This window comes from Loktanella sp. S4079, assembly GCF_000967725.1.
Classification (GTDB): Bacteria; Pseudomonadota; Alphaproteobacteria; order Rhodobacterales; family Rhodobacteraceae; genus Yoonia.
In genome coordinates this window covers 57,672-112,439 of sequence record NZ_JXYE01000002.1, presented here as the reverse complement: position 1 = coordinate 112,439, position 54,768 = coordinate 57,672, and the positions used below count along the sequence as shown (strand labels likewise).

At 54.4% G+C, this 54,768-nt stretch carries 64 protein-coding genes and 1 pseudogene (2 of these 65 running past the window's edge); 36 read left to right on the top strand and 29 right to left on the bottom strand.

The genetic code is table 11. The features are described 5' to 3' along the window. Positions 1–340 carry the 3' end of a tryptophan synthase subunit alpha gene (trpA, locus tag TW80_RS01620; RefSeq protein ID WP_045995626.1) on the top strand. 452 nt of this gene lie to the left of the window's left edge, so 340 of the gene's 792 nt are visible here — the last part of the coding sequence; the start codon falls outside the window, past its left edge; the stop codon is at positions 338–340. A 2-nt stretch (positions 341–342) separates the two neighbouring features. Here the strand turns inward: trpA and TW80_RS17540 are convergent, their stop codons facing one another. Next, positions 343–1,383 carry a Hint domain-containing protein gene (locus TW80_RS17540; protein WP_052700861.1) on the bottom strand — a complete coding sequence of 347 codons (1,041 nt, stop codon included), beginning with the start codon at positions 1,381–1,383 and terminating at the stop codon, positions 343–345. A gap of 195 nt (positions 1,384–1,578) precedes the next feature. Between TW80_RS17540 and TW80_RS01610 the strand changes: the two genes are divergently transcribed. Together TW80_RS01610 and TW80_RS01605 are read left to right on the top strand one after the other, a co-directional pair. Next, the gene (locus tag TW80_RS01610) at positions 1,579–2,742 is read left to right on the top strand and encodes an alpha-hydroxy acid oxidase (RefSeq protein ID WP_045995625.1); all 1,164 of its coding nucleotides are present in this window, start codon (positions 1,579–1,581) and stop codon (positions 2,740–2,742) included. Positions 2,743–2,942: 200 nt separating this feature from the next. Beyond that, complete coding sequence (locus tag TW80_RS01605; protein WP_045995624.1) at positions 2,943–3,143, top strand: hypothetical protein; 201 nt, start codon at positions 2,943–2,945, stop codon at positions 3,141–3,143. A 33-nt stretch (positions 3,144–3,176) separates the two neighbouring features. On the opposite strand, the gene TW80_RS01600 is transcribed toward TW80_RS01605, so the two are convergent. The 3 genes from TW80_RS01600 to TW80_RS01590 all read right to left on the bottom strand — a co-directional run bounded on the left by TW80_RS01600 (position 3,177) and on the right by TW80_RS01590 (position 6,303). Continuing rightward, the gene (locus TW80_RS01600) at positions 3,177–4,358 is read right to left on the bottom strand and encodes an MFS transporter (RefSeq protein ID WP_045995623.1); all 1,182 of its coding nucleotides are present in this window, start codon (positions 4,356–4,358) and stop codon (positions 3,177–3,179) included. 153 nt (positions 4,359–4,511) lie between these two features. After that, on the bottom strand, positions 4,512–5,888 hold the full coding sequence (locus tag TW80_RS01595; protein WP_157033186.1) for a PepSY-associated TM helix domain-containing protein: 1,377 nt from the start codon (positions 5,886–5,888) through the stop codon (positions 4,512–4,514). Between the two features lie 61 nt (positions 5,889–5,949). Then, positions 5,950–6,303 carry a hypothetical protein gene (locus TW80_RS01590; protein WP_045995621.1) on the bottom strand — a complete coding sequence of 118 codons (354 nt, stop codon included), beginning with the start codon at positions 6,301–6,303 and terminating at the stop codon, positions 5,950–5,952. Positions 6,304–6,511: 208 nt separating this feature from the next. Here TW80_RS01590 and TW80_RS01585 point away from each other — a divergent pair, with 208 nt between their 5' ends. After that, on the top strand, positions 6,512–7,141 hold the full coding sequence (locus tag TW80_RS01585) for a 50S ribosomal protein L25/general stress protein Ctc (RefSeq protein WP_045995620.1): 630 nt from the start codon (positions 6,512–6,514) through the stop codon (positions 7,139–7,141). A gap of 57 nt (positions 7,142–7,198) precedes the next feature. Here the strand turns inward: TW80_RS01585 and TW80_RS01580 are convergent, their stop codons facing one another. Together TW80_RS01580 and TW80_RS01575 are read right to left on the bottom strand one after the other, a co-directional pair. Further along, positions 7,199–8,269: an acyltransferase family protein gene (locus TW80_RS01580; RefSeq protein WP_157033185.1), complete on the bottom strand. Its 1,071-nt coding sequence runs from the start codon at positions 8,267–8,269 to the stop codon at positions 7,199–7,201. A 151-nt stretch (positions 8,270–8,420) separates the two neighbouring features. After that, a complete protein-coding gene (locus TW80_RS01575) occupies positions 8,421–9,053 on the bottom strand; it encodes a cation transporter (RefSeq protein ID WP_045995618.1) in 633 nt (210 codons plus the stop codon). 72 nt (positions 9,054–9,125) lie between these two features. Between TW80_RS01575 and TW80_RS01570 the strand changes: the two genes are divergently transcribed. The 5 genes from TW80_RS01570 to TW80_RS01550 are packed head-to-tail and all read left to right on the top strand — an operon-like array spanning position 9,126 to position 12,819. Then, positions 9,126–9,542 (top strand): MerR family transcriptional regulator, encoded by a 417-nt coding sequence (locus TW80_RS01570; protein ID WP_045995617.1) that lies wholly within the window; start codon positions 9,126–9,128, stop codon positions 9,540–9,542. 32 nt (positions 9,543–9,574) lie between these two features. Continuing rightward, on the top strand, positions 9,575–10,249 hold the full coding sequence (pth, locus tag TW80_RS01565) for an aminoacyl-tRNA hydrolase (RefSeq protein WP_045995616.1): 675 nt from the start codon (positions 9,575–9,577) through the stop codon (positions 10,247–10,249). Beyond that, positions 10,246–11,286 carry a DUF2332 domain-containing protein gene (locus tag TW80_RS01560; protein ID WP_045995615.1) on the top strand — a complete coding sequence of 347 codons (1,041 nt, stop codon included), beginning with the start codon at positions 10,246–10,248 and terminating at the stop codon, positions 11,284–11,286. The genes pth and TW80_RS01560 overlap by 4 nt, the downstream gene beginning before the upstream one ends. Beyond that, positions 11,283–12,431, top strand: a complete 1,149-nt coding sequence (locus TW80_RS01555) for a serine hydrolase domain-containing protein (RefSeq protein WP_045995614.1) — start codon at positions 11,283–11,285, stop codon at positions 12,429–12,431. The genes TW80_RS01560 and TW80_RS01555 overlap by 4 nt, the downstream gene beginning before the upstream one ends. A gap of 4 nt (positions 12,432–12,435) precedes the next feature. After that, entirely contained in the window at positions 12,436–12,819 is a 384-nt protein-coding gene (locus TW80_RS01550) for a DUF2237 family protein (protein WP_045995613.1), read from the top strand. On the opposite strand, the pseudogene TW80_RS01545 reads toward TW80_RS01550, so the two are convergent. The 5 genes and pseudogenes from TW80_RS01545 to ihfB form a co-directional block, all read right to left on the bottom strand. Continuing rightward, positions 12,816–13,013: pseudogene (locus TW80_RS01545) on the bottom strand (helix-turn-helix transcriptional regulator); the annotation flags it as partial. The gene TW80_RS01550 and the pseudogene TW80_RS01545 sit on opposite strands and share 4 nt — an antisense overlap. A gap of 182 nt (positions 13,014–13,195) precedes the next feature. Next, a complete protein-coding gene (gene trpB, locus TW80_RS01540) occupies positions 13,196–14,422 on the bottom strand; it encodes a tryptophan synthase subunit beta (RefSeq protein ID WP_045995612.1) in 1,227 nt (408 codons plus the stop codon). 92 nt (positions 14,423–14,514) lie between these two features. After that, positions 14,515–15,162, bottom strand: coding sequence for a phosphoribosylanthranilate isomerase (locus TW80_RS01535; RefSeq protein WP_045995611.1), 648 nt, complete (start codon positions 15,160–15,162; stop codon positions 14,515–14,517). Continuing rightward, a complete protein-coding gene (locus TW80_RS01530) occupies positions 15,162–15,518 on the bottom strand; it encodes a LapA family protein (protein WP_045995610.1) in 357 nt (118 codons plus the stop codon). Before TW80_RS01530 ends, TW80_RS01535 begins: the two co-directional genes overlap by 1 nt. Before the next feature lie 27 nt (positions 15,519–15,545). After that, positions 15,546–15,827 (bottom strand): integration host factor subunit beta, encoded by a 282-nt coding sequence (ihfB, locus tag TW80_RS01525; protein WP_045996936.1) that lies wholly within the window; start codon positions 15,825–15,827, stop codon positions 15,546–15,548. A gap of 396 nt (positions 15,828–16,223) precedes the next feature. Between ihfB and TW80_RS01520 the strand changes: the two genes are divergently transcribed. Then, positions 16,224–16,862, top strand: a complete 639-nt coding sequence (locus TW80_RS01520) for an NAD(P)H-dependent oxidoreductase (protein WP_045995609.1) — start codon at positions 16,224–16,226, stop codon at positions 16,860–16,862. Between the two features lie 40 nt (positions 16,863–16,902). On the opposite strand, the gene TW80_RS01515 is transcribed toward TW80_RS01520, so the two are convergent. Beyond that, positions 16,903–17,667 (bottom strand): NAD kinase, encoded by a 765-nt coding sequence (locus TW80_RS01515; RefSeq protein WP_045995608.1) that lies wholly within the window; start codon positions 17,665–17,667, stop codon positions 16,903–16,905. Positions 17,668–17,852: 185 nt separating this feature from the next. Here TW80_RS01515 and glyA point away from each other — a divergent pair, with 185 nt between their 5' ends. The 3 genes from glyA (at position 17,853) to TW80_RS01500 (ending at position 20,498) form a co-directional block, all read left to right on the top strand. Further along, positions 17,853–19,148 carry a serine hydroxymethyltransferase gene (gene glyA / locus TW80_RS01510; RefSeq protein WP_045995607.1) on the top strand — a complete coding sequence of 432 codons (1,296 nt, stop codon included), beginning with the start codon at positions 17,853–17,855 and terminating at the stop codon, positions 19,146–19,148. 128 nt (positions 19,149–19,276) lie between these two features. Next, on the top strand, positions 19,277–19,939 hold the full coding sequence (locus tag TW80_RS01505) for a hypothetical protein (protein ID WP_045995606.1): 663 nt from the start codon (positions 19,277–19,279) through the stop codon (positions 19,937–19,939). Positions 19,940–19,964: 25 nt separating this feature from the next. Continuing rightward, positions 19,965–20,498 (top strand): RNA 2'-phosphotransferase, encoded by a 534-nt coding sequence (locus TW80_RS01500; RefSeq protein ID WP_045995605.1) that lies wholly within the window; start codon positions 19,965–19,967, stop codon positions 20,496–20,498. Here the strand turns inward: TW80_RS01500 and TW80_RS01495 are convergent. After that, entirely contained in the window at positions 20,495–20,863 is a 369-nt protein-coding gene (locus tag TW80_RS01495; protein WP_045995604.1) for a hypothetical protein, read from the bottom strand. The genes TW80_RS01500 and TW80_RS01495 overlap by 4 nt on opposite strands. Before the next feature lie 77 nt (positions 20,864–20,940). Here TW80_RS01495 and TW80_RS01490 point away from each other — a divergent pair, with 77 nt between their 5' ends. The 4 genes from TW80_RS01490 (at position 20,941) to TW80_RS01480 (ending at position 23,473) form a co-directional block, all read left to right on the top strand. Continuing rightward, on the top strand, positions 20,941–21,687 hold the full coding sequence (locus tag TW80_RS01490; protein ID WP_045995603.1) for an alpha/beta fold hydrolase: 747 nt from the start codon (positions 20,941–20,943) through the stop codon (positions 21,685–21,687). Between the two features lie 189 nt (positions 21,688–21,876). After that, a complete protein-coding gene (locus TW80_RS17770) occupies positions 21,877–22,017 on the top strand; it encodes an entericidin A/B family lipoprotein (RefSeq protein ID WP_071210172.1) in 141 nt (46 codons plus the stop codon). A gap of 240 nt (positions 22,018–22,257) precedes the next feature. Further along, positions 22,258–22,773: a DUF488 domain-containing protein gene (locus TW80_RS01485; protein ID WP_045995602.1), complete on the top strand. Its 516-nt coding sequence runs from the start codon at positions 22,258–22,260 to the stop codon at positions 22,771–22,773. Further along, positions 22,718–23,473: a hypothetical protein gene (locus TW80_RS01480; RefSeq protein ID WP_162197144.1), complete on the top strand. Its 756-nt coding sequence runs from the start codon at positions 22,718–22,720 to the stop codon at positions 23,471–23,473. Before TW80_RS01485 ends, TW80_RS01480 begins: the two co-directional genes overlap by 56 nt. A gap of 2 nt (positions 23,474–23,475) precedes the next feature. Here TW80_RS01480 and lepA read toward each other — a convergent pair whose 3' ends face one another. Together lepA and TW80_RS17960 are read right to left on the bottom strand one after the other, a co-directional pair. Further along, positions 23,476–25,275, bottom strand: a complete 1,800-nt coding sequence (gene lepA, locus TW80_RS01475) for a translation elongation factor 4 (RefSeq protein WP_045995601.1) — start codon at positions 25,273–25,275, stop codon at positions 23,476–23,478. Positions 25,276–25,592: 317 nt separating this feature from the next. Then, positions 25,593–25,916, bottom strand: coding sequence for a hypothetical protein (locus tag TW80_RS17960; protein ID WP_157033183.1), 324 nt, complete (start codon positions 25,914–25,916; stop codon positions 25,593–25,595). Positions 25,917–26,414: 498 nt separating this feature from the next. On the opposite strand from TW80_RS17960, the gene TW80_RS01470 reads away from it, so the two are divergent. After that, a complete protein-coding gene (locus TW80_RS01470; protein ID WP_045995600.1) occupies positions 26,415–26,747 on the top strand; it encodes a hypothetical protein in 333 nt (110 codons plus the stop codon). Here TW80_RS01470 and TW80_RS01465 read toward each other — a convergent pair. Beyond that, positions 26,707–27,144, bottom strand: coding sequence for a low molecular weight protein-tyrosine-phosphatase (locus TW80_RS01465; RefSeq protein ID WP_045995599.1), 438 nt, complete (start codon positions 27,142–27,144; stop codon positions 26,707–26,709). The genes TW80_RS01470 and TW80_RS01465 overlap by 41 nt on opposite strands. A gap of 161 nt (positions 27,145–27,305) precedes the next feature. Here TW80_RS01465 and TW80_RS01460 point away from each other — a divergent pair, with 161 nt between their 5' ends. From TW80_RS01460 to TW80_RS01430, 7 genes are all read left to right on the top strand, one after another. After that, positions 27,306–27,977, top strand: coding sequence for an NAD-dependent deacylase (locus TW80_RS01460; RefSeq protein ID WP_045995598.1), 672 nt, complete (start codon positions 27,306–27,308; stop codon positions 27,975–27,977). 63 nt (positions 27,978–28,040) lie between these two features. Further along, a complete protein-coding gene (meaB, locus tag TW80_RS01455) occupies positions 28,041–29,036 on the top strand; it encodes a methylmalonyl Co-A mutase-associated GTPase MeaB (RefSeq protein WP_045995597.1) in 996 nt (331 codons plus the stop codon). Next, positions 29,033–29,665: a phytanoyl-CoA dioxygenase family protein gene (locus tag TW80_RS01450; protein WP_045995596.1), complete on the top strand. Its 633-nt coding sequence runs from the start codon at positions 29,033–29,035 to the stop codon at positions 29,663–29,665. The genes meaB and TW80_RS01450 overlap by 4 nt, the downstream gene beginning before the upstream one ends. Before the next feature lie 154 nt (positions 29,666–29,819). Next, on the top strand, positions 29,820–30,104 hold the full coding sequence (gene rpmB, locus TW80_RS01445) for a 50S ribosomal protein L28 (RefSeq protein WP_045995595.1): 285 nt from the start codon (positions 29,820–29,822) through the stop codon (positions 30,102–30,104). Between the two features lie 157 nt (positions 30,105–30,261). Continuing rightward, positions 30,262–32,667 carry an ATP-dependent helicase HrpB gene (gene hrpB, locus TW80_RS01440; RefSeq protein ID WP_045995594.1) on the top strand — a complete coding sequence of 802 codons (2,406 nt, stop codon included), beginning with the start codon at positions 30,262–30,264 and terminating at the stop codon, positions 32,665–32,667. A gap of 71 nt (positions 32,668–32,738) precedes the next feature. Beyond that, entirely contained in the window at positions 32,739–33,200 is a 462-nt protein-coding gene (locus tag TW80_RS01435; RefSeq protein WP_045995593.1) for an NUDIX hydrolase, read from the top strand. A gap of 75 nt (positions 33,201–33,275) precedes the next feature. Further along, positions 33,276–34,757 carry an inorganic phosphate transporter gene (locus tag TW80_RS01430; RefSeq protein ID WP_045995592.1) on the top strand — a complete coding sequence of 494 codons (1,482 nt, stop codon included), beginning with the start codon at positions 33,276–33,278 and terminating at the stop codon, positions 34,755–34,757. Positions 34,758–34,822: 65 nt separating this feature from the next. Here the strand turns inward: TW80_RS01430 and argF are convergent, their stop codons facing one another. From argF to TW80_RS01415, 3 genes are read right to left on the bottom strand one after another with little or no spacing between them, the layout of a single operon-like run. Then, positions 34,823–35,728, bottom strand: coding sequence for an ornithine carbamoyltransferase (gene argF / locus TW80_RS01425; RefSeq protein ID WP_045995591.1), 906 nt, complete (start codon positions 35,726–35,728; stop codon positions 34,823–34,825). A 37-nt stretch (positions 35,729–35,765) separates the two neighbouring features. Then, a complete protein-coding gene (locus TW80_RS01420; RefSeq protein ID WP_045995590.1) occupies positions 35,766–36,248 on the bottom strand; it encodes a GNAT family N-acetyltransferase in 483 nt (160 codons plus the stop codon). Positions 36,249–36,255: 7 nt separating this feature from the next. After that, a complete protein-coding gene (locus TW80_RS01415; protein WP_045996934.1) occupies positions 36,256–37,422 on the bottom strand; it encodes an aspartate aminotransferase family protein in 1,167 nt (388 codons plus the stop codon). Between the two features lie 239 nt (positions 37,423–37,661). On the opposite strand from TW80_RS01415, the gene TW80_RS01410 reads away from it, so the two are divergent. Then, on the top strand, positions 37,662–38,540 hold the full coding sequence (locus TW80_RS01410; RefSeq protein WP_045996933.1) for a DMT family transporter: 879 nt from the start codon (positions 37,662–37,664) through the stop codon (positions 38,538–38,540). On the opposite strand, the gene TW80_RS01405 is transcribed toward TW80_RS01410, so the two are convergent. Further along, a complete protein-coding gene (locus TW80_RS01405; RefSeq protein WP_045995589.1) occupies positions 38,537–39,340 on the bottom strand; it encodes an ABC transporter permease in 804 nt (267 codons plus the stop codon). The two genes, TW80_RS01410 and TW80_RS01405, sit on opposite strands and share 4 nt — an antisense overlap. A gap of 228 nt (positions 39,341–39,568) precedes the next feature. On the opposite strand from TW80_RS01405, the gene TW80_RS01400 reads away from it, so the two are divergent. Then, entirely contained in the window at positions 39,569–40,183 is a 615-nt protein-coding gene (locus TW80_RS01400) for a GcrA family cell cycle regulator (protein ID WP_045995588.1), read from the top strand. A gap of 74 nt (positions 40,184–40,257) precedes the next feature. On the opposite strand, the gene TW80_RS01395 is transcribed toward TW80_RS01400, so the two are convergent. Both TW80_RS01395 and TW80_RS18250 read right to left on the bottom strand, forming a co-directional pair. Then, a complete protein-coding gene (locus TW80_RS01395) occupies positions 40,258–41,436 on the bottom strand; it encodes an MFS transporter (protein ID WP_045995587.1) in 1,179 nt (392 codons plus the stop codon). 85 nt (positions 41,437–41,521) lie between these two features. Beyond that, positions 41,522–43,024: a pentapeptide repeat-containing protein gene (locus TW80_RS18250; protein WP_045995586.1), complete on the bottom strand. Its 1,503-nt coding sequence runs from the start codon at positions 43,022–43,024 to the stop codon at positions 41,522–41,524. Positions 43,025–43,200: 176 nt separating this feature from the next. On the opposite strand from TW80_RS18250, the gene TW80_RS01385 reads away from it, so the two are divergent. From TW80_RS01385 to TW80_RS01375, 3 genes are read left to right on the top strand one after another with little or no spacing between them, the layout of a single operon-like run. Further along, positions 43,201–43,566 carry a YbaN family protein gene (locus TW80_RS01385; protein ID WP_045995585.1) on the top strand — a complete coding sequence of 122 codons (366 nt, stop codon included), beginning with the start codon at positions 43,201–43,203 and terminating at the stop codon, positions 43,564–43,566. Positions 43,567–43,605: 39 nt separating this feature from the next. After that, a complete protein-coding gene (gene rimO / locus TW80_RS01380; protein ID WP_045996932.1) occupies positions 43,606–45,027 on the top strand; it encodes a 30S ribosomal protein S12 methylthiotransferase RimO in 1,422 nt (473 codons plus the stop codon). Further along, entirely contained in the window at positions 45,008–45,871 is an 864-nt protein-coding gene (locus tag TW80_RS01375) for a DUF3800 domain-containing protein (RefSeq protein WP_045995584.1), read from the top strand. Before rimO ends, TW80_RS01375 begins: the two co-directional genes overlap by 20 nt. A 126-nt stretch (positions 45,872–45,997) precedes the next feature. Here TW80_RS01375 and TW80_RS01370 read toward each other — a convergent pair whose 3' ends face one another. Both TW80_RS01370 and TW80_RS01365 read right to left on the bottom strand, forming a co-directional pair. Further along, positions 45,998–46,348, bottom strand: a complete 351-nt coding sequence (locus TW80_RS01370; protein WP_045995583.1) for a YigZ family protein — start codon at positions 46,346–46,348, stop codon at positions 45,998–46,000. Next, positions 46,345–46,701 carry a diacylglycerol kinase gene (locus TW80_RS01365; RefSeq protein ID WP_045995582.1) on the bottom strand — a complete coding sequence of 119 codons (357 nt, stop codon included), beginning with the start codon at positions 46,699–46,701 and terminating at the stop codon, positions 46,345–46,347. The genes TW80_RS01370 and TW80_RS01365 overlap by 4 nt, the downstream gene beginning before the upstream one ends. 98 nt (positions 46,702–46,799) lie before the next feature. Between TW80_RS01365 and trhA the strand changes: the two genes are divergently transcribed. Continuing rightward, on the top strand, positions 46,800–47,477 hold the full coding sequence (trhA, locus tag TW80_RS01360) for a PAQR family membrane homeostasis protein TrhA (protein WP_045995581.1): 678 nt from the start codon (positions 46,800–46,802) through the stop codon (positions 47,475–47,477). 136 nt (positions 47,478–47,613) lie between these two features. Here trhA and TW80_RS01355 read toward each other — a convergent pair whose 3' ends face one another. After that, positions 47,614–48,324 carry a M48 family metallopeptidase gene (locus tag TW80_RS01355; RefSeq protein ID WP_045995580.1) on the bottom strand — a complete coding sequence of 237 codons (711 nt, stop codon included), beginning with the start codon at positions 48,322–48,324 and terminating at the stop codon, positions 47,614–47,616. A gap of 96 nt (positions 48,325–48,420) precedes the next feature. Here TW80_RS01355 and TW80_RS01350 point away from each other — a divergent pair, with 96 nt between their 5' ends. Together TW80_RS01350 and TW80_RS01345 are read left to right on the top strand one after the other, a co-directional pair. Continuing rightward, positions 48,421–48,657, top strand: a complete 237-nt coding sequence (locus TW80_RS01350) for a hypothetical protein (protein ID WP_045995579.1) — start codon at positions 48,421–48,423, stop codon at positions 48,655–48,657. Between the two features lie 41 nt (positions 48,658–48,698). Then, entirely contained in the window at positions 48,699–49,808 is a 1,110-nt protein-coding gene (locus TW80_RS01345; RefSeq protein ID WP_045995578.1) for a class II histone deacetylase, read from the top strand. Between the two features lie 72 nt (positions 49,809–49,880). Here the strand turns inward: TW80_RS01345 and rpsD are convergent, their stop codons facing one another. Then, complete coding sequence (gene rpsD / locus TW80_RS01340) at positions 49,881–50,501, bottom strand: 30S ribosomal protein S4 (RefSeq protein WP_045995577.1); 621 nt, start codon at positions 50,499–50,501, stop codon at positions 49,881–49,883. A gap of 391 nt (positions 50,502–50,892) precedes the next feature. Between rpsD and TW80_RS01335 the strand changes: the two genes are divergently transcribed. The 3 genes from TW80_RS01335 (at position 50,893) to TW80_RS01325 (ending at position 52,231) form a co-directional block, all read left to right on the top strand. After that, positions 50,893–51,360, top strand: a complete 468-nt coding sequence (locus TW80_RS01335) for a DMT family transporter (RefSeq protein WP_045996931.1) — start codon at positions 50,893–50,895, stop codon at positions 51,358–51,360. Beyond that, the gene (locus tag TW80_RS01330) at positions 51,357–51,815 is read left to right on the top strand and encodes a DMT family transporter (RefSeq protein WP_045995576.1); all 459 of its coding nucleotides are present in this window, start codon (positions 51,357–51,359) and stop codon (positions 51,813–51,815) included. The genes TW80_RS01335 and TW80_RS01330 overlap by 4 nt, the downstream gene beginning before the upstream one ends. 152 nt (positions 51,816–51,967) lie before the next feature. Then, positions 51,968–52,231, top strand: a complete 264-nt coding sequence (locus TW80_RS01325) for a hypothetical protein (RefSeq protein WP_045995575.1) — start codon at positions 51,968–51,970, stop codon at positions 52,229–52,231. A 44-nt stretch (positions 52,232–52,275) separates the two neighbouring features. Here the strand turns inward: TW80_RS01325 and TW80_RS01320 are convergent, their stop codons facing one another. The 3 genes in view from TW80_RS01320 to TW80_RS01310 are tightly spaced (each overlapping or abutting the next) and all read right to left on the bottom strand, a layout consistent with a single transcriptional unit that may run on beyond the window. Next, complete coding sequence (locus TW80_RS01320) at positions 52,276–53,112, bottom strand: NAD-dependent epimerase/dehydratase family protein (protein WP_045995574.1); 837 nt, start codon at positions 53,110–53,112, stop codon at positions 52,276–52,278. Beyond that, positions 53,109–53,894 (bottom strand): HpcH/HpaI aldolase family protein, encoded by a 786-nt coding sequence (locus TW80_RS01315; RefSeq protein ID WP_045995573.1) that lies wholly within the window; start codon positions 53,892–53,894, stop codon positions 53,109–53,111. Before TW80_RS01315 ends, TW80_RS01320 begins: the two co-directional genes overlap by 4 nt. Next, on the bottom strand, positions 53,891–54,768 hold the 3' portion of the coding sequence (locus TW80_RS01310; RefSeq protein WP_045996930.1) for an NAD(P)/FAD-dependent oxidoreductase. Its footprint extends 325 nt past the window's final position; 878 of the gene's 1,203 nt are visible here — the last part of the coding sequence; its start codon lies beyond the right edge, outside the window; the stop codon is at positions 53,891–53,893. Before TW80_RS01310 ends, TW80_RS01315 begins: the two co-directional genes overlap by 4 nt.

The window sequence follows — 54,768 nt, the reverse complement described above, 5'->3', positions numbered from 1 at the left end:
TCGTCTGGCGACCCCGACCACCGATGACAAACGTCTACCCAAAGTGCTGCAAAACACGTCTGGTTTTGTCTACTATGTTTCGGTGAACGGGATCACAGGCGCTGCCGAAGCCCAAGCTGACATCGTCGGCCCCGAGGTCGCGCGGATCAAGTCCAAGACAGACTTGCCTGTCATCGTCGGGTTTGGGATCAAGTCACCAGAAGCCGCCGAAAACATCGCAAGCATCGCTGACGGCGCGGTGGTCGGCTCTGCTATTGTTGAGAAAATCGGCAACGGTGAGAGCGTTGCTGATGTGCTGGCGTTCGTGAAATCCTTGGCGGATGGGACGCATAAAGGGTAGCGTCAATACGCCCCCATGACCGGGTAACGCTTCTTTGCTGGATAGATTTCAGTCAGCAAACCCGCCTCGAAACGGCGTAACGTGCGATAGGCAGTCGGACCGTAGGTTTCGACACTACGGCCTACCGCATTTAGCTTTTGTTTAATTTCTTGCTTGTCTGCGTCACTCAGGATGACATCAACCTGTTTGGCCGGATGCAGGCTTTCGGCATAGGCACCATTGGCATTCAACGCGTGATGTTCGTCTAATAAAAGATGCACGTATGTTACGGTTAGACAGGCTTCACGCGTGACGCCGGAAAGATGGGTCAGATGCTTCGCGTGCACGAACACTTCATGGCTTTCGAATAACAACTGCGACTGCGCTCCAGCGACGAGCATCCTATGCCAGGGTGAGACATGGATCGACCCGTCATTTCCCAGTACGCCCACGTCAAAACGGATAGGTGCCATCTTGCCGTAGCCAAGCACAGTTTGCTTCCCGACCCACAAAATAGGCTTTGGCCCAGCTTCGCGCGTGATGACGACGTCTCCTTCGCGCAGATCACCTGCAGCGACGAATCCGTCAGGCGTTTCTATGGGCGTTTTGGACGCAAAGCAAACGTAGTCAGCATAGGTGAAATAAGGGTCGCCCGAAACAGCCGCATTCGGCTGATTATCGAAGGCAACGATGTCATAGGTGCGGCCTTCCACCAATGGATATTCGGACAAAGTGTAGGTAAAACTGACTGGACCATCTTTGCCATTCAACAGCACAACTTCGAACGTCACATCCTCGATCGGATCATAAAGTGTCCAACCTGCATCTGCATTGATTGGAATGTCCGTGTATATGGTTGTCGGCGTTGTAACCGTAGCAGTCGCTGTTTCTTGACTATTCTTGACGTTATCGTCCAACGTTTGACCGTCGACGCCAGTTTCGTTATCCGTGATTACTGCAGTCCCGGTCGCCGTCGTATCACCTGTGAACGTGAACGAACCGAGTGTTGAAGGAAACTCCGTATAAGGAGACCAGAGATAGATATTAAAGGTATAATCTGCCACGTTTCACCAATCTTCCTTAGTCATAAGCGCTATCATAAACCAAGTACTCTGACGTTAAGTTAGTTAGGGCGGCTTTTGGGCAAATCTAAGGCGTGAATCCAATTCAATTCGCTTTCCCACAACGTTCGGTGAAAGGCAGTTGAACGGGACTCCATCAATTGGTAACAAGAACTAACCAATTTTAGGAATTCAGCCATGCCCGTTATCACCACGATTGACGACCTCAAGCGCCTGCACAAACGTCGCGCGCCCAAGATGTTTTACGATTACGCCGAAAGCGGTAGCTGGACGGAACAAACATTCCGCGAAAACACCACTGACTTTGATCAAATCCGCCTGCGGCAGCGCGTGGCGGTCGATATGTCGGATCGCACGACGCAATCGCAGATGATCGGACAGGATGTTGCAATGCCCGTAGCGCTCGCCCCTGTTGGGTTGACGGGCATGCAATGCGCTGATGGGGAAATCAAAGCTGCCAAAGCTGCCGAAGATTTCGGTGTTCCTTTTACGCTATCGACCATGTCGATTTGCTCAATCGAAGATGTCGCTGCCAATACCAAAAACCCGTTTTGGTTTCAGCTATACGTCATGCGGGACGAAGAATTCGTCGATAATATCATCGCCCGCGCCAAAAACGCCGGCTGTTCAGCGCTGGTTTTGACATTGGATTTGCAACTGCTTGGGCAGCGGCACAAAGATCTCAAAAATGGTCTAACGGCTCCGCCCAAGATGACCATTCCAACAATGATCAACCTTTCGACCAAATGGCGCTGGGGCATCGAGATGCTGCAAACCAAGCGACGGACCTTTGGCAATATCGTCGGCCACGCCAAGAACGTTGGTGACACCAGCAGCCTTTCATCGTGGACATCAGAACAGTTCGAACCCAAACTTGACTGGGGCATGATCGCCAAGCTCAAGGAAAAATGGGGCGGCAAACTGATCCTCAAGGGTATTTTGGATGTCGAAGACGCCCAAAAGGCAGTCGCCGTCGGCGCCGACGCAATCATTGTCAGCAATCACGGTGGGCGCCAGCTTGACGGTGCGCTATCTGCTGTTCGGATGTTGCCCAGCATCGTTGCTGCGGTGGGTGACCAGATCGAAATTCACATGGATAGTGGCATTCGTTCAGGTCAGGATGTGCTTAAGGCGCTGTCTCTGGGGGCAAAGGGTGTCTACATCGGACGGGCATTCATTTACGGCCTCGGCGCGATGGGGCAGGCAGGTGTGACAAAGGCACTTGAGGTGATTCACAAAGAGCTAGACCTTACCATGGCGCTCTGTGGTCGACGCGATGTTAAAACGCTCGATCGCGATGTGCTTCTGGTGCCACAGTCTTTTGAAGGAAACTGGCAGTAATCCCCCTAAAGTGCCAATTTGGCCTGCAAAATACGTAAAAATGGCACCACTTGCGAAGTTTTTTGCTGAGGGGGGAAAAAACAACCAAGGAAAACATTGACCTCACGCCATTTCAAATAAAGTTTACCCCGGACTGCTGATGGCGGAATTGGCCGCCTATTCCAGCACTCACGTGAAAAGTATGTATTAGGAGAACTACAATGCGCATCACAAAAACTCTTGCCGCTGCTGCAGCTCTGGCTGTTGCGTCTACATCTGCTTTCGCTGGCGGCGTTGCACCTGTCATCGTCGAGCCTGTTGAAATCGTTGAGCCACCAAAAACTTCTTCAATCAGCTCGACATACGTCGTGATCGGTGTTGTTGCTGCGCTTCTGATCGCGGCTGCTGCTGCTGAAGAATAAGACTGGGCAACCAGTCTTGACCGGACGAGCCGGTCAAGTTGCGGGGGTTGGCGCTATGCCAGCCCCTTTTTTATGCCTGCGCGGAATTTTCGCGACAACAATTGCCAGTGGAACAGCGAGTAATAGCATCCCAGCCACGCCTGCAAATGCGACACGCAACCCATAGGCATCCGAAGCCAACCCCATCAAGACGGGTGCAAAAAAGAAACCAGAGAAACCGATCACAGCGGTACGGCCGATCGCTTCGGTACGCAAACGCGCTGGCACCAACTGGCCAACCAGCGCGAGCCCCATTGGCCCGATGACCGATACGCCCAGCCCGAGCACGCCAAAACCGACATAGGCAATCATCGGTGTCGGTGCGATTGCAGCGATCACTGCCCCCACCGCCGAAACAAGTGATGCCACTATAACCACAACGATTTCGCTATAGCGCGCCGCCACTGCCTGCCCCGAGAAACGACCAATCGCCATCGTCAGCCCTAGCATCGCTGGACCAAAAGCACCCTCTGCTGCGCGCCCGTGCAACGTGCGTTCCAAATGCAACGCGGACCATGCTTCGACGGTGGCCTCGGACATAAATGCGATCAGAACAATCGCGCCACACAGCACGATAGGCCACAACGGATAGCCGCCCGAGACCTGATCGTCGCTCGTGTCGAACTCAGGGACTTCCATCCAGATGAATGGCGCGATCAAACAGCACAGGACAGAAAACCCCGCAAATACGGGTGCTGGTGGCAGTCCTGCCTCGCGCGTGACCGCCACGACTAAGGCCGCGACACCATAGGCCACCGAAAACATCGCGTGGTTTGCGTTCATCAACGGTTTATCGTGAACCGCCTCAAGCGCGCTAACCCGCGCATTCATGATCACGTCGAGCAACCCAGAGCCAAGTCCCACCAAGCAAAGCGAGAGAGCAAAGGTAAACGGCGTAAACATCAGCCCTGGCACCAACCAGGCCAGCGAAAGAAACACGACCCCTGCCTGCAAGGCGCGCGCCCCAAGCCAGCGATCCAAGATAGGCGCTAACCACATCGACGAAACCAGCCCCGTCGCAGAGCCCAGCAGCAAGGTCCCAAAGCCCGCATCAGACACGCCAAGCCGCGTCTTGATTTCTGGAATATAGGCCGCAAAGCAGCCCCAAAACAGGCCGACAACCACAAAGGCAGCAGCAGGACGGCGAGATATGAAAAGTGCATTTAATATAGACATAAGGGAATGGCTGACCGATTTTTTTTTCCAAAGCAAGTTTCAAATTATGACCAATTGTTTCGTCGCTGAAAGCATTCTGCTTGCCCTTGGAACGGCGGTATTTGTGTCAGTACAAATGCAAACCGCCCCCGCACCAAGACGGGGGCGATAAATTCAGCTGATCATTGCCTTTAGCTTGGGTATCCGCGACAGGATCAAGGTATCAATCGCCAGCACCGTCAGCAGCGCAAGCCCGGCCATAGGGAACGCCATCGACACGCCCAAACCGACCAAAACAGCACCCTGCCACAACGGAAGCTCGCGCGGCATAGGGGGCGCGGCAAGCCGTCCAGCCTTGGTTGGGCGACGTTTCCACCACAACACCAAAGCGCTGGCGCACAGAAACATCACAGCAAGGCAAACAACTGTGTTGGCGAGTACGCTCCACAATCCGAGCGTACCCATGTGCAGCGCGATCCCAACAGCCATTGCCTTGCCGGCCAATGAATAATCTGCATAGCGCACATCAGCTAAAATTTCTCCGCTGAATTGGTCGATATGCACCGTCCGGTCGGTCGTTGGGTTTTCGCTATCGGTACTCATTGAATCGCGACTGATGGTCCAAACCCCTGTCTCATCACGGGGCAAGTTCAACTGGTAGCGCGCATCAAATCCGATCTCGCGGGCCATGGCATCGATGTCGTCTATCGTCAGCGGGCCATCAACCGCGTCGTGCTCAGAATGTTGATCCGAAGCGGGCATCGGCGTCTGCTCTAGGGCCCAAGGTACTTCGCGTCGCGTGTGGTTCATGCTGGCGTGGGTTTCATCAGATAATGGCACATTATCCCATTTCTCTGCGGGGAACTGGCTCCAGGCTTGGACGAATTTTCCGCCCCAAATGCCTGCCCATGCCAGACCTGAAATCAAGAACAACACCAGCACGGCTGACACCCAGATCCCTACAACCCCGTGTAGCGATTTCCACAAACTGCGCCCGCCTGACAATTTCGGCAATAATGCGCGCCGCCAACCGCCGCCTCGCGGCCACCACATGTACAGACCGGTTGCAATCAAAACGAGGCTCAGCGACGCCGCCGTTTCCAGCATCCGATCGCCCGTCACCCCCAGCATCAGATCACTGTGAATGTTATCGAAAAAATCGTACCAACCGCTGCGCCGTGGGAATGTTTCGATGACGGTTGCAGTATAGGGATCAACGGCAACCATGATTGCGTCTTTGCCTTGATCCACACGAAAGAGCGCAGCCAGATCGTCACGGCGTGGCGCGACATATTGCTTAAGCACACCCCCATCAATTGCGGCCACCGCCGCATCGGCCTGTGTTGAAACGGGCTGCGCAGTTGATTGCGGGATGACAGCAGTGCGCTCTCCGTCTCGCCCGTCAATCCACGCGATCCACAGCATCATCATGCCTGTGAATGCCAAGATCATCAGAAATGGGATCACCGCGATCCCAGTGTAAAAATGCCACCGCCATGCAGCAAAATAGAGTTTATTCACGCCATCACGAGGCGCAGTTTTCGTAGTCATTGTTAGACTCCAAGCCAAATTATCGCCCGAGGGCGTCATATTGATTTACGTTTTGCGAAAATCAGGCTTGTGGTGGGGCGCGGCTGCGCCGTCGATGAACGACCGTACCTTGATCGTGGACATTGGCGACATGGGTCGCCTGACGCATGCTCGCTGTTTGGACAGGATCGATTTCGGTGCTGAATGCCGCTGGCAATACGGCCGCCGCAACCAAATGACATGCGGGGCAATGCCCGTGAAGATCGGGACCGTCCGTGTTGCCGCAAAGGTCTTCCCATGAACCGCCAGCCATCAAATAGGCGATTGCATCGGCCGAGATCGGCTGCTGCGGCTTGGCCAGCCCGACGCCCCCCAGCGCCACCAAGAGCGCGAGAGTAATCGTCAGCTTTGCCCAGAACTGCTTTGCGAATCTCATGGCGTTCACTTAACCTATTTTCAGAGGTAGGCACGCATAAAATACCCAATAGAACTTGGGTAAAATCGAAAAATTGCCCTTCTACGCCTCGCTGCATTCGGAAATTCAGCGAAACCCCTTTTCAATAGGACGAATCCCCCCTATAGGCACAGTCCTTACCGGGCCGCACACCCTTGGAGGGCGGCCCATAACATATCGGAGATATATCATGGCTGGACAGATCCCAGATCTTAACGCCAAGGTACGCGCGGGGACAGGCAAGGGGGCCGCCCGCCAAGCTCGCCGTGATGGCGACGTACCTGGCATCGTTTATGGTGGTGGCGCAGAGCCGCAATCCATCAGCATCCCATTCAACTACCTTCTGACAATGCTGCGCAAAGGCCGCTTCATGTCGACGCTCTTCAACCTCAAAGTTGAGGGTCAAGAAGACGTACGTGTGATCTGCCGTGGCGTTCAGCGCGACGTTGTTAAGGATCTGCCAACACACATCGACCTGATGCGCCTCAAGCGCACAAGCCGTGTGAAGCTGTACATTCCTGTTGAGTTTGCAAATGCAGACACATGCCCAGGCGTGAAAAAAGGCGGCGTTCTGACTGTTGTCCGTAACGAAGTCGAGCTCGACGTTCTGGCTGGCGACATTCCTGATCACATCACCGTTGATCTGGCAGAAGCACAGATGGGCGACACAATTCACATCAGCGAAGTAACGCTTCCTGAAGGTGCAAAACCTGTGATCGAACGTGATTTCGTTATCGCGAACATCTCTGCTCCACGCACATTGTCTGCTGACGATGAAGGCGAAGCAGAAGAAGGTGCCGAAGAAGGCGCAGAAGAATAATCCAAAGCAATTGCTTGGATCAAAGGGCATCCCGCGCGGGTGCCCTTTTTCTTTGAGTTAACGCGTCTTTGGTCGAAACCGCCGAGTAAAATTGATCAAGGGGCGTTCAAGCAGCAGATGCGCAAAACACCCAATCAAAACAGCCGCGACAAAGACAGCAGTCGCGACAATCGGCAACGGTAACTCCGCGATGCCTAGCTTTTTGAATACTTGCGCCACGGCGCCCATCGCAGTGATGTGCACCAGATAAATTGCGTAGGATGCATTTCCCAAAAACACTGTGAACTTGGGCGCATGCCAATGCCCTTGCTGTTCGAGCGCCACAACCCCGCAAACCATCGCAGTCGCCGCCAAACCATACAGGATCGTGCGTATCGCAAAATGATAGGTCATGACGCCAAGCGCTTCGGTCAGCCCAATTCCGACAAACGTAATTGCCCCGCCAATTGCCAGCGCGGCAGCAAACCCGCCAACGTATCGCCAAAGCGACACAGCAAGCATCCCAAACAAGAACAACAGATTGTAGGGCGAAAAGAAAAACGTCGGTAGTTCACCGCTATGCCCCAACAGAACCTTCAATGCGCATATAGCAAACCACAGTGCCAGCACCGCGCGTCCAATACCCCGATGCACGAAGCCGATCGCAAAAACCAAATAGAACATCAATTCAAACGACAAGGTCCACTGCACCCCAATGATATGCTGATCAAAGATCGGGAGCATACTCATCGAGATGAGTAAGCTCTTGAGTGTTGGTAAACTGTCGTACACGGCAAATCGCAACGCAATGACAACGCCTAGAACGACCCAAAACACAGGGAAAATGCGTGCAAATCGTGCATAGAGATAGGGCCATAGCCTGCTCCCCTGCCCCATTTCATCGCCATGTCGATAGAACATGATGAACCCAGACAGGACAAAGAAAACCTCGACCCCGGCATAGCCCATATTCAACCCAGCCCATGCCGTCCCGATGTTCAGCGTTTCGGGCAGAATGAAGATATTCATGTGAAATGCGACAACCATCAACGCAGCAACCGCGCGCAAGACTTGAAGGCTCTCAAGACGGTTTTGTGAAACTTGGGTGTTGGTCACGGTGGTTGGTGCAAAGAAACTGAGGCGTAACACGCGTATAACCCTCACTCAAACACGCGTGCTCAGATGCGAGCGGCGCAGAATACATATAATAAAATCAGATCGCAGAGGTGATGAATAAATGAACCACCCGCGAAAATGCTACGCGGGTGGCGACGATGTGTCTAGTCTTGGATGCAACGCTCTATGCGTGATGCCTGTGTGCTGCTTCTTGTTTTCGTTCGGCCATAGATTGTCGAATGATCTGCACTGCTGACGACAAAAACAAACCGGCCATGATGCCTGCAACGATCAGATCGGGCCAGCCCGTTGCCGTTCCCCAAACACCTAGGGCCGCAATCATAACGGCGACATTGCCAATCGCATCATTGCGTGAACACAGCCAGACAGAGCGCACATTTGCGTCACCGTCTTTGTAGCGCATCAACAACAGCACGCTTAGCAAATTCGCGCCCAGCGCCATAAGGCCGATGATCCCCATCACCTCGGCTGTGGGCACGCCAACTGTGAACACACGATAGGCCGTCGCGCCAAAGACCCACAGCCCCATGACCAGCAGGCTGATCCCCTTTGCCATTGCGGCCAAACTGCGTGTGCGCAACGATGCACCAATCACCGCCAGCGAGATACCATAGGTTAATGCATCTGCGAAAAAGTCCAACGCGTCCGCCTGAAGCGCTTGGCTGCGCGCCATATGCCCTGCCGTCATCTCGACGGCAAACATCGCAGCGTTGATCGCAATCACGATCCAAAGCCTGCGTTTGTAGTCTGCGGATACGCCGTCAAATTGCGCATCATGCCCACAACATCCTGACATGGTTTCGTCCTTTCATTTCTGCTCGAATAGACGTAACATCTCTAGGAACTAGAGGTTCAAGAGGTATTTTCAATGTTTTCCATCGGAACGCTCTCGCGCCGGACCGGGGTCAAAATCCCGACAATTCGCTACTACGAAGATATGGGGCTTTTGCCTGAACCCGAGCGGACGGCGGGCAACCAACGCCGCTATAGCCAAGCAGGGCTTGATCGTTTGGGTTTTATCAAGCATGCGCGCGACCTTGGGTTCACAATCGAGGCCATTCGGGCACTCATCGAACTGCATGAGCACCCAGATCATTCTTGTGCCACAGCGAATGCCATCGCCAATGCACAGCTTAGCGATGTACAAGCCAAGATCGCACGGCTGAAACGACTGGAAACGGAACTGCAACGGATCGCTACCCATTGTGACGGTTCTGGCACGGCTGGGGACTGCTATGTATTGACCTCACTTGCCGATCACAGCCTGTGCGAAACCGCGCACTAGCGCTGCGCTGCGGCATAGGTTAAGTAAACCTTATGAAACTTATTGTTGGCTTAGGTAATCCTGGCGCGAAATACGCGCGCAATCGTCACAACATCGGCTTTATGGCCCTGGATGTTATTGCTGCAGATCATGGTTTTTCACCTTGGCGCAGCAAATTTCAGGCGCAGATCTGCGAAGGTCGGTTTGGTTCTGAAAAGGTTGCGCTATTGAAACCTGAAACATTCATGAACCTGTCAGGGCAGTCCGTCGGAGAGGCGATGCGCTATCTCAAGCTCGCCCCCGAAGACATTATTGTTTTCCATGACGAACTCGATCTTGCCCCCGGTAAGGTGCGGCTCAAGACGGGTGGCGGTCATGCAGGTCATAACGGGCTGCGGTCAATCCACGGTCATATCGGACCTGACTATGACCGCGTGCGGCTTGGTATTGGGCACCCCGGCCACAAGGATGCTGTTGCAGGCTATGTTCTGCGCGACTTTGCCAAGGCCGACGCCGAATGGCTTGACGATGAGATGCGTGGGATCAGCGATGGCATTGCCGCCCTCGTAGCCGGTGATGGGCCAAAATTCCTAAATGCCATCGCGTTCCGCGTCGCCCCGCCAAGATCATCCACCAGCAAACCAAAGCCAAAGCCCAAAGTTGCTGAACCCGCACCAGAGCAGGACACGCGCTCGCCCATGCAAAAGCTCGTGGATCGGTTTCGTTGATCCCACCACAGGTCTCTGAGGCATTTGAATTTCAATCAAAAGCCTGCATCGACCTCGGTTCGCCCTTTATGGGGCAATTAATGCGACTATGCGCAACGCAGGAATGGCCGGACTGCGACGTTACACAGCGGATTATGCAGTGGCGCGGCGACCTAAGCCCGCGCGGGCAATCGGTCCCCCTTCGGCTGGCAGGTGCGCTACACGCATTACGCCTGATGGGCAACGCATCGCTCGCGGCCGCCTATCCACCTAGTTCGGTCGATGACGCGCAATTATGGAAAGCCGTATGCGCCGCGCTAATCAATCATGGCACCACAATCATGGAGTGGCTCGATTTTGCACCCCAAACAAACGAGGTACGTCGTTCGGCCGTATTGATCGCAGTGGGACATTGGCTAAGCGCGCGCTACGGCCTGCCAATTCGTACGTCTGAACTGGGTGCAAGCGCGGGATTAAACCTGCAATGGGACCAATACCAGCTCACCATTGACGGCCACCACTTTGGCGCGGCGGACCCGATACTGTCCCTTACCCCCGACTGGGTCGGTGCCCTGCCGCCGCATACACCCGTGGATGTGATTTCGCGCGCTGGTGTTGATATCAATCCACTCTCCCTGCAAACCGATGCGCTACGGCTGCAAGCCTACCTGTGGCCAGATCAGCCAGAACGCATGCAGCTAACGCAATCCGCGATCACGGCTTGCAATACACCAGTAGACAAAGCAGACGCGATCGATTGGCTGCGCGCGCGGCTCTTTCATCAAACCGGCACGCTACACCTGATCTATAGCACCGTGGCTTGGCAGTATTTCCCCCCAGACAAGCAAGAGCAGGGTGAAAAGATAATTCGCGAAGCCGGGCAAAGCGCGACGCAGAATGCACCAGTCGCTTGGTTTCAAATGGAAACTGATGGTACCACACCCGGTGCCGCGCTTACCCTGCGGCTATGGCCCGGCGATATTCGGATTGCCTGTGGACGCGCGGATTTTCACGGGCGCTGGGTTCACTGGACCGCCCAGACAGAGGACATGACATGAGCAACCTATCTTGGGTGATCGCCACGCTTTGCGGATTACTCGCGGGGCTCGCCTTTGCCCGTCGTGATCAAATCATGCGGCTTTATCATGTGCTTGGGCTATTTCGCGCGGATCGGATCGTTCAGAACTTTTCGCAGATGAATAGGATATTCCTGAGCGATCAGTTCCCTTCGCATGCACACCCATCGCCGCTTCCGGTCGGGGCCAAGGTCACCCTACCTAAAACAGCGCGCGATTGGGTTCGTGACCGCAACGTAACGGGCATTGTGGTGCTGAAAAACGGCGCGCGCGTGTTTGAAGAATACTACCACGGAACCATACCCAACGACGTACGCATCAACTGGTCGGTCTCTAAAAGCTACCTTTCGGCGCTATGCGGTGCGATCGTCGCAGAGGGGGCAATCGCCGATATCAACGATCCGGTGGTGAAATATGCGCCTGCACTCGCGCAAACTGCCTACAAAGACGCCACCGTCAAAGACGTGCTACAGATGTCGTCGGGACTGGCCTTCGACGAAGACTACATGGCGTTCTTCTCTGACATCAACCGAATGGGCCGCGTGTTGGCTTTGGGCGGGTCAATGGATGGCTTTGCACTAAAGCAAACCAAATCCGCCGCCCCGGCAGGCGCGCGTATGGAGTATGTCTCCATCGACACGCATGTTTTGGGTATGGTGATCCGCGGGGCAACAGGACGTGGCATCGCTGATCTCATGCACGAGAAAATCATCGAGCCGCTCGGGTTTGAAGCTGCGCCATACTACCTGACCGATGGGAACGGGGTCGCCTTTGCCCTCGGCGGGCTGAACGCGACGACGCGCGATAATGCGCGCTTTGGACAAATGATTACACAGGGCGGGTTGTGGCAGGGCCGCCAAATCGTACCCACCGCGTGGATTGATGAATCCACCGTTGCTAGCGCCAAAACAGCACCGGACGAGATTGGCTACGGCTACCAATGGTGGGTGCCAAAGGGCTATGTAGACGGTCAGTTCATTGCGCGTGGGATTTATGGTCAGTACATCTATATTGACCGTATCAAAAACGTTGTCATCGCCGTTCACAGTGCTGACCGTTCGTTCCGCGACGATGGCGTGAACGAAGAAAGCGAAAATATACTCAGGCAAATTGCAGAAAGCGTGTAATTCAATGGAAAAAGACCCATCATTTAACGTTCTTGGCAGCAGTCTGACCCCATGCTCGGTCGCACCTATGACCGGTTTTTTCCGTAACGGATCGTGCGATACATGTGCCCAAGACACCGGAAGCCACACGGTCTGCGCCATCATGACCCCAGAGTTTCTGGCCTATTCGAAATATGTCGGGAACGACCTTTCGACACCCCGCCCAGAGTACGGGTTCAAAGGGCTCAAGCCGGGCGATAGCTGGTGTCTGTGCGCCAGTCGTTTCCTGCAGGCCCACGAAGAAGGATGCGCCCCGCAAGTCAACCTGCACGCCACACATGTCCGCGCACTAGAGATTGTTTCGATCGACGTGCTGCGTATCTATGCGGCAGGATCGGACCTGAACTAAACTTGGCCAGTGTCTGCCATCAATTCGTCGATAAATAGGCTCAAGAGCTGCGTACGCCCCGTTACGCCAGCCTTGCGAAAGATCGCGTTGGTTTGCGCCTTTATCGTTCCTTCACTGACGCCACGCAGCTCTGCTATTTCTTGGGTTGATAGCCCCTTAATCGCGAACAAAGCTACGTCGCGTTCGGCGGGCGTCTAGCAGAAGTTTTTTCACGGCTCAGTTCCTTTTCAAACATGCGGACCCCAGATTTGCGGTCCGTCGGTTTGATATTCGCCATCCATCGCGGCTGGGGCCATTGATCTGGGGTTTATCGAAGGGAACTTAAACCTAAGATTAAGGGCCTAAACTTTCGTTTAGACCCTCAAATTCTTGTCGATTAGGTATTCATGTCAAAGCCAAGATGCTTGGCGACGGTAAAGATGTCTTTGTCGCCGCGGCCGCACATATTCATGACCAACAGGTGATCTTTGGGCAGCTCTGGCGCGATCTTGATCACATGGGCCAGCGCATGTGATGGCTCTAGCGCCGGAATGATCCCTTCGAGAGAGCAGCACAGTTGAAACGCCTCTAGCGCCTCTTTATCGGTGATCGCCACATACTTCGCCCGGCCGATTTCATGCAGCCATGCGTGCTCTGGCCCGATACCGGGGTAATCAAGACCAGCAGAGATGCTGAAACCTTCCAAAATTTGGCCATCGTCATCTTGCAAAAGATAGGTGCGGTTTCCGTGTAGTACCCCCGGACGCCCGCCAGTGAGCGAAGCACAGTGTTCCATCTTGGCGTTTACGCCTTTGCCGCCCGCCTCAACACCGATGATATTCACGTCTTTGTCGTCGAGGAACGGAAAGAACAGACCCATAGCATTCGAGCCACCGCCAATCGCAGCGATCAGCGTATCAGGCAGACGACCCTCGGCGGCAAGGATTTGCTCTTTGGTTTCTTTGCCGATAATCGCCTGAAAATCGCGAACCATCGCAGGGTATGGATGCGGACCAGCGACCGTGCCGATGCAATAGAAGGTGTTGTCAACGTTGGTCACCCAGTCGCGCAACGCATCGTTCATCGCGTCTTTCAATGTGCCGCGCCCCGAAGTCACGGGCACAACCTCAGCACCGAGCAGGCGCATACGGAACACATTCGGGGCTTGGCGTTCAACGTCATGCGCGCCCATGTAGACCACACATTTTAGTCCGAATTTCGCACAAACGGTCGCTGTCGCAACACCGTGCTGTCCAGCACCAGTTTCGGCGATAATGCGGGTTTTTCCCATACGGCGGGCCAGAATGATCTGACCCAGCACGTTGTTAATCTTATGTGCGCCGGTGTGGTTCAGCTCGTCCCGTTTTAGGTAAATCTTAGCCCCACCCAAATGTTCAGTCAGGCGTTCCGCATGGTATAGCGGGCTGGGGCGGCCAACGTAGTTCGCCCACAGATCATTCATTTCCGCCCAGAATGTTTCATCAGTCTTGGCATGCTCATACTGTTCCTCAAGTTCGAGGATTAGCGGCATCAGGGTTTCCGAAACAAAGCGGCCCCCAAAATCACCAAAACGACCCTTTTCGTCGGGTCCGGTCATGAAGCTGTTGAATAGATCGTTGGCCATGTCACACCTAGTTTTATCGCGCACGTCAGAACTAGCGCCATTGCGCATAATGGTAAAGCGCATGCCAGCCGGCAATCGCCTGCATTGTCGAATTAAGCGGTTTGCGCCGCGCGGCAGAACGACGCGATCAATGCTGCATCCTTAACACCTGGCGCGGTTTCCACGCCGCTGGATACATCAACTTGCTTTGCGCCGGTTAGCTGGATTGCTTCGGCCACATTGTCTGGGGTTAGCCCGCCGGCCAACATCCAAGGCACAGGCCACCGCCGTCCCGCGATCAAACGCCAGTCGAACGACAGGCCATTCCCACCCGGCAAATCCGCATCCTTTGGCGGCTTGGCATCCACAAGGATTTGGTCCGCAACCTGCGCATATTCGTCTAGCGCAGGCAGGTCCGCGGCAGATGACACGCCAACAGCCTTCATGATTGGCAAGCCATAGCGACGTCGTAAATAGGAAACCCGCTCTGGGCTTTCTGATCCGTGCAGTTGCAAAACATCCAACGGCACCCGATCAAGAATGGCGTCGAGCGCGGCATCATCCGCATTCACGAAAAGCCCCACTTTGGCAATGCCGACAGGCACATCCAAAGCAACGGCTGCCGCCTCGGCAATTTCAACATTGCGAGGCGATTTTGGAAAAAAGACCAAACCGACATAGGCTACCCCTGCATCAGCGGCAGCCTGAACCATCTGCGTGTCGCGTAGACCGCAGATTTTCACACGAACGTCAGAGGACATCAGCTTGCGTTTTCTAACAGGGCCAGCACGTCGTCACTGCTTTTGGCGCCAACGGCTTCGCCGCGCAGTTTTTGCACTTCACGGCGCAGCACATCTAGCTCACGGCTTTTGGCGCGTGACGCAGCACGGACACGATGTTCACGCACCCATTCCCACAAGAAACCAATCATCAGCCCAGCGCCGACGCCCAAGAATATGACTATGAACAGTGGTAGCTGCACGTCAGGCGAAATGCCTAACAGATCCGCGACAGGTGTCGGCATCGCGCGTACTGTCACCAGCCCACGATTTGCCAATCCGATCAGGATCAAGCACAGACCTACAATTGCCCAAAAGGCATAGCGAATGGTTTTCATGGTACCCTCTTAGTTACCGTTTATGCGTTAGTTGCCGTTCAGGCGATCACGCAACAGCTTACCAGTCTTGAAAAACGGAACATGCTTTTCTTCGACTTCGACCGCTTCGCCGGTGCGCGGGTTCCTCCCGATGCGTTGATCACGTTTCTTGACGGAAAACGCACCAAAACCGCGCAGCTCAACGCGATCACCGCGCGACATTGCCTCTGTTATTTCTTCGAAGATGGTATTCACGATTTTCTCAACGTCACGTTGATACAAATGCGGGTTGTCGTCGGCGATTTTTTGAATCAATTCAGATCGGATCATAACAAGTGGCCTCCCAAAATAACACATAGCACATACTGCGAGTTTGTCCCCGCTTTTCAAATGACTATAGGCAGTTTGCCGCCTTCGGGAAATAGCCGTAAACGTCGGTTTGTGTCCAAAATTCAAGCTTACGCCAAAATATTTGCCCCCTTTAAGGTCACCGCACCACAGGTCAAGCACCCAAAGGTAGATTGCTGCATCACAGCATATTTGAACGATTCGGGGATGCCGCAGCGCAGATATGCTAGGTTTTGTGAATTGCTGCACCATGCAGATGTGACGTTGTGCAGCCGCAAACAGACCCTGTGCGACCTATGGGGTTCCGGTCTGTAGGTTTCCGCCCCAAATATGCCTCAGAACAACGCGGGGCTGCCCCGCCCCAAAAGGAATAATGAAATGCTACAAGAACGTTTGAACTGGCGTTACGCCACCAAGAAAATGGACCCCAGCAAGTCAGTCCCAGAAGAAAAAGTAGAGGCAATCCTCGAAGCGATCCGCCTTGCTCCGACGTCCAGCGGCCTTCAGCCATTCGAAGTGATCGTTGTGACCGACCCAGAAGTGCGCGCAAAACTGAAAGACGCTGCATTCGACCAAGAGCAATTGGTTGACGGTAGCCACCTGCTGGTATTCGCCGCATGGGACAACTACACCGAAGCGCGCATCGACGGCGTCGTCACCGAAACCGGCAAAGCGCGCGGTGGCGTGACCGAAGCACTGACAGGTTACTATGACCGCCTGAAAGGCATGTACTTGCCGCGCCCCGAAGAAGTAAACTTTGAACATGCGGCACGTCAGGCATACATCGGCCTTGGCCTCGCGCTGACGGCGGCTGCATTCGAAGAAGTCGACAGCACCCCAATGGAAGGCTTTGAGCCCGAAAAATTCGACGAAATCCTTGGCCTGCGTGAACGTGGCCTGCGTTCTGTCGCAATCATGCCACTGGGCTACCGCGATGCCGAAGGCGACTGGCTGAATGGCCAAGCCAAAGTACGCCGCGACGCTGACAAGTTTATCACGCGTATCGACGCTGCTTAATCGCACAATATTGCACGCCCCTGATTGGGGCGTGCAGTTCTTAGACGAACTGCTCTCTGATCAGGCGCTCTTCGAGCCCATGACCGGGATCAAAGAGGATACGGTGTTTCACCATCGGCTCTGATCTGATCTCAACGCTGGCGACATTGCGCACTGACTTTCCATCTGCGTCAGCCATCACGGGGCGTTTCCCCGGATCAATCACGTCAAACCGCACCACCGCGCGTTTAGGTAGCAACGCGCCACGCCAGCGGCGCGGACGAAACGCAGACATTGCGGTCAGCGCCAATACATCGGACCCGATTGGCAGAATCGGACCATGCGCGGAGTAGTTATAGGCCGTCGATCCCGCAGGTGTCGCCAGCAGCGCGCCATCGCAAACCAACTCTTGCATGCGCAGCTTTCCATCGACGGTGATCCGCAACTTGGCAGCCTGCGGACCGGCGCGCAGCAGGCTGACTTCGTTGATGGCCAAGGCTTCGCGCATATCGCCATCAACCGTCAGGGCCGTCATGGTCAACGGGTTGATCACCTCTTCGACGGCGGCGTGCAATCGTTCAGCCAATTCCTCTGCATGAAACTCGTTCATCAAGAAACCCACGGTGCCGCGGTTCATTCCGTAAACCGGAACGTCCAACCCTTGCGTACCATGCAACGTGTCCAACATGAAACCGTCACCACCCAACGCAACGATCACCTCTGCCTGATCCACTGGCAGATCGCCGTATCTTTCGCTCAGCTCCCGTTTGGCCGCTTGGGCGCTTGGGACGGGGCTTGCAAGAAATGCGATCTTGGGCTGCGACATCGTAAAAGTTTCCTCTTGTTCCGGACAGTTGTGCTTTGATCATTCCCGAAACACAAGTCGCGGATAAGAAACCTTCATGACGCGCTCATAAAGATCATGGTCGTTTTGATGCTTTAGAACAGGGCAGTCCTACGGTATGAGAGGCCAATCATCCTGCTTTTGGCACCTGAGAAGGGAACACATCCATGACTTCCACCGTCCGCGACTCCGGATTTTTCACCGAAACCTTGGAAACCCGCGACCCAGCACTGCACGACGCCATTCAGGCCGAGCTGAAGCGCCAGCGCAAAGAGATCGAGCTGATCGCATCTGAAAACATCGTTTCTGCCGCCGTAATGGAAGCCCAAGGCAGCGTGATGACCAACAAATACGCAGAAGGATATCCGGGCCGCCGTTACTATGGCGGTTGCGAGCACGTCGACGTTGCTGAGAACTTGGCAATTGATCGCGCCAAAGAACTGTTCGGCTGCGAATTCGCCAACGTCCAGCCCAACTCTGGCTCGCAAGCGAACCAAGGTGTGTACAACGCGCTGATCAAACCCGGCGATACCATTTTGGGTATGTCTTTGGACGCAGGTGGCCACCTAACCCACGGTGCAAAGCCCAACCAATCCGGCAAAATCTACAACGCCGTCCAATATGGCGTTCGCCGTCAGGACAGCCTGCTCGACTATGACGAAGTGCAACGCCTCGCGACAGAGCATCAGCCAAAAATGATCATCGCCGGTGGTTCTGCCATTCCACGCATCATTGATTTCGCAAAAATGCGCGAGATCGCAGATAGCGTTGGGGCTTACCTGCTTGTTGATATGGCGCATTTTGCCGGTCTGGTCGCTGCGGGCATCTACCCATCGCCTTTCCCACACGCACATGTTGCAACAACAACAACCCACAAGACCCTACGCGGTCCGCGTGGTGGCATGATCCTGACCAACGACGCTGATATCGCCAAAAAGGTGAACTCTGCCATTTTCCCAGGCATCCAAGGTGGCCCGCTGATGCACGTCATCGCTGGTAAGGCTGCTGCCTTTGGCGAGGCCCTACGCCCCGAGTTCAAATCTTACCAAGAACAAGTGGTCAAAAATGCGCAAGCCTTGGCTGATCAACTGATGAAAGGCGGCCTAGACATCGTATCCGGCGGGACAGACAGCCACCTGATGCTCGTCGACCTGCGCCCCAAAGGCGTAAAGGGCAACGCGACAGAGGTTGCTCTGGGCCGCGCACATATCACTTGCAACAAAAACGGCATCCCGTTTGACCCTGAAAAGCCGATGGTCACATCCGGTATCCGTCTGGGTTCACCCGCAGGCACAACACGTGGATTTGGCGAGGCCGAGTTCCGCCAAATCGCTGACTGGATCGTCGAAGTGGTCGATGGTCTGGCCGCCAACGGAGAAGACGGCAACGGCGAAGTCGAAGCCAAAGTCCGCGCCGAAGTCGAAGCGCTCTGCGACAAGTTCCCGATGTACCCCAACCTGTAATAACAGGCACATTGGCACTATTCAGAAGAGGCGGGATTTTCCCGCCTCTTTTATTTTGGGACACCTATTGCCCCTACATAACAATCTGTGAACACATTGGCAGCGACAGCGCGAGCAGGAGCGAATGAATGACAGATTGCGTATGGCTGTGTCAGGCGAGTGACAACATCGAAAACATGTTTGGATTTGATTGGCCGGAAGACCATCTTACGCTCGACGAGCAAGTTGCTCGTGACAACAAAATCATCTTAGCAGATAGGCGAGGCACGCCACTATCAGCGGATGATCTTCCAACGCGTTTGGAAACGAAGGCAGATATGGACTTGCAAGAAGGCACAGGTCACGGACCAATGCTGCCTGAACGGTTACCACATGTCATAAGCTGGACCTGCCCTATCGTTTCTGCCGATGTTGCCGCCGTTCTGCGAGAGCACGATATAGGACGTTCAAACCTATATCCTGTCGAGCTATTCCGGCAGGATAAAGGCGTATCCTATCCACAGTCATTTTTTGTATTGAACATAGGTGAGGCGAAGACGGCTGTTTTACCGGATCAATCTGTGGGTTTGCGTCGAGCGCTAAGTAAAAATGTTGCTTACACGATCAACTATGGGGTTATAGATGATGCTTTAGTTGTTGAAAAAGACTGCTTGGGCAATCCTGATATTTGGGTTGATCCTCTTATCCAAAGCCATGCATTTTTTGTGAGCGACCGCTTGCATGATGGATTTGTGAATGCAGGCCTTGTGGACGCCTTCGCGTTTAGCCGCTGTAAGTCTCTGAAACCCTGATACATCTCTAAACATGGATTTTTGAATGGCCGATGAACTCACAAACAAGAGCAAATTCTTGAGTTTCGTTCTTAGGCACAAACCCGACGAAATTGGCGTTGAGTTAGATACCCAAGGTTGGGGGTCCGTTGCCCAGATCGCGAATAAATCCGGCGGGAAACTCTCAGTTCAAGAGATTTTGGATATCGTTGCGACCAGTGACAAAAAACGCTTTTCACTTTCACCTGACCAAGCGCAAGTTCGCGCGAACCAAGGGCATTCTTTTCCGGTTGACCTCGGACTACAGCGACAAACACCGCCTGATACTCTCTATCACGGGACAGCCACACGTTTTGTAGATGCAATCGTGACAGAGGGTCTAAGAAAACAATCACGTCAGCACGTTCATCTGACCGACAACGTCGAAACAGCCACCCAAGTTGGACAGCGTTATGGCAAAGCGGTAATTTTTCACGTTGATGCAAAATCAATGCACACTGCAGGGCACGCATTTTATCGCTCTGAAAATGACGTCTGGCTTACAGAATACGTAGAGCCAAAATTCTTACGTCAGCCCTAAACATATCCGCGTTGCACCAGAACATAGAGCAATAGCGCACCGACCACGATCAGCACGAATGCAACCGAGGCAGTGATGTTCAGGATCGTGGTCTTGCGGCGCTCCCAAGGGTCAACGCTGTTCAGATAGGCCACGGCATTGCGATGGGCGCGTTCGACACGGGCCTCGTTGACCATCCGGGCGAGTTTTGGGTTTTGCACCAGCTCAGCGGATTCGATCAGGTATTTCATGTCCCGGCGGATGTGGCGTGGCAAAGTCCGCCCTGCCTTGCGCACTTGGGTCGCAAAACTGCTACCGCGCACCCGCAGCTTTTCCTCAAGCAGCGCGCTAAGTTCGGTGACTTTCTGTTCAACCATATGGACCATGAAGACCTGCTAATCGCGTTTTGTTTTTGGCTCAATGCCTCTGGTGTCTCTCGGCGAAATAGCGCTAATACAGATGCATGTTGAACACGGTACACTACGACGGCCCTGCCGTAACACCCCTGTTGATTGCACACGGCCTGTTTGGGTCCTCACGCAACTGGAACGTCATCGCCAAGCGGCTATCGGACACGCGCCCAGTCACGGCCGTAGATATGCGCAACCACGGGAACAGCCCATGGTACGACAGCCAAAGCTACGCGGATATGGCCGGAGATTTAGCCGCAACAATCGCAGAGCCAAGCGACGTTTTGGGGCATTCGATGGGCGGCAAATCCGCCATGGTACTGGCCCTGACCCATCCCGAAAAGGTCAAGCGCCTGATCGTCGCCGATATTGCACCCATCGCCTATCAACACACCCAAGCCGGGCCGCTCAACGCTATGCGCAACGCGGATCTTTCGGCCGTGACCAACCGATCAGAAGCCAAAGAACAGCTCGGAGACCTTGAACCCGGCGTTGCCGATTTCCTGCTTCAAAGCCTTGATATGAAAGAAAAGCGCTGGCGACTGAATTTGGACGTGCTGGACCGCGACATGGCGCAGATCGTCGGTTTCCCGCAGGTTTCAGGCCGCTTTGATGGGCCGACCTTGTTCCTATCGGGCGCAAACTCGCGCTACGTGCTGCCCGAATACCGAGACCGCATCAAAGCGCTCTTTCCCAATGCGAAATTCGCCAAAATCCCGGGCGCAGGCCATTGGCTGCATGCCGAAAAGCCGCGCGAATTCGAAGCCGCCGTGCGGGCATTTCTGGGGGCCGCGAGCTAGACTAGACAAGAGGTCACAAAGGTCGCAACGCTTAGGCCACCCATGACAATAACAAAGGCGTGGGGAAGGTAATACATCAGTCTGCTCCGCATTGGCTAAGACTGATACGCAAGTTGCGCGGCTTTCCGGCGGAACTTTTTCGGCGGCTTCCGGGTTTGTCACATGACGATAAACCCGAAAGGAAAGCCAATGACCAAACTCATCATCCCCCTCACCCTCGCTGCCTTTACCCTAAGCGCCTGTGAAACAATCAAAGGTGCAGGCCAAGACATCTCCAACGCAGGTGAAGCGATTACCGAAGAAAGCCAAGAGGTGCAGAACGATCTTTAAGGATTGGCTTTGCGGGCACTGCCTTAGAGGCGGCACGCCGCGCATGGACCTCGGGGTGGGTGCGAAGCGCCCTCCCCATGGGGGAGGTCCGGGCGCTGCCAAATCGGAGATTTGGCATGCAATCTGCCCATTGAAACAGTATCGTGTTGCAAAGCCCCCATATTGCTGTTTGGTAAGCACATGCATTTGGCGGGTTAATCGAGGCCCTTGTTTAGGATTCAAGTGCCAAAGGAGAGCAATATGAACAAGCTTTACACTATTGGCTATGAAGGCGCTAATGTCGATCAATTGATCGAAACGTTGGTAAACTTGAACGTAAAGCTACTTGCTGATGTGCGTGAATTGCCCTTGTCGCGCAAAAAAGGCCTGTCAAAGAATGCTCTTAATGAAAAGCTTAATGAGGCAGGCATCGAATACCGCCACTATAAAAAGCTAGGCGACCCTAAGCCTGGCCGTGATGCAGCAAAATCCGGCGACTTTGTTACTTTTGAACGAATATTTTACGAACATATGTCAAAACCCGGTACACGTGAGGCTCTTTCTGATCTACTAAAGGTTGCTTCAACCAAACTCACGTGCATGATGTGTTTTGAGAGATGTGCGACCCATTGCCACCGCTCAATCATAGCTGATGAAGCCATTGAAGCCGGTTTTGAGGTCTTCAATTTAATTGCTGACCGACCCGAAAAGTATCTTTTGAATGATTTCTCAATCCCGCGTCACAATCCTCGTGAAAGCCTCACCGCAGCCGAGTAAGAAGCACAACGAAACCGTTTGCTGTGCTGGCATAGACGATAGGGGCCAATGGAAACGGTTGTTTCCAATACGTTTTCGACAGCTTAGTGGTGAAAAGGCATTCAGTCGATGGGATATAGTGCAGTGCCAACACAGTGCGCCGACAACCGATTCTAGAAAAGAAAGTTGTCGCGTTCATGAAGAAACAATCGAGATTGTAGGTAAGGTTAAGCGCGACGTTGAGAAATCGTCTATTGTAGACAAGAGTATTGTATCCTCGGAAAAAGAAGCAATTTCAAATGGAGCTTCACTAGCTGTAATTCGGCCGACCAATGTAGATTTGAAGTGGATTCGTAGAAGTAGCGACGAATTGGATATTGCTCGTCAGTCTTACATCCAACAAGCAGCACAATTATCATTGTTGGACAAAGAGTTGGAAGCCTATCAACCCTGCCCTTTCGAATTTAAGATGCACTATCAAGACGGTTCAGGACCACATAAAAAAACCTGTGCTGATTGGGAAACTGCAGCTACTTTCTATAAGTTATCGCGAGAAATGGAAGAACACGCAGTTCTGGAACACCTCCGCAATACATATTGTGAACAATATGTTAAAAAAGGTCTCGTATTCGCATTAGGCAATATGCAGAAGCGGCCACAAACATGGCAGTTACTCGGGATATTCCCAGTCGAAGCTACAAAACAAGGCTCACTCTGGTAGCCCTAACTGTCCATTTTAAGTGCGGAAATAAACGCCTCTTGCGGGATGTCTACTTTCCCAAACTGACGCATCTTTTTCTTACCCGCCTTCTGCTTATCTAGCAGTTTGCGTTTCCGTGTGGCGTCGCCGCCGTAGCATTTGGCGGTTACGTCTTTGCGCAGGGCCGATAGGGTTTCGCGGGCGATGACTTTGCCGCCGATGGCCGCTTGGATCGGGATTTTGAACATGTGGCGCGGGATCAAGTCTTTGAGCTTTTCGCACATCGCACGGCCACGCTGTTCCGCACGATCCCGGTGCACCATCATCGACAGTGCGTCCACAGGTTCGTCGTTCACCAGCACCGACATCTTCACCAGATTATCCTGCTGATAGCCGGTCATTTGGTAATCGAAGGACGCGTAGCCCTTGGTCACGGATTTCAGGCGGTCGTAGAAATCAAACACGACTTCGTTCAACGGCAGGTCATAAACCACCATCGCGCGGCTACCCGCATAGGTCAGATCCAATTGAACGCCACGGCGGTCTTGGCACAGTTTCAGCACGTCGCCCAGATACTCATCCGGCACAAGGATCGTCGCCTTGATCCGGGGTTCTTCGATGTGATCCACATGGGTCAGATCGGGCATATCAGCGGGGTTGTGCAGGTCGATCATCGACCCGTCACGCATATAGACGTGGTACACAACCGACGGCGCGGTCGTGATCAGCTCGATGTTATATTCACGTTCAATCCGGTCGCGGATCACTTCGAGGTGCAACAACCCGAGGAAACCACAACGGAAGCCAAAGCCCAGCGCGGCGGATGTTTCCATCTCGTGGCTGAAAGACGCGTCGTTCAGCGCCAGCTTATCAATCGCATCGCGCAGATCTTCGAATTCGGCGCTATCCACGGGGAACAGCCCACAGAACACCACAGGCTGCGCAGGTTTAAAGCCCGGCAGCGGCGTTTCCGTACCTTTTTTATCGGTGGTGATCGTGTCACCGACGCGGGTATCACGCACCTGCTTGATTGAAGCCGTGATAAAGCCCAGCTCACCCGGCCCAAGTTCCGCCACGTCCTGCATCTGCGGACGGAACACACCGATCTTATCAATCTGGTGGATGGTCCCGTTCGACATGAACTTGACCTTGTCGTTCTTTTTCATGGTGCCGTCGATCACACGCACCAGAACGATCACGCCTAGGTAGCTGTCATACCAACTGTCTACCAGCATCGCCTTCAGCGGTGCATCGCGGTCGCCTGTTGGGGCGGGCAGTTTATGCACGATCGCCTCAAGCGTTTCTTTGATCCCAACGCCTGTCTTGGCCGACACTTGGATTGCCTCAGAGGCATCAATTCCGATCACGTCTTCGATCTGTTCTGCCACGCGGTCACATTCAGACGCGGGCAAGTCGATCTTGTTCAGGACAGGCACGATTTCGTGGTCCGCATCAATCGCGTGATAAACGTTGGCAAGCGTCTGGGCCTCAACCCCTTGGGTGCTATCGACGACCAGTAGCGACCCTTCGACCGCACGCATGGACCGCGATACCTCGTAGGCGAAATCCACGTGGCCGGGCGTGTCAATCAAGTTCAGCACATAGGTCTCGCCGTTTTCCGCAAGATATTCGATGCGCACCGTGTTGGCCTTGATCGTGATGCCACGTTCCCGTTCGATATCCATGCTATCGAGCAACTGCGCCTTCATATCACGTGCGGCCACTGTGTTGGTCTCTTGGATCAACCGATCAGCAAGCGTGGACTTACCGTGATCGATGTGTGCGACAATTGAGAAATTGCGGATATGAGCGAGGTCAGTCATGAACGGGAGGCCCTGTGCAAAGTGTGACCCTGTCTTTGGCTAAATAACATGGGTTTTGCAAGTGGATTGAGATATGTTCACTGGGCGCGCTCCAAAAATACGAACACCAGCACAAGCAACTATTGTTGCCTTCAGATTGTCAAACCAAAGGAAAACATCAGAAACCTCGATTTAGAAGCGCATTTCAGAAAGAACTCAAATTGGAGCTCATTGGTAGACATCTAACAGAAGTCGCCTGAAGCTGCCCCCACGGACTGTCAAGGTACGAACTGACCTACCCACTGTTGGAACGGACGAACATGTTCCGAAGTGTGTTCTCATTGCCAAACATGATAGCGACCCTCCTGATCTAATGGGAACGTTGACCAATAACTTCTGTCTAATTGCTTAGGCTTAAATGCAAGATAGATTGGAATAACAAACTTATGCACTGGACCACTTCTTCCAGCATTGTAAAGGTTAAGAAATTCTCTTTTAACTTCCGTGATTTGATGGTCGCCCAACTTCTCCCAAGGCAAATCAAAACTGGTAACCACCACCTCTAACCCAAAATCTGCATAGAATTCCGTCGAAGAATTGTACTTTTCATGATCGACCCCAAGCTCTCTGGCACGCCTTTGATATGGCGTACGCTCTTGCACAAGATCGCCCGCTAAACGGCCGACTCCTCTCAATTCGATCTCAAATCGAAAGATCGTAATCCCATCAATTCCTTAGCTTATGATCTGATAGTACAAGCATCCAGTTTGCGTGTTCCGCACAGCAGTCTTTCCTGGCTTGTCTTCAAATGGCGTGACAATCTCATACATCGGGCATCCTATCAGCATTCTTTTTGGTAAACCTAAAATCCCAGCGCACTTTACTCGCCCCCAGCCTTATCGAAGCTCCAGACATCCAGTTGCTGCGTCACAATTGGATGCGGCTGCAAAGCGCCATCATCTAAGTATACGTCCGAATTACGAAATATAGGTTTTTCGCACAACACTGAACAGGATCCGCGAAAGTGAACAGGGTTTCTCACCCCCGAGACCGACGCTTAATATTCCCCAATTGCATCGCGCCGCTTCCCTCGTCATAATCCGGTCTGAGGGCATCATCAGTCGGACCGTCTGCGCAGACAGCGGCCAGAGAGAGGCAAAATGCGGTATTTGATTTTTATTGGCATTTTAATGGGATTATCATCATGTGGCGGCGGTCGCCCGAGCGGCGTACCCAATGCCCAAGGCCCGATCAGCTCGGCCTGTATGGCTGCTGATCGCAGCGCGGCCTCGCCTGCCTTATGTGGTTGTGTTCAGGGGGTTGCCAATCAAACGCTGTCGGGCCGCGACCAGTCGCGTGCGGCCAAGTTCTTTGAAGAACCGCAATTGGCCCAAGACACCCGCCAATCTGACAACCCGAGTTCAGAGGCGTTCTGGAAACGCTACAAAGGGTTTAGCGAATTGGCGACCCAAGTTTGCGTTCCCGTAGCATAGTCCGCGCCGCTGCTTCGATCGTGTCGAGGCAGCCATCAAAGTCGCGTGTGTAATAAGGATCAGCTACGCCTCGCTCTGTCATCAAGCAAACAGGCGTATCATTTCCGACAGGGCGCAATCGCTCAATATCGTCGCGATTTTGCCCGTCCATCGCGACGATTAGGTCAAACGCATCAAAATCCGCGGCGTGAAATTGCCGCGCACGCAGATCGGTCAGATCATAGCCGCGCGCTTTGGCGGCAGCGACCATCGGCGGATAAGGCGGTTCGCCCACGTGCCAGCGCCCGGTACCAGCGCTGTCGATCATCAAGTCCGGTGCCATAGCGCGCATCACCCCTTCGGCCGCAGGAGAGCGGCAAATATTTCCCAGGCAAACAAAGAGGATGCGCATAGATATACCTTGCTTTTAATAACCGTCGCCCCCGATAGGCGCGGCCCCTGCCTAACATAATCCTTGCTGCACGGCAGATACTAGACATCGCATAAAATCCATCTTGGCGTGCTTTGCATATGCAGTCATCATCCGTGCAGCCCTCAAAACACCGCAAGGAGACTGTCATGAAAATCGCGATACTGACTGGCGCGGGCCTATCTGCCGAAAGCGGGCTGGGCACGTTTCGTGACAAGGGCGGCATCTGGACGAAATACGACCTGACCCAGGTTGCCACCCCCGAAGGTTTTGCTGCTGACCCGGCGCTTGTGCACGAATTCTACAATGCCCGCCGCGCAAACTGTGTCGAAAGCGAACCCAACGCAGCCCACTTTGCGCTGGGAGAGTTGCAATCTGATTCCGCGCATGAGGTCACAATAATCACGCAAAACATTGATGATCTACATGAACGCGGCGGGGCGAAAGACGTGATCCATATGCATGGGCAACTGCTGCGCGCGCTTTGCGCCAATTGCGGTGAACGCTGGGACGCCCCGATAATAATGACCCCGACCGATCTTTGCCCGCGCTGCAGCGCGCCCCAAACTAGGCCAGATGTCGTTTGGTTCGGCGAAATCCCCTATGCCATGGAAACGATCCAACAAAAGGTGAGTGAAAGCGACCTATTCGTCGCGATTGGCACCAGCGCCACAGTTTACCCTGCCGCCGGGCTTGTGCAGCTGGCGCGCGGTGAAACACGCGAACTAAACCTCGCGCCGACCGACGCGGCGGGTGCATTTGACAGCGGGCGTTACGGTCCGGCCACCAGCATCGTGCCCGAATGGGTGCAATCGCTGTGACCGCAGCGTTTAGTCACATGTCGTGCGATTGACCTGTCCCCTCACCCGATTATGAATAGGCCCATGACACGACATACGGATATTGCGGCATTGGCCGCCGGGGTAAAAGACGGGCAGCGCCGCGCGTTGGCGCGGGCGATCACGCTCGTGGAAAGCGGTCGCGCGGATCATCGGGCGCAAGCGCTAGAGCTATTAGGGCAGCTTGGCACCGAACGACAAGCCTTGCGCATCGGCCTATCGGGCACGCCCGGCGTTGGAAAATCCACCTTTATCGAAAGCTTTGGGCTGATGCTGACAGGCGTTGGGCTAAGAGTCGCAGTACTGGCAGTTGATCCATCATCAGCGCGTTCGGGCGGGTCTATCTTGGGTGACAAAACCCGCATGGAACATCTGTCACGTGATCCAAACGCCTTTATCCGGCCTTCGCCCAGCCAAACGCAGCTTGGTGGTGTGGCACGCCGCACCCGCGAAGCCGTCACTCTATGCGAGGCCGCAGGATTTGACATCGTACTGATTGAAACCGTCGGCGTCGGCCAATCTGAAACCATGGTCGCACAGATGGCTGATCTATTCTTGCTACTGCTCGCCCCCGCTGGCGGCGACGAACTACAAGGCGTCAAACGCGGCATCATGGAGATGGCAGACTTGATCCTCGTGAACAAAGCTGACGGTGAACTGAAACCGCAAGCCACCCGAACCTGTGCAGATTACGCCGGGGCGCTGCGCCTCTTGCGCAAACGCCCCCAAGACCCCGATGGATTTCCAAAAGCGCTCACAGTTTCGGCGTTGGAAACCAATGGACTGTCCGAAGCCTGGGAACAAATGCAAGAACTCAGCAACTGGCGGCGCGAATCCGGCGTCTGGGATCGCACACGGCTCGATCAAGCCAGCTATTGGTTCGGCGAAGACATACGCCAGGGGCTGTTGCAAATTCTCCAAGACGACCCAGCCACACGTGCCCGCATCGCGCAGGCAGAAGCCGCATTGCGCGAGGGCGCAACCAGCCCAGCTGCCGCTGCGGAATCGGTCCTCGCGCCAATTAAGTTGGCACTACAGTGACGCACCAATTGATATGGCTCCGCGGTGCGCTGGACGCGCCGGCACTGCGCGAAATTGAGGCTATTTTTGGCGACAAATTACGTGCGGGCGAAAGGCTGAAGCTTGATCGCCCCTTACGTGATCGCCTTGCGCCGGTCACACAGGCAGTTCAAGAACAATTCCCCAAAATGGAACCCGTTCGGGCGTTGGCATTTGACAAAACACCGCAGTCAAACTGGGTACTGCCTTGGCACCAAGATCGGGTCATCGCGGTTTCCCACCGCCATGACATTAACGGCTATACCAGTTGGACACGTAAATCTGGCATCTGGCATTGCGAACCGCCCGTCAATATTCTGCAACGCATGCTCTTTGTGCGCGTCCATATTGATGATGCGGATGCAACCACCGGCGCAATGGAAATTGCCGAAGGTAGTCACACCGACGGTATCATCCCATCAGAACAGGCTGAAAACATCGCACAAAGCCACCCACGCAATGTGACCGTTGCACAGCGTGGTGACATACTGATTCTACCAATGCTCACGCTGCACCGATCAATCCCAGCCCAAGCACCGAGCAGACGCAGGACCCTGCGCATTGACTATGCAGATTTTGCGCTAGATGGCCCTTTGTCATGGGCAAATTGATCGTCCGCGCGCAGCAATTCGGGTTGACGGGTGTTCGGAATCCGCCTATCTGGCGCTAATCCAATTCACGTCCCTGCGTTCGCGGGGCCCTAACCCGTATGACAGGTGGCCTGACTTTTGGGTCGGCCGTGTCCAAAAGACAAGGAATACGCTCATGTCGCGCCGTTGCGAATTGACCGGAAAAGGCCCGATGTCGGGCAACAACGTAAGCCACGCTAAGAACCGTACACGCCGTCGGTTCCTGCCAAACCTGCAAGACGTAACTTTGCAGTCTGACGTGCTTGGCCGTTCGTTCAAATTCAAAATCTCTAACGCTGCTCTGCGCACAGTCGATCACCGTGGTGGTCTGGACGCATTTATGGCGAAAGCCAAAGACACTGAGCTGTCCGCAGAAGCGCTGAAAGTGAAAAAAGAAATCGCGAAAGCACAAGCTGCTTAAGTTGTTTCTTTTGAAGTAGATAAAGCCCGGCTCTTCTAACGAAAGCCGGGCTTTTTCTTTGCGCGGGTGGATTAAAATCCACCCTACGGGCGGGAAGCGGGCGTGACGCCGTAGGGTGGGTCTTGACCCACCACCGTTGAATGGCCAGACACAGCCTATGACCAGCCTGCCCATTGACCCTATCTTGCCTGAACTGATCACCGCCGTGCAAAACGCAGGGCGTGCTGTCCTTCAGGCACCACCGGGGGCTGGTAAGACAACCCGCGTACCGCTTGCCTTGCATGATGCCGCCATGTTTTCTGGCAAAATCATCATGCTCGAACCCCGCCGCCTTGCCGCCCGAGCGGCAGCAGAGCGCCTAGCAGAGGGTTTAGGCGAAAGCCCAGGCAAACAAGTCGGCTACCGCATGCGCGGCGACAACAAGCCCGGCACCAAGATCGAGGTTGTCACCGAAGGCATTCTCACCCGAATGATCCAAGCTGATCCTGAACTCGCTGGCGTCAGCGCGATCATCTTTGACGAATTTCATGAACGCTCCCTGAACGCCGATCTTGGGCTGGCGCTCGCTTGGGAGGTCCGGCAGGTCCTGCGCCCGGATCTGGCAATCATCGTGATGTCAGCGACACTTGATGCCGCCCCCGTTGCAACCATGCTAGATGATGCGCCCATCATCACATCGCAGGGCCGTTCTTTTCCGGTCACCAACCACTATCTGGATACAGCAACCCCCAAAGGGGTCCGGCTCGAATCTGCCGCTGCTGACCTAGTTATCAAAGCCGCCCATGAAACATCTGGTGGTATGTTGGTGTTCTTACCCGGCGAAGGTGAAATTCGCCGTGTCGCGCAAAACTTGTCAGGGCGCTTACCCGCTGACTGCCATGTCAAACCGCTCTATGGGGCGCTTCCATTCAAAGAACAGCGTGCAGCAATCGCCCCGGCCAAGAGCGGCCGCAAGATCGTTCTCTCAACTTCGATCGCGGAAACCTCGTTAACGATCCAAGACATTCGCGTCGTCATTGACGCAGGCCGCGCAAGACGCGCCCGCTTTGATCCCGGCTCTGGCATGTCGCGATTGGTGACAGAACGCGTCAGCCGCGCTGAGGCGACGCAACGCGCAGGCCGCGCGGGTCGTGTTGCCGCAGGTGACGCCTACCACATGTGGACAAAGGGCGAAGACGGCGCCCTACCCGCCTTTGCCCCCGCCGAAATCGAGGCTGCAGACCTCGCCGGGCTCGCCCTCGAGATGGCGATCTGGGGCAGCGATGACCTCATGTTTCTCTGCCAACCACCCGAGGGCGCATTGGCAGAGGCGCGCGCGTTGCTACAAGGGCTGGGCGCGCTGGATGGCGCACTCAAGATAACCGCGCATGGGCGTGCACTTGCCAAAATTCCACTACATCCGCGGCTTGCACATATGTTGCAAACTGCCGGAGCGCAGGCTGCGCCTCTGGCCGCGCTCTTGGCCGCGCGCGATCCACTACGCGGTGCACCCGCCGATCTGCGGCTTCGCATTCAGGCCGCCTCGGCCCGTTACGATGGGCCTGGCCAGCTCAACCCATCTGCCCTCGCACAAATCAAATCCGAAATTCCGCGTCTGGCCAAAGGGTTGCCCAAGGTCGCCACAATGCCATTGGCCTGCATGGCCGCGCTTGCCTACCCTGATCGGATCGGTTTACGGCGTAAGGGCACAGAGCCGCGCTATATCCTGTCGGGCGGAAAGGGCGCGGCGCTCAGCCCCGAAGATCCGCTTGCCGGGCAGCGCCTCATCGTGGCCACGGATTTAGACGGTGACAATCGCGAAGCCCGCATTCGACAAGCCATCAGCATTACAGAAAGCGAGCTGCGCGACACATTTGGCGACCAAATCGAGTGGGAAGACGTCTGTAGCTGGTCCCGTCGCGAAAACCGAGTGCTGACACGACGCCAAGAACGCTTGGGCGCGCTCGTTCTGGATGACCGCAATTGGCCCGACGCGCCAGAAGAAGCAGTCGCAAAAGCCATGATCGCTGGAATCCGACAGCTTGGGCTTCGCCCATCTGCAGCGGTGGATCGGTTCCGCGCGCGGGTCGCACTGATCGACGACCTGCCCGCGATGGACGATGATAGTCTGCTTTGCGACCTCGAAAACTGGTTACTGCCCCACCTCGGAGGGGTGCGCAGTGCTGCGGATTGGAAAGCCTTTGATTTCCTGCCCGCGCTGCGCGCCATGCTTGACTGGAACCAAATGCAAAGGCTGGACAAACTCGCCCCCGCGCATTTCGAAACGCCGCTAGGGCGGAAAATTCCAATCGACTATGACGGCGACGCGCCCGCAATCACGCTACGCCTACAAGAAATGTTTGGCGTCACCACCCACCCAAGTGTTGGGCACACGCCGTTGCGGGTCACCCTGCTTTCGCCGGGGCAAAAACCTGTGCAGGTCACCCAAGATATCGTTGGTTTTTGGGCCACCTCATATGCAGATGTGCGCCGCGACATGCGTGGACGCTACCCGCGTCACCCCTGGCCCGAGGACCCGACCCAAGCTGACCCAACATTGCGCGCAAAACCGCGCGGAACATGACCCCGATTTGCAATCCGAATCACCCTATGTTAGGAAAACATCAATAAAATAAGTCTATTGAAGAGCAGGTTATGACTTCGCTGTTTGCAAACCTTTGGCAGGGCGTGCTGCGCCCTATCTTTCGACGCCCCCCAGCGTTGCAAGTTGCTGCGCTATGCCATCGGCGCGGCAAAGAAGGTACGCAAGTCTTGCTCGTGAGCAGTTCAAGCGGCAGATGGATTTTGCCCAAAGGCTGGCCCATTGACGGCCTGAGCGCGGTGGAAGCCGCCAAACAAGAAGCGTGGGAAGAAGGCGGCGTTAAGAAAGCCTCTGCCGACGAGGATGCCGTACAGACCTTCATCGGGGAAAAACGTTTCGACAACGGGGCAACGATCCCTTGCGAGGTCAAAGTTTACCCGTTCGAGGTCGAAAAACTATCCAAAACCTACCCAGAGGCTGAACGTCGCAAACGCGTTTGGGCCTCTCCGCAAAAGGCGGCTGAAATGGTGGATGATCCCGGTTTGCGGCAGGTCCTTAACAAATTCGACGCATAGCATTGGACAAGATAACAAGCTTGTGACGGCAGCCATTTAGCGTTACGCCACCCCAATTCATAATCGGGGGACCAAATGCCTGAATCCAAACCGACCAACCAATGGAAGACGCTTGACCGCGATCTGGACCGCATTGGCTCTGTCGAATATGCCACCCAATACGTCAGCAAGCCGCTCGTCGGATTGGGCGTATCATTAGCGTTTATCATCATAGCCGCACTGGCAAGCACGCTCTTTCTGGGGGGCGACTCGATCTCTTATGTGGTGATCGCGGCAGCCGCGTTTGGCGCGTATATGGCCGTAAACATCGGGGCCAATGACGTCGCGAACAATATGGGTCCTGCGGTGGGTGCGAACGCGCTGACAATGGGCGGCGCAATTGTGATCGCGGCATTGTGCGAAAGCGCTGGTGCGCTTCTCGCGGGCGGGGACGTTGTATCAACGATCTCCAAAGGGATCATCGACCCTGAAAGCGTCGCCAGTGGCGAAGTGTTTATCTGGGCCATGATGGCAGCGCTGATTTCATCGGCGCTATGGGTTAACCTCGCGACTTGGATCGGCGCGCCAGTGTCCACGACACATTCGGTCGTTGGCGGTGTGATGGGGGCCGGCATTGCAGCGGCTGGGTTTGCCGCCGTGAATTGGCCAACCATGGGCGCAATCGCGGCAAGTTGGGTGATTTCTCCTTTGCTTGGTGGCGTGATTGCTGCGGCATTCCTCGCCTTTATCAAGAGCGCGATCATCTATCAGGATGACAAGATCGCCGCTGCGCGACGCTGGGTTCCGGTATTGATCGGAATTATGGGCGGAGTCTTTGCCACCTATCTGGCGATGAAGGGCCTCAAGAAGATCATCAAAGTTGATCTATTCACAGCCTGTTTGATCGGATTGGTCACAGGGGCCATTATCTACGCGATTTCTGCACCACTGGTTCGGCGTCAGTCCGAGGGTCTTGAAAACCGGAACAAGTCTCTCAAAGTGTTGTTCAAGATCCCTCTGATCCTGTCAGCTGCTTTGCTGTCATTTGCGCATGGTGCCAATGATGTGGCCAATGCGGTCGGGCCACTTGCCGCGATTGTCCACGCCGAAAGCGTCGGGTCATTCGCTGGTAAAGTCGACATTCCAACTTGGGTGATGGTGATTGGGGCCTTTGGGATTTCCTTTGGCTTGATCCTATTTGGACCAAAACTGATCCGCATGGTCGGCAGCCAAATCACCAAGCTAAACCCAATGCGCGCCTATTGTGTTGCCCTATCCGCAGCCATCACTGTGATCATCGCAAGCTGGCTTGGTCTGCCCGTATCATCGACACATATCGCTGTGGGCGGTGTCTTTGGGGTTGGTTTTTTCCGCGAATGGCACGCTGAACGTCGCGCCCGGAAATCATCAGCCAAGCGCCCCGCTGCAAAACGGATCGCACCCGAAGAACGGCGCCGGCGTAAACTGGTGCGTCGTTCTCACTTTATGACGATTATTGCGGCGTGGATCATCACAGTACCCGCTGCGGCGCTTATCTCGGCCACCATTTTCTTTGGACTGAGCACCGCTTTCGTTTAAGCGCGGTGGATTAAAATCCACCCTACGTGATAGGCCAGCGTCCCATTCAGACGCTGGCCTATTTCTTATTTACCGAGGCAATAGCGCATCACCGCCTTTTGGGCATGCAGCCGATTTTCTGCCTCGTCAAAGATCACCGAATGTGGACCATCCATCACGCTGCTTGTCGCTTCGTCGTCGCGGTGTGCAGGCAGACAATGCATAAAGAGCGCATCGTCATTTGCCTTGGCCATCAACGCATCATTGACCTGATAGCCGCGCAACTGGTTATGCCGACGTTCGCGCGCGGATTGCGGGTCGTGCATCGACACCCATGTGTCAGTAACAACCAGATCAGCGCCTTTGACGGCCTCGTTCGGGTCGCGCACAGTGGTATAGAGCCCGGCGAGCGCAGGTTCTGGGTCCAATGGCTCTGGCCCAGTAAACACCAGTTCAAAATCGAATTGCTTGGCCGCATGGGCAAAGCTCGCGAAGACGTTGTTTCCATCACCCGACCAGACGACCTTTTTGCCTTTGATCGGGCCGCGGTGTTCCTCAAAGGTCATGATATCGGCCATAATCTGGCAGGGGTGCGTACGATTTGTCAGCCCGTTGATCACCGGCACCGTCGCGTATTCTGCCATCTCAAGAAGCGTTTGTTCCTCAAATGTACGGATCATAATCATATCGACATAGCGCGACAGCACCCGTGCGGTATCGGCAATCGTTTCACCGTGCCCAAGCTGCATATCATTCCCCGACAACACCATAGTTTGCCCGCCCATCTGACGCACACCAACATCAAACGAAACGCGCGTACGGGTCGAGGGTTTTTCAAAAATCAAAGCGACCATGTGATTGGCAAGCGGCTGATCTGCGTCAGGGGCGCCTTTGGGCAGCCCTTGGCGCGCGTCCTTAATCGCACGGCCATTACGGATAATGTCGTGCAAATCAGCGGCGGGCGTCGTGTGAATATCAAGAAAATGCGTCATAGGTTTCGCTTTTTAGTTGGGCCGTGGGGCCAGTAAATCACAGGTGAGTCATCACCTGAACAAGTTTGCCATCGTTGGTTCCGGCCAATCGCCGGGGCTGGAACCCCGCCTGACGATAGATCGATATTGTCCTTGTATCGGTGGTATTTGGCCCGACCGCAACCAAACCATGATTACGGCGCAGATCATGTACACGTGCTTCGATATAGCCAGTCGCATGACCGGGCCCCAAGAAGTCGGGATTTCCGACAAAGGTCCCCATGCCACGCGAACGTGCAGGCAAATCCGAAAACTCAGCTTTGCCAGATGCGCGCGTGTCAAAATCGAAGATGAACGCAAACGGCCTGTTCGCCAAATTCACCATCCGAATATCAAAGTTACGATCGGACATATGTTTGGTAAATTGCGCAATTTGTCGATCCGGATCAGGCCACCACGCCCTCACGTGCGCCACATGCAGCCATTGGCGCAACAAAGGGATGTCGTTGTCAGTAAACCGTCTAAAATCGTAATTACGCATAAAATACCTACATCTGTGCTGCCGTCGCCTCGAGCAATTCAACCGCGACAGCAATATCTTCGTCACTTATATTCAAAGGAGGCAGCAGGCGAATAACGTTATCTGCTGCAGGTACGGTCAGAACGCCCTGTGCGTAACCTGCCTGCACCACCTCTGTGTTCACCGCCTTACATTTGAGACCCAGCATCAGCCCTGCACCGCGCACCTCGGTGAATACCTCTGGATAGGCCGCGACCAGCCCCTCTAGCTTTTGACGCAATAGCGCCGCTTTGCGGTTTACCTCTGACAGGAATGCATCATTTGCGATGATTTCCATAACCTTAACACCAACGGCACAAGCCAATGGGTTCCCGCCATAGGTGGACCCGTGCGTACCTGCCGTCATGCCCGAGGCTGCGTTTTCTGTGGCCAAGACCGCACCGAGTGGAAAGCCACCACCGATGCCTTTGGCGACCATCATGATGTCAGGCGTGATCCCGGCCCATTCATGCGCAAACAGTTTGCCCGTCCGGCCAACACCGCATTGCACTTCGTCCAAAATCAACAGAATTCCAGCATCATCGCAAATCTGACGCAGCGCCTTGAGGTCGGCGTCAGACAACGGGCGAATACCACCTTCGCCTTGGATCGGTTCCACCAGAACTGCAGCGGTTTCATTTCCAATCGCGGTTTTGACCGCGGCAATATCGCCAAATTCGAGGTGAACAAATCCAGGAAGCAGCGGGCCAAACCCTTTGGTCATCTTTTCAGAGCCAGCAGCAGCGATCCCTGCGCTTGAACGTCCGTGGAACGACCCGGAGAATGTGATGATCTCGGTCCGCTCGGGTTGGCCTTTGTCATACCAGTACTTACGCGCCATTTTCACGGCCAGTTCGCAAGATTCCGTACCCGAGTTTGTGAAAAACACGGTATCCGCGAACGACTGTTCAACCAATGCATCCGCCAGTTTCTGCTGTGCCGGAATGTTATAGAGGTTGGACAAATGCCAAACTGATTGCGCTTGCGTGGTCAGCGCCTCGACCAAATCTGGGTTCGCATGACCGAGGGCATTCACCGCAATCCCCGCCCCCAAATCCAAAAATCGGCGCCCATCTGCCTCGGTCAACCAAGCCCCCTCGCCGGCCACGAATGTCAGCGGAGCACGTGAATACGTAGGCAAAATAGATGCGATCATGGCGATCATCCTTGTTAATAAGCCCGATTGGTGCAGGACCAAGAGCTAAGTGTCAATATTTCGGGATTGAAGAAGACGTGACAAATTGCGGCGCGAAATTAGCGTCGGCGTCGGCTTACATATGTTGTGCGCATCTTCATGCCTGATCGTTAGCGCAAATACTTGAAGACGTGAAGATAAAAAATGAACACCCAGCATTTAGGCTTGATCCACGCGCGTATCGCGTCACAGATACGCAAATGAAACAGCGCCAACAGAACCCACAGCTTGCCGTCGCATTGATCGTAACCGCAACTGCCTTCATCGCGGGAACAATGCTCTTGGCCAAAACCTTGGGCACCGAAACATTGGGGCCGGCGCTTCACCCGCTTCAAGTGAGCCACGGGCGGTTCCTATTTGCGTTTCTTGCGATCAGTATAGTCGCCTTGGCTATGCGCCCCAAGTTTGGAAAACCCAAACTGCGCCTTCATATTGGACGCACGTTGTTTGGCTGGGGTGGCGTAAGCCTGATGTTTGCCGCCGCCGCAAATATGCGACTGTCAGACGCCACGGCGATTAGCTTTCTCAACCCCGTTTTCGCAATGATCCTCGCGATCCCATTATTGGGCGAACGTGTCGGCCCGTGGCGTTGGGGTGCTGCGGCTGCGGCAATGATCGGAGCATTAATCCTGTTGCGACCCGGTGCCGAGACATTTCAGCTTGCTGGCTTATTGGCCCTTGCCGCTGCGTTTCTGATGGGAATGGAGCTGATCTTTCTGAAAAAGCTCGCCGATAGCGAGCCACCGTTTCAAGTGCTCCTCATCAACAACGGGCTCGGGCTCATGATGGCGACAATCGCGGTCATTCCTGTTTGGATGATGCCGAACGGCGCGCAATGGGCTGCATTGGTGGGGATTGGTGTTTTGATGGCCACAGCGCAGGCCTGCTTTGTCAATGCTGTCGCGCGTGCCGACGCCAGCTTTGTCACGCCGTTCAGTTATATCACGCTGATCTTTGCGACGCTCTATGACGGGATCGTATTCAGCGAACGCCCCGACCATATTAGCCTGATCGGGGCCGCCCTTATTATCGGCGGCGCAATTCTATTGGCGTGGCGCGAGGCCCGCACACGGTCCTAAGCCTTGAGCCGATAGCCCGTACGCATCCAGCGCCAACAGACGGTTAACACAGCACAGCAGGCGAACAATACAACCAGCAATCCGACCCACGGGCTACTGTCGCTGACGCCGATCATCCCATAGCGGACACCGTCAATAATATAAAAGAAAGGGTTCGCGTGGCTGAGCGCCTGCATGAAACCGGGCAATGCCTCAATCGAATAAAACGTCCCTGACAAGAATGCCAAGGGCGTCACCAAGAAATTCGAAATCGCCGACAGCTGATCAAACTTATTGGCAAATATCCCTGCGATCATGCCCAGACCACCCATCATGATGGACCCCAGCAAGACAAACAAAATGACCCAAATTGGGTTTTGCATCCCAACGCCCAAAAAGATCATCGATCCAATCGCGATCACCACGGCGACCAAAGCACCACGTGCAACCGCCCCGCCGACATAGCCGAAAACCAATTCTCCGGCGGATAGCGGCGGCATCAACGTATCCACGATATTGCCCTGCACCTTAGCCGAGGCCAAACTGGACGACGTATTCGCAAAGGCATTCTGGATCACAGTCATCGTCAAAATGCCCGGCGCGAGAAAGCTAATAAAGGGCACACCCATCACGTCGCCGCGCTGCGGCCCTATCGCAATGGTAAAGATCATCAAAAACAGCCCCGCATTGATCAAAGGGGCCATGACAGTCTGTGACCAGACATTCATAAATCGGCGAATTTCACGACGGACCAATGTCCAGGTACCCAGCCAGTTCACGCGTCCAAAGCGACGCACGCCCATTGCAGTCTTTGTGGTCATATCAGATGTCCTCTTGCTTGGACTTGTGACATAACCTATCGGGCGCAATTGACCAGAGGTCCGGCAATCAAATCTAAAAACGGGGCCTATTGGGACCAATCTGCCATAGGAACGGAAAACCGCGTTCCTCGGCTTCACTTCTGCAAATACTAGGCCTATTATAAGGTCTGAACAGACTTTAGGCCCGACAAATTTCTTTGCGCGGACCGCTGAACCGAAGGAATCCATATGTCCTGGACTGACGAGCGCGTCGAGACGCTCAAAAAGATGTGGGGCGAAGGCCAGTCAGCTAGCCAGATCGCCAAGGAACTGGGCGGCGTCACCCGCAATGCCGTTATTGGTAAGGTCCACCGCTTGGGCCTTTCGAACCGCGCTGGATCAGCAGGTTCATCAACTGCCAAAGCAGCACCCAAAGAAAAACCAGCAGCGGCCGCGAAACCTGCCGCGCCCAAACCAGCGCCAAAGCCCAAGCCTACCCCAGCGCCTGCTGCGGCGGCTTCGGTCCCTGCCGTCAAAGAAGAAGTCGAACTCGACGAGAACGGCATCCCAATTTCGGCAGCGCGTCGGGCGATTATTCCTGCGGGCCAACCGCTACCTCCTCAGCCGTCTGCGAATGAAATCAGCCCCGAAGCATTGGCCAAAGTGAGCGAGGTCGAAAAAACCTCGAAGCGGATCAGCCTGATGGAACTGACCGAGAAAACCTGCAAATGGCCCGTCGGCGACCCTGCCACCGATGACTTCTGGTTCTGTGGTCTTGGCGTGCAACAAGGCAAACCTTACTGCGAGGCCCATGTCGGCGTAGCGTTCCAGCCAATGTCATCACGGCGCGACCGCCGCCGCTAAGCGATACTAGCGTAGGGTGGATCTTGATCCACCCCGCCGCAACAAAGGCCGCCCTCTGGGTGGCCTTTTGCGTTTCAGATCCTACGGCGCACAACTTCGGCCAAGGCCAACATCACAGCACCAACCACGCATAGCCACGCCGCACCAATCATCAATGTCGCATAGCTTGCCCCCGTCATAACCGCAAAAAGACCAGCCGCAACCATAGCAGCGGTGACATTCGTCAACTCGATCAACGATGTCGACAATCCCACCCGGCCACGGATCGCATCCTGCAAATAACTGATGGAAATCCCCAGGAACGCCCCAATTGCAATCGCAGCAAGCACTTGGGCAAACATGACCTGTAACACGGTCTCGGCGATCACAACGGCGCCAAAATAAGCCGCGAAAACGACACATGAAATCGTCAGAATAATCTCCTTCGACACCCGAAGCGCGAGATACCCCCAGCCAATCATTGCAGGCACCTCAATGGCCGCCGCGATCGCCGCATTGAGGCCGACATCTGCGAGGCTTCCGCCTAAGTCTTGCATGATCACCAAGGGCAGCGCGACGATGTTCAATTGCAATCCAATGCTGCCGCAAACGACGCCCAATATGCCAAAACGATAGGCCAGCGGCAGATGCGCGGGTGGCAGGGCACCACTTTCATCGACTTGCTTTTTGATGCCTACGCGTGAACTCGGCTCTTTCCACAGCAAGGCAACGCATAAAATACACCCGACCTGCGCCGCCGCAGCCAAACCCGCCGCCCCAAACGAAGAGGTCTTGACCGCAACCCACCCAGCAATTGGCGGTAAAACAATCCACGCCAGTGTAAACCCTGCCCGCAAATAGGACATCGTGATCTCGGCCCGCGCAGGGCGCTCTCGATCAAAGTAGCTCCGCGCATAAGAAAAGCTCTGCGAAAACAATGCCCCGCCAAAGGGCAGCAGCAAACAAAAGGCTAGTGTAAATGCAATCGGGCTACGGATTGCCCAGACGACAGCCAACCCCAATGCGCCCATAATCGCGGACAAAAGCACAAGCGACCGGCGATCCTGCACGCGATCAGATAGGTTCCCCAAAAGCAAAGCAATCCCCGCCCCGCCCAGCGCACTCAGGGCCATCACGATGCCAAATTGTGCATTGCTTAGCCCGAGTTCTTCAATCCCGATAATCGCACGAAACGGAACCAGCGCCGCAAACGCCGCGCCAGATAAAAAGATATTTGCGGCCATCAGGCCGGTGACAAGGGTAACCGGTTGCATGCGCTCTCCCCCAACACAAACCAGATCACCCTAGCGCAGCTTGTTAGCGCAAACAACCACAAGTAGCGGTGGATCAAGATCCACCCTACCGCAACCGAAACCGCGTCCGCAGCCCGAGGCCAAGAAAGAATAATAGAACAAAACCGACAACGGTTTGGCTAGCGGCAATAAGTTCCATCCATGGGATGTCTTCCAATCGCTTTGTTTCTTCATCGAGATAGGTGCGCTGAAACCCGAGAAAGCGGAAAATTGTCGCGAAGGAAAACGCCATTGCGGTGGTTACGGTGAACTTAGCACACGTGACGTAGACCCACGCCCAAAATCCCCACATTACCACAAGCAAGATTGCAGGTCGCGCGATGGAATGGCCATACTCAGAGATTGCTCCGTAAATATAAGTCGGAAGGTTTAAAATCCGTTCGCAAAATCCCCCTTCGCGGGCGGCGGCCCCCATCTCATATCGAAAAAAGAAATGTTCTTCCTCGGGCATCATTTGCCGCGCCATCACATGTCGCAAGCGTGAAGCAGCCTCGCGAATTTCCGTCGGCTTTTGTTCCGAGGTGGTCTTGCTCTTTCGGGTGTACAGGTTCCGAATGCGGCTTAGTAGCGAGGGCCGAAGTTTTGGCCAATGGCTTAGCTTGGCGGTGACCTTTGTTGAATGTGGAAATGTTGTGTTATCAAGGCCCGGAAAAACATGCGCGAACTTTGCGTCCTCGAATGACACGGGACCTTCAAATATTACATCTGCAAAGGTGATCGTTTCAGCCTCGCCGTCCTGAACACCAAACCGGCGTCGCGCAAAATCTGAACGCGTGTGAAAATGTGCACCTTTGAAACTTGTTTTGCCTGCAAATGCCGCAGGCTCATCCGCCCCATTAAGCCGCGTGGCCCTACCGTTAAAGTTTGCGCTCCCGAGAAAGTTACAGTCTTCAAACATCGTTGCACTTTCGAAATACGTCCCACGAAACGATGCGATTTTCTCGAAACTAGTTTTAGAAAAATTCGCCACATCATGTAAGGAACCATTCGCCCGCCAAAATCGCGTATTGTCAAATCGCGCTGCACCCTGAAAACCAATACTGATAAACCTTGCTGCGCCAATAAAACTACTTTTGGCCCACCAGGCATCCCGCAAAAAACGGGACTGAAAAAAGATGCTCCCCTTCTCGAACGCTACATTCTCAGCAAAGAAAGCCCCTACAAACACCGCCCCACCAACGTGCAGCTGTTCGCGAAACTTCGATCCGGACAGGATCATCTCTTTTGGAATCACAAAGTTTGACAAGCATAGAAGCCTATCGAAATTTACGTTCTGCATTTCGATTGAAGCAGTTGGACGCGGCATGCGGGGCACTTGAAAGGTGTCGGCATTTCGCCGCTTCATTTCTTGAGTATATCGTTCATGAGTTTCGTCTGCCCGACTAGGAATAGAAGACAGCTCCAATCGTGTAATATCTGCAAGACCTGCAAATTCGCTACGCTGCTCATCGCTTACCGCTCCTGCGGCCCACCGATGCCACGCCTTGCGATTCTTCTCATGCAGCTCCCAGTCAATCTCATCCCCTTCCTGCTCGCCGTGCAGGGTCATCAGGATGTACCACGGGTTTTCGTTGGGGTTTTTTCATCGCTACCATCAAATCACCTGATCAAAATATCGCTTTACCTTCCACCATCCCCTTCCATCGGGCAAGCTTTGGCTTATCTTGAGGTCAGCAACCCAGATCAGGACGCCAGGTGCCATTCACGCCCTCATCCCGAAGAACAATGCTCCGTGGCTTTTGGCTGCTGCTAGGGTGGTGTGCGCTGGCGCTTGGGGCGATTGGAGTGGTGCTGCCTGTGCTACCAACCACACCCTTTGTCATTCTCGCGGCCTTTGGGTTTAGCAAAGGTTCGCCACGCATGCACAGCTATCTGGAAAACCACCGGACCTTTGGCCCGATGATCGCAGATTGGCGGATGCACGGGGCCATTGCGCCCCGGTACAAGGCCATCGCCGTCATCATGATGACCGCCGCCCTGAGCGGCAGTATCATCGCCGGGTTGCGCCCACAGCTGATCGCGATCCAAGCGCTTTGCATGATAGGTGCCGCGACCTATGTGCTGTCGCGGCCAAACGGCCCACGAAACTGACCCATTCCCAATGCAACCAGCCTTCGCTATATGGCCGCTATGACACAAAACCCGCCCAGCCTCCGCCCGGACCTCGCGCCCAAAGCGCAATTCACCGATCCCAGCCGCCCCGGCCAGCCAACAATCGGCATGGTTAGCCTTGGCTGCCCCAAGGCGCTGGTGGATTCAGAACGCATCCTCACCCGGCTACGCGCCGAAGGATATGCGATCTCACCCGATTACAGCGGGGCAGAAGCGGTCATTGTGAACACCTGCGGGTTTCTTGATTCCGCCAAGGCAGAATCCCTTGACGCCATTGGCGAGGCGCTGGTCGAAAACGGCAAGGTCATCGTGACCGGCTGCCTCGGGGCAGAGCCCGACTACATCCGCGAACACCACCCCAATATTCTGGCCGTCACAGGGCCGCACCAGTATGAGCAGGTGCTTGACGCCGTGCATGGCGCCGTACCCCCTGCGCCCGATCCGTTCATCGACCTGCTGCCCGCGACAGGAGTATCCCTGACACCGCGCCACTACAGCTACTTGAAGATCTCCGAAGGCTGTAACCACAAGTGCAAATTCTGCATCATCCCCGATATGCGTGGCAAACTGGCGTCACGGCCTGCGCACGCCGTCCTACGCGAGGCGGAAAAGCTGGTTGATGCGGGTGTCAAAGAACTCCTCGTGATTTCTCAAGATACCTCAGCCTATGGGCTGGACCGTAAATATGACGTTAATCCGTGGAAAGACGGCGAAGTCCGTAGCCATATCCTCGATCTGACGCGCGAATTGGGGCAACTGGGGGCGTGGGTGCGGCTGCACTATGTCTACCCCTACCCGCATGTGCGCGACCTGATCCCGCTGATGGCAGACCCAAGCAACGGTATCCTACCCTATCTGGATATCCCGTTCCAACATGCGCACCCCGATGTGCTGCGGCGGATGGCGCGGCCTGCGGCGGGTGCAAAGACGCTCGAAGAAATCCGGGCATGGCGCGACATCTGCCCCGACATCACGCTGCGTTCCACATTCATCGTCGGCTACCCCGGCGAGACCGAAGCAGAGTTCCAGCACATGCTTGATTGGCTGGACGAAGCCCAACTCGACCGCGTTGGCTGCTTTCAATACGAAAACGTCGAAGGGGCGCGCTCCAATGCCCTACCCGACCACGTCGCGCCAGAGGTCAAACAAGACCGCTGGGACCGCTTCATGGCCAAAGCCCAAGCGATCTCCGAAGCCAAACTAGAGGCCAAGGTCGGCAAGACTCTCGAGGTCATCGTAGACGACATCGACGAAGACCGCATAGCCACCTGCCGAACATGGGCCGACGCCCCCGAGATCGACGGGAACCTGTTTATTGATGAGGGCACGGATGGGTTAGCCGTGGGAGATGTTTTACAAGTTGAAGTTGAAGAAGCCGGGGAGTACGATTTGTGGGGTAGTATTAATTCCCGATTGATTCATGGCGACGCAAAATTCTGACCCCGAGTATATTCTTTTCATAGATGAGGCAGGTGATGATGGCCTAAAAAGAGTTCGTCCAATTGATAAAAAGGGGGGAACGGAATGGCTGTGTATATCAGGTTTCTTAATTAGAAATGCAAACGAAGAAAAACTCGCCTCTCAGCTACAAGCAATCCGAACTGACATAAACGCCACCCAAAGTGACAATTTGCATTTTCGAAAGCTGAGCCCGACAAAAAAAGCAAGGGCTGCTGAACTTGTCGCAGAAATCCCGAGCCGTGCATTTGTTGTACTATCTAACAAGAAAAATATGCGCGGATACTCAAATATTAAAGCAGCCGAGAGACATGGTGAAAACTCAGTCCATTGGTTTTACAATTTTTGCGTTCGCCTTCTACTTGAACGCGCAACAGATTATTGCCTAGAAACTAGCGTCAAAGAGTTTGGCACGCCGAGAATCATGAAAGTGGTATTCAGCCAAAGGGGCGGGCATAGATACGGTCAAACAAAAGCCTATTGGGAACTACTAAAGCTACAAGCGAATGCGAAAACGACATTTCTAAAAAAGAGAGAGATTCGCCCAGAAGTCCTTAGATTTGATCAGGTAGATTACCTCCCACATTATATGCATGCAGGGCTACAGTTTGCAGACATTGTTGCTAGTGCTTTCTATCAAGCGGTAGATACTCTTGACACAAGACACGACCCAGTTCCTGCTCAACGACTAGCGCCTATTATGGCTAGAGAAGGCAAGCGAATCTTTGATTACGGTATTGTTCTGCAACCCACGCCGCCAGAGAAAGCTCAGCTAACAGACTGTCAAAAAGAAATTCTTAAATTTTACGGATGTCGTTTCCAATAGACCATCCCGGCAAAGCCGGGCAGCGCCCGGACCTCCCCCATGGGGAGGGCGCTTCGCACCCACCCCGAGGTCCAAGCGCTGCCCTAACGTTGGGCACCTGACAAACGCAAAGTTTCGTTCGCGCAGCTAATCCATCGCCTCAATATAAATCCGCACGCAATCCTGCACATGCCGGAACCGATCTCCGCCAAGGTGCTTGCCGCCATACCAGCGCGTCACCACGATGATGTGACCGTGCAGTTCTTCGCGCTCGAGCATCCGCAAGATCACCATGCCTGCGCCGCTCTCTCCGTCGTCACTCTTGATCGGCCCGTCATCTAGCAAAAGCCCCCAAGTATTATGTGTAGCCTTTGCGAATTTCTTATTCTTGCACAGTGACTTAATAAACGCCCGCGCCTCATCAGCGGATCCAACAGGCCCGCCCGACACCGCGTATTTCGACCCGCGATCACTGATGACATTTTCGATAATCTTCACAGCAACCCAACAATGATACAGACCCAAGCCACGCCAACACCGATGGCTGTCACGGCCACCGCCGCTGATCCGCAATCCTTAGCATGTTTGGCGGCATCGCGCTTGTCGGTACCAATGTCATCCACGACTCGCTCAATCGCGGTGTTCATGCATTCCGCCGCCAGTACGATGATCCCACCCATCAAGATTATCCCCCGTTCAGAAGCACTCAGCGGCAGTACAAAGGCCAAAATGGCAGAGGCGATATTCGCAACAATCCATTGCATCAGCGAATGTTCGGTCTTGTAAACGTGGGCAAATCCATCCCACGACCAAATTGCACGCTGCTTGATCCGCGCTAACTGCTGCCACATCCCTGCTCTCCTCACTTCATGACAAATTGAACCATTGGAGCAACTGTGTGACCCCACGAAACGATTGACGCAAGGTCGGCGCGCCATAATCTAAAGGAATGATGCGAAATAAAGATACCTACCCGACCTATTCTCTGCCCGAACGAATTGCCGACGGCACCATGCATGCCATTGGTGTCATTGGCGCAGTTACGGGCGCGATCATCCTGATTATGTGGACCGCAGGCATGAGCAGCCCCGCGCAAATCGCCGCCGTCAGTGTCTATGGCAGCGCTTTGATCGCGACGTTCGTGGCCTCTGCCATGTATCACATGACACCGTGGGAAAGCATCCGCCCGGTTTTGCGCCGATTTGATCACGCGGCGATCTATCTCAAGATTGCTGGCACCTACACGCCGCTTGTTGTGATGATCGGAACCGGGTTTTCCTATGCGGTTCTTGTACTGGTGTGGGTGCTTGCGCTGATTGGTATGGCGCTCAAATTATTCTTTTGGCAGACGCCGGGGCGGTTTGGCCCTGCGCTCTATCTGATTATGGGATGGCTCAGCGTATTTTTGATCTGGTCACTCTGGCCCGTTGTGCCTGTTTCAACAATGGCTCTGATTGCGGGCGGTGGATTGCTCTATACGGTCGGTGTGATCTTTTACGCCGCCGAGAGTTTACGCTTTGCGAATGCCATCTGGCACGGATTCGTTGTCGTCGCATCGGCCTGTTTTTTCGCAGCAATCGCAATAGGTTTGGCACATATTTCCAAAAGTATGGAATTCATGACCTGACGGAAGGGCAGGCTCCGGCTATCTCAGTACATGTTACAAGTGCAATGTTTCCAGCTTAAGACGCGTGTCCTGAGGTGATCTTGAGTTTTGTATTTAAAGGGTGTCGCAAATTTTTGGCGGCACCCTTTTTCATTGGCTAAAGGCTTGCCGCTACACGTTGCACAGTGCGCAAACGGTCGCCGTTCGCGGGGTGCGTCCCCAAAAAGCGATCACCCGGATCAGGAATGCGGAAAAAGAACTGCGCCCCCTTGAGCGGATCATATCCCGCAGCATGAGCAATGCGTGTCCCCAAGGCATCCGCTTCGAGTTCAAAGTTCTTAGAGTAAGAGCGAGCGCCAACCGTTGCACCGATCCGCTGTGCATTGTTGATGGCATCAGGGCTAGTTGACCCCAGCGCCCCAGCCAGCCCACCCAGCAAGACCGCACCCACCATGGCATTTTGCCTCTGGCGTTCAATATGCCCCGCAATGTGATGCGCGGTCTCGTGGGCCATAACAAAGGCGATTTCGTCTTCGTTACGCGCCTCAGCGATCAGGCCAACGGTAAATCCCAAAATTGGGCGGCCTGTGTTATCCAACGTCTGATAGGCGTTCACAACACCGGGCTGCCGATCATCAACAATGATCCGAAAATTGCAGTTCAAAGACGGTGCACGTTGTCTACACAGGTTTTCCGCGACAGGTTCGATACGTGCGACCGCGCGCTGATAATTCGACATAGCCCTTGCACGTGACACTTTGGCAGTTGTTGGGGTCTGTTGGATTGGCGCGATAGCGGGCGATTGATCCTGCACAACAGGCGTACAGGCGGCCATCACCAGAGCAAATACAATCGGTACGAAACGCATTAAACTTCCCTTTTGTTATTGCCCGGACCATAGCACGAACCCTCCCTATCGCTAGTGCCGATTGCACATGGCAAATCGGCGGGCTAGGCTCTTGGTATGTTTACCATTGAACACGAATACGACGCGACAGTTGTTACCCTTGTCGATGAGGGCAAAGCCCCATTGCAAGAAGACGTCACCGTCAACGCGTTTGACGACTGCATTACGGTGTCGCAGCTTGATCCACGGACCGATGAGATGATGCAAATCACCATTTCACTCAGCCAGTTACGGGATCTTCAGGCCGCGCTTGACCTACCGGAAGGTGTCTATCGGCTACGACGCCCTGAATAACAGGGCCTTTCACCACCAATTAGCAAAATGGATGCGCGCAGATGACCACTGGTTTCTTTTGGGACGAACGCTGTTTTTGGCATAGTGGCGGCAATTATGCAGGCATGCTGCCTGTTGGTGGGCTGGTTCAGCCGCTCGACGGAGGTCTGCCCGAAAACCCCGAAACAAAGCGTCGGTTGAAAAACCTGATCGAGGTCACGGGCCTTGCAAAAGAGTTGGACATGCGCGGTGCTGAACCTGCAACGACCACAGATTTGCTGCGTGTCCATCCAGCCCACTACCTAGATCGGTTCAAGGCCATGTCAGATGCGGGCGGTGGTGAGCTGGGTCGCCGCACCCCATTTGGCCCCGGCGGTTACGAGATTGCAGCGCTTTCGGCTGGGCTGGCAAAAGCCGCATTGGCCGCAGTGTTGAAGGGTCACGTCGATAACGCCTACGCATTATCGCGTCCGCCGGGGCATCACTGCCTGCCAGATTTCCCCAATGGTTTCTGCCTCTTGAATAACATCGCGATTGCGATTGAGGCAGCCCGCGATGCTGATCTGGCCCAGAGATTTGTCGTGCTTGATTGGGATGTTCACCACGGCAATGGCACCGAAGCCGTGTTTTATGATCGTGATGATGTCCTGACAATTTCAATTCATCAGGACCGGAATTATCCGATGGATACAGGGGCATTTGCCGATCGCGGCACAGGTCCAGGTCACGGCTTTAATTTGAACATTCCACTCCCACCAGGAACGGGGCACAATGGCTATCTCTCGGCGATGGAGCGGCTCGCCCTGCCAGCAATCCACGCATTTCAACCAGATATCATCATCGTTGCCTGCGGATTTGACGCCGCGGCCAACGATCCACTCGGCCGGATGTTAGCCACAGCAGACACCTTTCGACAAATGACCGGCCAAGTGATGGCAGCAGCGCAGGATCTGTGCGGTGGAAAATTGCTATTGGTTCACGAAGGTGGCTACTCGGAAACTTACGTTCCATTCTGTGGCCACGCGGTGCTCCAAACCCTTGTCCAAAGCGCGACCGAAGCCCCCGATCCATTCGCAGAGGTCTTTCCACTACGACAGCCTGATGCAGGTTTTAACAAATATCTAGACGGCGTCATTGCAGAAATGGAAAACGCGCTGGGTTTCGTAGGCTGAGCACAAGCCGCTGTGGCAACAAAAAAGGCCGCACCCTGCGGTACGGCCTTTCGAAACTCTGTGAAGAACTGATTAGTTCTTCGCGTAGAATTCGACCACGAGGTTTGGTTCCATTGTGACCGGGTAAGGCACGTCACCCAAAGATGGTGTACGTACAAAAGTCGCAGTCATTTTGGAGTGATCAACTTCCATGTAGTCAGGAACGTCACGCTCTGGCAGTTGAGAAGCAACCAGAACCAGCTCCAATTGCTTGGACTTCTGACGTACTTCGATCACGTCGCCTTCTTTCACACGGTAAGAAGGGATGTTCACTTTCTTGCCGTTCACTGTGACGTGGCCGTGGTTCACGAACTGACGTGCAGCAAAGACAGTTGGAACGAACTTTGCGCGGTATACAACAGCGTCCAAGCGGCGCTCGAGCAGACCGATCAGGTTTTCACCTGTGTCGCCTTTTACACGCTCGGCTTCGCCGTAGATGCGACGGAACTGTTTCTCGGTCAAGTCGCCGTAGTAACCCTTCAGCTTTTGCTTTGCGCGCAGCTGTGTACCAAAGTCAGACAGTTTACCTTTACGGCGCTGACCGTGCTGGCCGGGGCCATAATCACGACGGTTTACTGGGGATTTCGGACGACCCCAGATGTTTTCGCCCATCCGGCGGTCAATTTTGTACTTGGCAGCGGTACGTTTAGTCATACGCTGATCTCCTTCTTTAGATTACGAAGGGCGTTGTCCTTTTCCCGGATTTTGCCGGAATGACAGGGTTCCTCTTGCGAGGTCCACCAACACCAATGAATGCGCGGCTTATAGAGGCTTTGCCGATGCTGTCAACGTCAAACTCAGCGTGCCTAAATGTAGCCCATAACTGTCCTACGAAAGCACATTTTGTGTCTAATTCTAAACATATCAGAACAGTAATGTGTTCTTAAGGCAGTGATGAGGATCGCATGCCCTGTGTAGTGAGTGTGTTTTTAAGCCTTTAACGTGTATTCTGTTAACGAGTAAGGCAAGCATGTGGCGGCGATTTTTGTCCCACATGCTCGCACGGCCCATTGCACCGCCGCGAAAAATTCGTGATGCAGGTGTCATGGAAAAAAATACCTTATCCCCCAAGTCTTTCCACTTTGTCACCGCATTCGGCGCAGGTGGCTTATTGACCTTAATGGTGCTCTGTAATGGCACCCTTGCCATCCATGGCTCCCTCTTTTTCGCATCCTGGGTGCCACATATCGCGGGTAGCGTTGTGGCGCTCATTCTATTACTCGCCCTACGCCCCAAAAGGGCGAGCAAAACGCGACCCCCACTTTGGGCCTATTTGGGCGGCATTTCAGGCGGCGTGACTGTCATGTTGACCTCTGCCACAATGAACACGGCACTGGCACTCTCTGGAACCATCGCGCTTGGCTTGGCAGGACAAGTTCTGTTTAGCCTGTTTGCTGACATTCGCGGTTTATTTGGCCTGCCGCAACGTATGCCTTCAGGTCAGGACTATCTGTCCCTGACACTGATTATCATCGGCAGTCTGGTTTTGATCTTTTTCGGAGGCAACGCATGATCATTTACGCCGCGCTTGCAGTTTTGGCCGGGGTTCTCGTTGGACTGAGTCGACAGCTTAACGGACGACTGGCGCTTTCGACCTCTGCAATGGAATCTTCATTTTGGAACCATTTTGTTGGGTTCGTCTTTATCACCTGCATGGCACTTGTCGTCGGGGGATTGTTTGCTGGGGAACCAGAAAAGTCCGCCTGGTGGGCCTACTTGGGTGGTCCCATAGGCGTCATTTTCATCGCGGCAGGTAGTTGGCTGATCCCTCGAATTGGCGCTGCGCAAACAGCGATGCTGATAATCGCAGGGCAAATGATCTCTGGCGTTATTCTGGATATCGTGATGGGTGCGCCCGGCAGCCCGCTCGCGCGGACGATTGGTGTCGCCCTCATCCTGTGCGGTATGTGGATGTCACGGAAACAAAAATCTACCCCCATGCCAGAGCGCACCAATAGCGACAACTAGAAAATTACATTCAACTTATGAGATATAACAGAATCCCGGCAAATTTTAGCGTAGTGCTGTGCATTTTTCCGCTCTACGTAGTTTCCCGTAATGGACCTTGGTTTTGCGACGTGACACCTGACAGGTGTTTGAAACAAAACTGGAAAATTAAAATGAAAAACTCACTCAAGCTCTCTGCAATTATCGCATTTGCATCAATGGCAACAACTGCTGCCGCTGAATGTACCGAGGCTTTGGTGCAAGAAAAGACGACCGAAATCTCGACAGGTGTACAGGCGCTTGCAGCGACTGATCCTGAAAAGATGATGGAAATCACAACTGCGCTGCAAACAGCAATGACCGAAGCCGCAGCGGCCGAAGACATGGAAGCCGTTTGCACATCGCTGGACGAGATTTTGGCCGAATTGAACGGCTAATGTCCCCCGCTATGCCCCGGACATTTGTCCGGGGCATGGTTGTTTTAGGTTTCTTTACGATCGTCCACGACATTCAACGCCGCAACGCCAGAATTCCCCAATTCGACCGTCGCAAATGGGCCACCCAAACACATGTTGGCCGGATCTTTATTATCCAGCGGTGGCGTGTCAGCCAAAATCTCTTTGGCATAGATCTCTGCGTTATCTTTGGGGCGATAGCCCAGATGAGCAGCTTTACTGTTGTCCGCGACAATCCGGTCATTATTGGACAGCCCCCAAACCTTGGTAAAGCCGACCACTGGTGTATCAATGGACCGTTCGACCAGATGAATCAAATCGTCATAAGATAGCCAAGTGCCCAGCGCACGCGCATTATTGACCTGCGCACAAGAGAAAATCCGCATACAGACAGCTTCGACGCCGCGCTTGTCCCAATAAAGGCTCGCGAGGTCTTCGCAGAAACATTTGGCAAGCCCATAGTAGGTATCCGGTTTATGCGGAGCATCAAGATCGATAACATCCGTTTTGACGTGCATCCCAACCGCATGAACAGAGCTTGCATAGACGACACGCCGCACGCCCTTGCGATAGGCCGCTTCCCAGACATTATAAGCACCAATGATGTTTGACTGCAGGATATCATCCCATGGGGCCTCGTCCCCAATGGCGCCGAAATGCACAACCATATCTGCACCGTCCAAGATTTCTTCTAACGCGGCGAGGTCAGTCAATTCAGCCTGCGCATAGGTTTCGCCTGCATAGGTCTTGCCAATCTCTGCGACCCGATCCGTCGAGACCAGCTCCTCGCACATCTTGGTCAAAGGTTCGCGCAGATACGACCCCAAACGTCCAGCAGCACCCGTCAGCACAAGTTTCTTCATTCTTCATCCTTATCAATCGCTTGGCGCACCTGCGCCAACAAATTATCCGTGGCCCGTGCCAAGGTTCCGACATCAGTACCGCAGGCAACAAAGGCAAATCCCTTTTGCAGCAAGTCAGCGGCCATCACAGGGTCTGTGACCAAAGTCCCTACAGGCACCCCTGCTTTGATCAGACTTTCAGCCGCCGGCCATATCCGATCCCAAACATCCGGGTGCAGCGGCTGTCCTAACAAACCCATATCGGCGGAAATATCAGCAGGGCCAAAGAATACGCCATCGACACCCGCAACCGTGCCGATTTCCAACGCTTGATCAAGCGCGTGACAGGTTTCGATCTGAACGATGACGGCAGTTTCAGCCTCAATACGTTCATAATAGTCGCTGAGCCGCCCAAACCGATTGGCGCGCGCATTCCCCGCTACACCGCGTATTCCATGCGGTGGATAACGCGTGGCCGAGACTGCGGACTCGGCCTCTTGTGGGGATTGGATCATCGGGAACAAAATTCCCTCGGGCCCTAGATCCAAAAGCCGTTTGACAAGCACGGGGTCATTTGCGGGTGTGCGCACGATGGCTGTTGCCTGATATGGGGCGACAGCCTGAAGCTGCCCCAAGACGGTTTGCATATCACCGGGCGTGTGTTCCAAATCAACGACGAGCCAATCAAAAGGCGCTGCTGCGATCACCTCTGCGCTATAAGCACTGGCAAGACTGAGCCAGAATCCAATCTGCCCCTCACCTGCTCTGATCCCGGTGAGAAAGCGGTTTGTCTTGGTCTTCATATCACGGCCTTTTCTACGAATTTCGCCCCGGATTGAATGCGCTCAAAATGCAGCGCGGACAAATCCAAACTACGGTATTCACCATAGGTGATCCATTCGGCCGTGCCACGTCCCATTGCCGGGGATTGTTGCAACCCGTGCCCAGAAAATCCATTCACGAACAAAAAATTGCGAACATCAGGATGCGGCCCAACAATCGCGTTCTGATCAAAGGTATTGTAGGCATAGTGGCCAACCCAAGAATTACGCAGTTTAATTGCCTCAAACTGCGGGATACGGCGGGCCAGAATAGGCCAAACCTTTTCCTCCCAAAGTGAGTGATCTTGGACAAAATCCGTGTAGCCAACCGCCGGGTCGTCGTCAGGCGGGCACCCAGCGAGGTAATATGCCCCTTCGGACCGCATATGCACACCTGCCGGGTCAATCGTTAAAGGCAATTCCTGTTCCAGCGGCTTTGCGGCCTCAAAGATATAGGTGTAGCGTTTGCGCGGCTCGACAGGGATCTCGATACCCGCCATCCGCGCGGTCAGTGCTGCCCTTGGTCCACTTGCATTAATCACTGTTCCGCAATTGATGACTTCGCCACTGTCCAGAACGACGGCGGTCACTTGCGTTTTGGCGTCGTTCAAATGCAAGTCAGTGACGGTGTTTTGCACATACACGACACCGCGTTCTTGGGCGGCACGTTTCCACCAGTCAAATATCGTGTTGCCGTCAAAATACCCCTCATCAATGGGGTTGTGATTTCCCGCGACGATATCATCCAGCCAGAGAAATGGAAAATCCGCTGCGATCTGGTCACGTGTCAAATGTCGCGTTCCCGCCCCGCAGGCATTTTGAAGCTGTTGGTTGTCGTGCAAGGTCGCCGCGAAGC

Bases quoted from the DNA above. Each gene is read 5' to 3' on its own strand.
- TW80_RS01505 (WP_045995606.1), top strand. From the start codon at position 19,277: ATGACAGATTGCGTATGGCTGTGTCAGGCGAGTGACAACATCGAAAAC.
- TW80_RS01590 (WP_045995621.1), bottom strand. From the start codon at position 6,303: ATGAGATTCGCAAAGCAGTTCTGGGCAAAGCTGACGATTACTCTCGCG.
- TW80_RS01325 (WP_045995575.1), top strand. From the start codon at position 51,968: ATGAAAAACTCACTCAAGCTCTCTGCAATTATCGCATTTGCATCAATG.
- pth (WP_045995616.1), top strand. From the start codon at position 9,575: ATGAAACTTATTGTTGGCTTAGGTAATCCTGGCGCGAAATACGCGCGC.
- TW80_RS01460 (WP_045995598.1), top strand. From the start codon at position 27,306: ATGAAAATCGCGATACTGACTGGCGCGGGCCTATCTGCCGAAAGCGGG.
- TW80_RS01415 (WP_045996934.1), bottom strand. From the start codon at position 37,422: ATGATCGCATCTATTTTGCCTACGTATTCACGTGCTCCGCTGACATTC.
- TW80_RS01355 (WP_045995580.1), bottom strand. From the start codon at position 48,324: ATGCGTTTCGTACCGATTGTATTTGCTCTGGTGATGGCCGCCTGTACG.
- TW80_RS18250 (WP_045995586.1), bottom strand. From the start codon at position 43,024: ATGACCCTGCACGGCGAGCAGGAAGGGGATGAGATTGACTGGGAGCTG.
- TW80_RS01320 (WP_045995574.1), bottom strand. From the start codon at position 53,112: ATGAAGAAACTTGTGCTGACGGGTGCTGCTGGACGTTTGGGGTCGTAT.
- TW80_RS01550 (WP_045995613.1), top strand. From the start codon at position 12,436: ATGGAAAAAGACCCATCATTTAACGTTCTTGGCAGCAGTCTGACCCCA.
- TW80_RS01410 (WP_045996933.1), top strand. From the start codon at position 37,662: ATGAAACAGCGCCAACAGAACCCACAGCTTGCCGTCGCATTGATCGTA.
- lepA (WP_045995601.1), bottom strand. From the start codon at position 25,275: ATGACTGACCTCGCTCATATCCGCAATTTCTCAATTGTCGCACACATC.
- TW80_RS01530 (WP_045995610.1), bottom strand. From the start codon at position 15,518: ATGAAAACCATTCGCTATGCCTTTTGGGCAATTGTAGGTCTGTGCTTG.
- TW80_RS01535 (WP_045995611.1), bottom strand. From the start codon at position 15,162: ATGTCCTCTGACGTTCGTGTGAAAATCTGCGGTCTACGCGACACGCAG.
- rpsD (WP_045995577.1), bottom strand. From the start codon at position 50,501: ATGACTAAACGTACCGCTGCCAAGTACAAAATTGACCGCCGGATGGGC.
- hrpB (WP_045995594.1), top strand. From the start codon at position 30,262: ATGACCAGCCTGCCCATTGACCCTATCTTGCCTGAACTGATCACCGCC.
- TW80_RS01485 (WP_045995602.1), top strand. From the start codon at position 22,258: ATGAACAAGCTTTACACTATTGGCTATGAAGGCGCTAATGTCGATCAA.
- rimO (WP_045996932.1), top strand. From the start codon at position 43,606: ATGACACAAAACCCGCCCAGCCTCCGCCCGGACCTCGCGCCCAAAGCG.
- TW80_RS01330 (WP_045995576.1), top strand. From the start codon at position 51,357: ATGATCATTTACGCCGCGCTTGCAGTTTTGGCCGGGGTTCTCGTTGGA.
- trhA (WP_045995581.1), top strand. From the start codon at position 46,800: ATGATGCGAAATAAAGATACCTACCCGACCTATTCTCTGCCCGAACGA.
- TW80_RS01470 (WP_045995600.1), top strand. From the start codon at position 26,415: ATGCGGTATTTGATTTTTATTGGCATTTTAATGGGATTATCATCATGT.
- argF (WP_045995591.1), bottom strand. From the start codon at position 35,728: ATGACGCATTTTCTTGATATTCACACGACGCCCGCCGCTGATTTGCAC.
- glyA (WP_045995607.1), top strand. From the start codon at position 17,853: ATGACTTCCACCGTCCGCGACTCCGGATTTTTCACCGAAACCTTGGAA.
- ihfB (WP_045996936.1), bottom strand. From the start codon at position 15,827: ATGATCCGATCTGAATTGATTCAAAAAATCGCCGACGACAACCCGCAT.
- TW80_RS01420 (WP_045995590.1), bottom strand. From the start codon at position 36,248: ATGCGTAATTACGATTTTAGACGGTTTACTGACAACGACATCCCTTTG.
- TW80_RS01345 (WP_045995578.1), top strand. From the start codon at position 48,699: ATGACCACTGGTTTCTTTTGGGACGAACGCTGTTTTTGGCATAGTGGC.
- TW80_RS01405 (WP_045995589.1), bottom strand. From the start codon at position 39,340: ATGACCACAAAGACTGCAATGGGCGTGCGTCGCTTTGGACGCGTGAAC.
- TW80_RS01520 (WP_045995609.1), top strand. From the start codon at position 16,224: ATGCTACAAGAACGTTTGAACTGGCGTTACGCCACCAAGAAAATGGAC.
- TW80_RS01315 (WP_045995573.1), bottom strand. From the start codon at position 53,894: ATGAAGACCAAGACAAACCGCTTTCTCACCGGGATCAGAGCAGGTGAG.
- TW80_RS01515 (WP_045995608.1), bottom strand. From the start codon at position 17,667: ATGTCGCAGCCCAAGATCGCATTTCTTGCAAGCCCCGTCCCAAGCGCC.
- TW80_RS01395 (WP_045995587.1), bottom strand. From the start codon at position 41,436: ATGCAACCGGTTACCCTTGTCACCGGCCTGATGGCCGCAAATATCTTT.
- TW80_RS01365 (WP_045995582.1), bottom strand. From the start codon at position 46,701: ATGTGGCAGCAGTTAGCGCGGATCAAGCAGCGTGCAATTTGGTCGTGG.
- TW80_RS01570 (WP_045995617.1), top strand. From the start codon at position 9,126: ATGTTTTCCATCGGAACGCTCTCGCGCCGGACCGGGGTCAAAATCCCG.
- TW80_RS01585 (WP_045995620.1), top strand. From the start codon at position 6,512: ATGGCTGGACAGATCCCAGATCTTAACGCCAAGGTACGCGCGGGGACA.
- TW80_RS01430 (WP_045995592.1), top strand. From the start codon at position 33,276: ATGCCTGAATCCAAACCGACCAACCAATGGAAGACGCTTGACCGCGAT.
- meaB (WP_045995597.1), top strand. From the start codon at position 28,041: ATGACACGACATACGGATATTGCGGCATTGGCCGCCGGGGTAAAAGAC.
- TW80_RS01575 (WP_045995618.1), bottom strand. From the start codon at position 9,053: ATGTCAGGATGTTGTGGGCATGATGCGCAATTTGACGGCGTATCCGCA.
- TW80_RS01400 (WP_045995588.1), top strand. From the start codon at position 39,569: ATGTCCTGGACTGACGAGCGCGTCGAGACGCTCAAAAAGATGTGGGGC.
- TW80_RS01600 (WP_045995623.1), bottom strand. From the start codon at position 4,358: ATGTCTATATTAAATGCACTTTTCATATCTCGCCGTCCTGCTGCTGCC.
- trpB (WP_045995612.1), bottom strand. From the start codon at position 14,422: ATGGCCAACGATCTATTCAACAGCTTCATGACCGGACCCGACGAAAAG.
- TW80_RS01385 (WP_045995585.1), top strand. From the start codon at position 43,201: ATGCTCCGTGGCTTTTGGCTGCTGCTAGGGTGGTGTGCGCTGGCGCTT.
- TW80_RS01500 (WP_045995605.1), top strand. From the start codon at position 19,965: ATGGCCGATGAACTCACAAACAAGAGCAAATTCTTGAGTTTCGTTCTT.
- rpmB (WP_045995595.1), top strand. From the start codon at position 29,820: ATGTCGCGCCGTTGCGAATTGACCGGAAAAGGCCCGATGTCGGGCAAC.
- TW80_RS01595 (WP_157033186.1), bottom strand. From the start codon at position 5,888: ATGACTACGAAAACTGCGCCTCGTGATGGCGTGAATAAACTCTATTTT.
- TW80_RS01605 (WP_045995624.1), top strand. From the start codon at position 2,943: ATGCGCATCACAAAAACTCTTGCCGCTGCTGCAGCTCTGGCTGTTGCG.
- TW80_RS01555 (WP_045995614.1), top strand. From the start codon at position 11,283: ATGAGCAACCTATCTTGGGTGATCGCCACGCTTTGCGGATTACTCGCG.
- TW80_RS01375 (WP_045995584.1), top strand. From the start codon at position 45,008: ATGGCGACGCAAAATTCTGACCCCGAGTATATTCTTTTCATAGATGAG.
- TW80_RS01435 (WP_045995593.1), top strand. From the start codon at position 32,739: ATGACTTCGCTGTTTGCAAACCTTTGGCAGGGCGTGCTGCGCCCTATC.
- TW80_RS01495 (WP_045995604.1), bottom strand. From the start codon at position 20,863: ATGGTCCATATGGTTGAACAGAAAGTCACCGAACTTAGCGCGCTGCTT.
- TW80_RS01610 (WP_045995625.1), top strand. From the start codon at position 1,579: ATGCCCGTTATCACCACGATTGACGACCTCAAGCGCCTGCACAAACGT.
- TW80_RS17770 (WP_071210172.1), top strand. From the start codon at position 21,877: ATGACCAAACTCATCATCCCCCTCACCCTCGCTGCCTTTACCCTAAGC.
- TW80_RS01490 (WP_045995603.1), top strand. From the start codon at position 20,941: ATGTTGAACACGGTACACTACGACGGCCCTGCCGTAACACCCCTGTTG.
- TW80_RS01335 (WP_045996931.1), top strand. From the start codon at position 50,893: ATGGAAAAAAATACCTTATCCCCCAAGTCTTTCCACTTTGTCACCGCA.
- TW80_RS01480 (WP_162197144.1), top strand. From the start codon at position 22,718: ATGATTTCTCAATCCCGCGTCACAATCCTCGTGAAAGCCTCACCGCAG.
- TW80_RS01350 (WP_045995579.1), top strand. From the start codon at position 48,421: ATGTTTACCATTGAACACGAATACGACGCGACAGTTGTTACCCTTGTC.